The sequence below is a fragment of the Lysinibacillus sp. C5.1 genome (assembly GCF_016350185.1).
In the GTDB taxonomy this organism is placed as follows: Bacteria; Bacillota; Bacilli; order Bacillales_A; family Planococcaceae; genus Lysinibacillus; species Lysinibacillus sphaericus.
Genome location: NZ_CP066226.1, coordinates 1,740,980 through 1,798,650, shown reverse-complemented (window position 1 = coordinate 1,798,650; position 57,671 = coordinate 1,740,980). Strand labels below are relative to the sequence as shown.

The window sequence follows — 57,671 nt, the reverse complement described above, 5'->3', positions numbered from 1 at the left end:
CATACGATTCCCGCCCAAAAATTGATAGGAGCTAGCTAAAAATTGTTGGCTACTTTCTTCTGTAAATAATTGAAAATGAGGCCCTTTAAAAACCCTTACTGTAATAGCCGTATGAAAATAAGGGCGGTAAGGTGCATACAGCCCTCTTGTCCATGATAATGGCGTTGCATGTTGCCCATACAACACACTGCCCACACATGGAGTACTATCTACCATTGGTAAGCTGGCTTTACTACCAAGTACAAGGTCTGTTTAAAATCCACCTTTAGGTGTGAGATAAACAATGGAGCCGTTCTTTACGCTTTTGATAGATAAAATATCTCCCTTAAATAATTGAAAGGTTTTCCACATTTCAATTGGACGTCCATTTAATAAACACAGACAAGTTGCACCAGTCAATACATAAGTTCCATCATTTAACGCTTGAAATTCAAAACCACCTATAAACATTTCAAACGACGTTTGGTCCACTGTCGCATTATCTACAATAGTATGTGCAACTTGAAATGATACTTTGTCCATTGGCCCTGATCGAGGGACCCCAAATGCTCGGTAGCCCTCCCTCCCTTGATCTTGTATGCTACCATAAACACCTTGTTTTTTAACAATAAGAAGTGGCTTCAATTGCTACACTCCTTTACTTTTATTTCTAAAAACGCCTGTTTGGTTATTTCGTAAAATTGCACTTGACCTCCAAGAGTAAAGAGAAAAGGGGCTTTCCTATGAATATCAAATAATGTGAAAGGTGTCTTACCGATAATATTCCATCCCCCTGGTGAATCGAGGGGATATATCCCAGTTTGTAACCCGCCAATACCGACCGATCCTGCGGACACAAGCGGGCGTGGTTTTGTTAAACGTGGGACAAATAATTGGCTATGTAAGTCCCCTAAATAAGGAAATCCAGGTAAAAAGCCGATTAAATAGACACTATATACTTTATCCATATGCAATTTTTTTATGGCCTCAAATGGCAAAGCTGTAACATCCATCACACGGTGCATATCCAAAGCAAATTCCTCATCATAACAAATTGGTATTTGTAATGGTTGACTTGTTACTTCACCAACCTGGGCGTTCCTTTGCATTGTAAGCCATTGTTCTTGTAAGAAGGCTATATCTACTTGGTGTTTCACATATGCTGTAACCGTATGATAACTAGCAACACTTTCAATAAGATTGGTATGTAGCATTTTTTTCAAAAAGCGGTTAAACTGTTGGACTAGCTGAAAATTTTCTTGCGAAATGACTTCATCGAAGGCAAAACGGATTGTGTATTGACTAATCCACATTGTATGAGGGAACTCAATGATTTGTTTCACGAATGGTTTCCTCGATACAAAGCTTAATGCACGTCATTAAATCTTGCATATTCCACCCTGGTATTTTGCCGTGCTGAATCGCTAATTCAAAAGATGCCGGAATATGAATAAAGCCAGCACGAATCCCTGTATGTTGCTTAGCATAAGCTAGCCCTTCATACATAATATTATTGCATAGATAAGTACCTGCCGTATTTGAAATTTCTGCAGGATAACCTTCTTTACATAATCGATCAACCATTTTCCGAATAGGTAAATTGGTTATATAGGCATCCTGCCCACCATCATCAATGCTTTCATCAACAGGCACATAGCCATTGTTATCAGGCTCTCCATCTTTCACATTAATCGCTATGCGCTCTGGTGTGATTTTAAATCGTCCACCAGCTAACCCTAAGGATATAATAATTTCAGGCTGTATTTCCGCAATATATCCCTTTAACTGCTGCGCGGATTGCTGAAAATCAACGGATAGCGTCCGTCCAACAATTTCATAGCCGTCCATTATACTCCCGTTTAAACTTTCTACAATTTGCATCGTAGGATTGATTGTGTAATCTAAAAATGGGACAAAGCCCGTTAATAGTATTTTTTTCATATTCTTCACCTAATTTCAATCGGACATTGCTTTATCGCAAGCCCTTTTCATTTTTTTAATAAATACTGCAAAGTCGGTTCTCCAATTCCCCGAAATCTATAACCTGCAACCTGCTTCAATTTTATCAAACATTAAAAATAAATGCCCTTGATGGCTATTAAATTATGCTATTATTCTAAATTTTTTGTCCTATACTATTAAACTTTAGATGTTTCTTATCCAAGTTGAAATCCGAACTATAAAATTCGATAAATAAAAGAATCTGGAACAAAAGAAAAAAGTGTTAGATTGAACCCAATCAATCTAACACCTTTTACTATGCCGTTGTTACCCGCTAAGGCGGTGCTTTCCGCTCAGCACAGTAAGCCGCAACCTTCTCTAAAGTGCGGTCTGTTACGTCTAACATTGTGTACTGTTCTGAGCAAGAGTCACCGCTCTCGCTACCAACAACTAGTGAACACTTCTATTTTTTAGTTATTGCAAAAGCATAGCTAAAATCTCCTATTTAGAAAAAAATTTATGAACACCTTTCCTCTGTCCTTAAATTTTTTAGTTATGTCCCAACCTCTCAGATTTCAGAAAATAGAATTTCATAGATTTTAGTAATCGATTGTCGTTCACCAATTTTTGTGTATCCATACTTCTTTAGGAGCTATTTGCTTATAAGAAGTCACTACTACATCTCCAGCTTTATCTAGTACTAAAGTAGTTTGCGTTGGAGAATGATAAAGAATTTTCGCTCCGGTATTTTTATCTACATATTTTGTTCCATATGCCATTGCGGATGCAAAATGCCTCTCAGTTATACCTCTTTGAGCAGCTCTTTCAGCTGCATGCTTAGAAATTTTCTTTACAGCCTGTTTTCCTACCCATTTGGCAACTAATCTTACTACGACTCCAATAACAATAGGAACAAATGGAAGAGCCCTTGCTTCAATTTGAGGCTCTTCTAAATTATTGTCAGAACCTCCATTATCATCTGAATCATCCAGATAAATTGCCCAATCAAAACCTTCAACACCCTCGTGGTAATCAACTATGTAATCATCTTCAAAAACTTCATCATCTTTTGCATAACTTACAGTTGTCCCAATAGTAGCAAATAAAAGAGTAAAAACCATTAAATGAACAAGTACTTTTTTCATTTAGAGTATTCCTTTCTATTTAATTACTATTCAAAAACATTGAAGAAGGTTGAAAAACAATTTTTTTATTTTTTATTTCACTCATCACTTTTTCCGTTAATCTTAGTCCTATTTCATTATGTTGTTTTTCTAGATTCTCACCTCCAACAATTAAGCTATCAGAGTCCACATTTATCCATGCTCCATAATCATTTATCCATGATCTTAACTGTATCTTTAAGGAATCAGAAATCTCCATTTTATCCATATCCAAATTAAAGCCACAAACCTTACACCATAATGGATCAGCACCAATATCTGCTTCCACTTTTATTTGCACAAGTTCCTTGCAATTACATAATGAACCCATAAATTCCACTCCCGAAAAATTGTGCATCAAATATATTATCTAAAGATTCAAGAGTATGACACAAGTCATACTCTTGAATTAAATATTAATGTACTGTAAAAACGATTGAAAATCAGTACCACAAACTATAGTACTATTAATTTAAATGTGCAGTCGCCTGCTTCATCACGTATTTCCCTACTCCAATATAAATAGCTACTGTTGCTCCAATGAAAACGAATGTCATTGCTGACCGCTCCTTTTCTTCTTATTATGTACACTATAGCACAAATTCGTTGATTTTGAAAATCATTCTCATTAATATAATATAAATTTCATCCGATTTCGTCAAGACATACTTTCATCTTACCCTTTCAGCATGGTAAGATGTAGAAAAGTCGGAAAAAGGATGCGGTAATGATGAGTAATTCGAAGTACTTTCAAACTATTTTAAACGGGACAATCCATGCATTAAAAACAATCCTACCTATGGACATCCAAGTGAAAGCGCCAAGTATTATTTCTGAGCCCTTTCAACAACAGCAAATGGGTGTATTAATTGGCCTAATTGGAGATGTAAAGGGACGTGTAATTATAGATTCCTCCCCTGAAGTATTTAGCGGTATCGGCAGTACAATGTTTGGTATGCCATTAGAAGGAGAAATGCTAGAATCCTTCACTGGTGAATTTGGCAATATGATTGCAGGTAATTTATGTACAGCAGTAGGACAGGAAAATTTAGAAATTGATATTACACCACCTACTGTTATGGTTGGTAACACAAAACTTTATGGTTTTGAAAAAGCATTTGTTCTACCAGTTACGATTCCCAACATTGGTGCACTTACGGTATTATTGACGATTGAAGAAGAAGTCATAACAAGTTAACTGTGGCTCTTTCAAACGATACATTCTATGTAACTACAGCTAGTATTTATGAATACGCTTTGTTATACGCATAAAAAGGAGTTGGCTCATATTAGAGCCAACTCCTTTTGCATTTCAATATTTCACATTTTTTTCACACATTCTACTTAGATGTGTGATTTTTTTCACATCAAATTGAATTGGATAGTAATATTATGACTTTAAGAAAGCTACTATGAAAGCTTAGGAGGGAGTAAAAATGGCTAATAATAAAAAACCAGAAGATAATCTAAAAGGTTCACTTTATGGCGTGTTCGGAGTAGGCTTTATCATTATTTTAATTTGGATATACTGCTTCAATTTATTTATGGACCGCTTTTAATTTCCTTAGTAAAAGGCACTATTTCATTAACATGATGTAAGTAATACAACAGAGGAGGACAACAGAGATATGCATATACATAAATATGAGAAGTACTGGTTGGTATTTGGCGTAGCTACGTTAGTTGCATTTCTTATTATTCTTGGTATCGGTGCATTCCATCAAGGCTCACATCCAAACAGTAATAAGAAAACCATCGATTATGAAAAAGTAAAAGAAATTGCACCATTTACAAATCCAGGTGTACACAAAGTGGAAGGAAAGGATTGGGATTATGAGGTGGTTATTTTAGCATCTGCTTTCTTTTACAATCCACCTGAAATTGAAGTACCACTTGGTTCAAAAGTAAAATTTATCGCAACAAGTGAAGACGTGATTCATGGGTTTGAAATTGCAGGCACTAATATTAACATGATGCTTGAACCTGGATATATTTCTGAATATGTAGCTGAAATCAATCAAACTGGTGAATTTTTAATAGTATGTAATGAATACTGCGGTACAGGACATACGCTTATGCATTCTATGCTGAAGGTGGTGGATCCAAATGAGTCTAAATAACGCTATGACAAAGGTGGATCGTCGTGATGCGAAACTAGCCCTTGCCCATGTTTATGTGGCATTTATCGCATTATTATTAGGTGGTCTCGCCGGTTTATTACAAGTATTTATACGTTCAGGTCAATTCAAATTGCCAGCTGGTATTGGTTATTATCAAGTATTAACAGTTCATGGTGTCTTACTCGGTCTTATTTTAACAACGTTCTTTATATTCGGTTTTCAAATCGCAGGTGTTAGTCGTACATCTGGTACTTTTACAGATAAACAACGCTTGCTTGGATGGATTGGTTTTTGGTTCATGACGATCGGTACAGTTGCAGCTGCAGTCATGGTGTTATTAAATAAAGCAACTGTCCTTTATACATTTTACGCACCATTGCAAGCGCACTGGATTTTTTATCTCGGTTTAACACTCGTAGTTGTTGGCTCTTGGATTGGTTCGGCAGGACAAATATTGCGCTATGTTCAGTGGCGCAAAGAACATAAAGGCCAAACGTCTCCCCTACTATCTTTTATGGTAGTAGTCAATAATTTACTGTGGTTCGTTGCTTCTTTAGGCGTAGCCGTTTCTGTTTTATTCCAACTATTACCGTGGTCACTTGGTCTTATTGAACGCGTAGATGTATTACTTTCTCGTACACTTTTCTGGTATTTCGGCCATGCGCTCGTTTACTTCTGGTTATTGCCAGCCTATATGGTGTGGTATGTAGTCATTCCTAAAGTCATTGGCGGAAAAGTTTTCTCTGACTCATTGGCTCGCTTATCATTCATGCTGTTTTTAATTTTCTCAGTACCTGTTGGTTTACATCACCAATTAACAGAGCCTGGTATTGATACAACATGGAAATTTATTCAAGTAGTATTAACAATGGCAGTTGTTGTGCCTTCCTTAATGACCGCATTCTCTTTATTTGCAACGTTTGAATTACGTGGTCGTGAGCTTGGTGGTAAAGGACTTTTCGGCTGGTTTAAAAAATTACCTTGGAAAGATGCACGTTTTATCGTTCCATTTATCGGTATGCTTGCTTTCATTCCTGGTGGTGCCGGTGGTATTGTCAATGCATCTTACCAGATGAACCAACTTATTCATAATACTATTTGGGTTCCAGGGCACTTCCATTTAACATTTGCAAGTGCAGTTGTTTTAACGTATTTTGGAGCAGCATTTTGGTTAATCCCTCATTTAACAGGTCGTAAACTGACAAAGTCATTAAATTCACTTGGTATTGTTTCTGGCGTGCTATGGGCAGTAGGTATGACGATCATGTCAACAGCCATGCATATTGCAGGATTACTTGGTGCTCCACGCCGCTCTGACTATTCAGAATATGGCGGTGCACAACAAGCATATGATTGGATTCCCTATCAGATTGCGCAAGCGGTTGGTGGTACTATTTTATTTATTGCGATTTTAGTTATTACGTATGTCGTGATTAAGCTCGCTTGGTTTGCACCAAAAGGCGAAGAGGAATTCCCAATTGCTTCAATCCATGAAAGCAGTGGTCCAACACCACCTATGCTTGAAAACTTTAAAGTATGGCTGGTCATTTTAGTAGCGTTAATAATTTTTGCTTACACAATTCCAATCTTTGATATTATTTCAAATTCACCAGCAGGCTCAAAAGGCTTTAAGCTCTGGTAAAATATTTTAAAAACAAGCGATTTCTCATTGGAGAGAAATCGCTTGTTTTTTAGAGCTGATACAATTTTGTATATTTTTCTTGTAAATAGTTTGCAAGATACTTGGCATTTAAGCCTTCTCCTGTCGCCTCTTGTAGTAGCTCGAACGGCTTTTTCAGCGCACCGTATTGATGGACTTTGTCTGTTAGCCATTCGCGAATTGGCAGAAGCTCCCCTTTTGACAGTAAGTCATCAAAATTTGGAAGATCTTGATCCATCGCATACTTCCATTGTGCCGCATAAATCATTCCTAATGCGTAGGATGGGAAGTAACCAAACATGCCCCCTGCCCAGTGTACGTCTTGTAAAACGCCCTTCGCATCATTGTCAGGTCGGATGCCTAAATATTCCTCATACTTCGCATTCCACACTTCTGGAAGGTCTTTTGCTTGTAGATCCCCATTGAACAAATCACGTTCAATTTCGTAACGAATCATAATATGCAGTGGATATGTTAGCTCATCTGCTTCAATACGAATTAGTGATGGCTCTACCATATTAATAGCACGAAGAAAATCATTTAACGGAACATCTCCAAACTGTGCTGGTGAATGCTTTTGCAGGCGTTCATAGTTGTGCTCCCAAAACTTTTCATTTCGACCAACCAGATTTTCATAGAATAGTGACTGCGATTCATGGATGCCTGTCGATGTCCCAGTTGCTAATAGTGTACCGGCAAGCTTGGCATCAATATTTTGCTCATACATCGCATGCCCACATTCATGAATCGTGCCAAAGATAGCAGAACGGAAATCATGCTCATCATATTTCGTTGTAATACGTGCATCGCCATGATTAATGCCAATCATAAATGGATGGACACTTTCATCTAAGCGACCTGCGTCAAAATCATAGCCAAGCTGCGTTAGCATCTCTAATGACAATGCTCGCTGTGCCTCTTTCGGAAATTGTTTAAATAACATCGTTGTATCTGGCTTATTTGGAGAAGCTGCGATTTTTTGGACAAGCGCCACAATCGTTTCACGTAATTCGCCAAATACTTGATCTAACACCTCCGTCGTCATATCTGGTTCATATAAATCAAGTAACGTATTGTATGTAGAACCGTTTTTAACGCCCCAATATTGTATAAATTTCTTTTGCCATTCAATGATTTGCTCTAGATAAGGTAAAAATTGCGCAAAATCATTTGTCGCTTTTGCTTCTTCCCAAACTGTTTCCGCTTTCGCTTGTAAAATAACATATTCTTTATATTCTTCAGCGGGAATTTTCTTATTTTGATCGTAATTTTTGCGTACTTCCTCGACTAAACGGCGTGTTACATAGTCCAGTTCTGTGTTTTGTGCCTCTAAAGCCGTCAGTAGTTCCCCTAATTGCTCACTCGTTTGCATGTCAAACAAGGAGGCCGATAATGTGCCAACTACTTCTGAACGCTGCGCTACCCCTTTCTTAGGTGCACCAGTACGCATATCCCAATAGATTACCCCCAATGCTTCCTGATAGTGCTGCATTTTTTTCACATAGTCTGTAAATTGCTGTACAGTCATATCCAATCATCCTCCTTTTTTACGTTACTAGTTTAGCATATTTCCGAAAATTTTGTATATTCGAGTGCCAGTCACCAAAACAATTTTGATAATTCAGAGTTTTAACACTACCATTATGCAATCTTCTGTGGAATGCACATCTCTCATGTCTTATCAGCGATTGCACAAATTATCATCAGTAATCTTTAGGCTTAAAAGCAAAGAACTCCCTTCTATTTGAAGGGAGCATTTATTTTAAAATGGGGGTTTCAACTAGTTTTATGCTCGGTTTCCAATCAAACATATTGTAAAGCTGACATATAACGTTGGGGAAACGCTATTTGTCTTCAAACATACTAGTTATATGTTTTGGCAAATTTGTAATACTTGCTTAACGGCTTGTGCTGATTGATTGAGCGCCGTTTGTTCTTCCTGTGTAAGGTGCAATTCAATAACCGATTCAATGCCATTACCGCCTAAAATCGTCGGTACACCTAAAAATAATTCATGGTAGCCGTACTCTCCTTCTAACAGGGCAATGGAAGGAATAATTTTTCGTTGATCTTTCATAATGATTTCCACCATGTGCGCACAAGCAGCAGCTGGCGCATAGTAAGCACTACCATTGCCCAATAAGCCTACAATTTCACCGCCGCCTTTACGTGTACGTTCGACGATTTGTTGTAGTCTATCTTGGGGAATAAGCTTTTCTAACGGGATGCCTCCTGCATAGGAATAACGGATTAATGGCACCATTTCATCACCATGTCCACCTAATACAAATCCCGATACATCTTCGGGTGCAATTTGTAACTCTTGGGCTACAAATGCATTAAAGCGTGCGGTATCTAATACGCCAGATTGCCCGATAATACGATTTTTAGGAAATCCTGTTTCTTTATAACATACATATGTCATCGCATCTACTGGATTGCTTAATACAAGAACAATGCTATCAGGTGCATAGTGTTTAATTTGTCTCGAAACTTGTTGAATAATTTTCGCATTTGTCGTCACTAAATCATCTCTGCTCATCCCAGGTTTACGTGGAATACCGGCTGTAATAATAACGATAGATGCGCCTGCAATATCTTCATAATTACTTGTTCCTTGGATCGACACATTAAATTTTTCAATCGGCCCTGTTTGTAATAAATCCAGTGCTTTCCCTTTTGTTGGATTTTCAGCTTCTGGAATATCTAGCAACACAACATCGCCTAATTCCTTTTGTGCGAGGAATAAACTCAATGTTGCACCCGTGTGACCGGCTCCAATAACAGCAATTTTATTTTTGCGAAATGCCATTATGCTTCACCTCAATTGTCCGTAGTTGCTGCTTCTGTTGTTTTTTTAGCACGTGCCGGTGTTGAGACCGGTTTTTTCTTTGGCGTCTCTGGTCCTTTAATCATATTGAAAACATCTTCGTCTGGTCTAGGAATGACGTGTGCGCCTAATAATTCTCCAACGCGTTTTGCCGCCTCTTTACCAGCATCGACTGCTGCTTGTACTGAGCCAACATCGCCTGTTACGACGACTGTTACAATACCACCATCGACAAATTCTTGTTTAACAATCGTGACATCAGATGCTTTAATCATCGCATCCGCAGCCTCATAAGACCCCACTAATCCCTTTGTTTCAATCATGCCAATTGCGCTACTCATTGTTTTCACCTCGCATTACATCTGTAGAGTCTATAATTCCGATTACAACTGCATCAATAGGGAGGGGATTGTCCTTCATAATATAACGGGAAGACCCTCCACTCGTAATCAGTACATCATCACCAATCCCTGCACCGATGCGATCAGCTGCTACTATTTCCGTACGAATTGGCTGTTGGTTGGAATCAATTGGTTGGATAATTAATAGTTTTAAGCCATTTAACCCTTCTTCCTTACGTGTTGCCCATACGCTGCCAATCACTCTTCCCATCTGCATAAACTCACCCTCTTTAGGTTGTCTGGATAATACTTATTATTCAGAGCGAATCGTTATTTTTTTATTCAGCTCTCGTATTTTGTCATAAGCTAATGCTGTCACGATGGTTCTTTTTGGCACGACAATTTCTTGAGCTTCGATTTCCAGTACATCTACCTGTGAAAGTAACTTTTTTTCAAAGTGATAGATAGATTGTTTTGCAGGCGCTTGCTTTGCGACTAGTGGCATTTCCTTTACAGTCAAAGGTTCCATCACTTGTCCATTAACAATTTCTGCAAAAGCACCTTGCTGAATTAAGCCTGCATTTGCTTCATCCGTATCGATATGCATTTCCAAACGATAGCGATCAGATACACGAATCATCACATTGGATAAAATAATCGGTCGTAGTCCTTGCACTTTGATTTGTACCGACTGCCCATCTACTACTTGAAATCTTTCGCTATCGGCAGGAGACATATGAATATGCGCTTGTGCAATAATAAGACCTTCTGGCAAAACAACACTACCTTTTGGACCAATTAACGTCACAGGGCTAGAGTCTTTAATATCCCCAGAGATTCTTAATGGCGGCTTGACGCCGAGTTTCATCGCATCTGTCCAACTCACTTCTACTTGTGTTAACGTTCGTGCTGGACCTAATATGCGAACTCTTTCAATAGAACCTTTTGGTCCTGCAATGACGACCGTTTCTTCAGCAGCAAATTGTCCTGGCTGCGAGAGCTCAAACTTCGGCGTTAATTGATAGTTTTCTCCAAAAAGCTGCTCCACTTCTGCCTGTGCAAGATGTACATGTCGCGCGGATACGCCGATTGGAATTTTACCGTCATCTGGGCGGGAAGGCTGATTTTTTAATACTTGCTGTAAAACTTCTTCGACGATTTTTTGCACTAATTGTTCTTGCATCAAACCTCCTCCTTACGAACATGATTTCACAATTCTTCCTTGTGCTTGTTGTGCAATAAAGCCCGCATTGGCCTCATCTGTATCAATATGCATTTCTAAGCTAAAATCATTTGAGACACGTACTACTACAGCACGAAATGTTACAGGTCTTTCACTGTCAACTTCTACAGAAACGATTTCATTATTGTGTACTTCCAATGCTTTCGCATCTTCTTCTGTCATATGAATATGGGCCTGTGCAATAATGACTCCTTGCTCGATTAACACTTCTCGTTGTTGATAGATAAGTTTAATACTAGCTGAATTTTCGATATCTCCCGATTGTCTTAGGGGAGGGTTTAAACCTAGTTTCATCGCATCTGTTCGACTGATTTCCACTTGCGTTGCTGCCCTTACAGGTCCTAATACACGCACATTGTGAATGACTCCTTTTGGTCCCTCAATGGAGACACGCTCTTTTGCTGCAAACTGTCCTGGTTGCGAAAGGTCAAAATCCTTTGTCAACGTTGCGTTTGGACCAAATAGTGCTTGTAAATCTTTTTCACTTACATGTATATGACGGGCTGAAATGGCAACTGGAAATGCTTGTGATTTTATATTCAAGTTAGCCACCTCTAAATCTAGTAACTGATTTTTTACTGTTGATAGTAGGCATTCATCACATTAATTTACAAGCGATGAATGCCTCTTCAGTCGTGTAATTAAGCTTCTGCTTTTGGTAAAATTAATTCTAATTCGTTATGAGGGCGTGGAATTACATGCACAGATAGCAATTCTCCAACACGTTGAGCTGCTGCTGCACCTGCATCCGTTGCTGCTTTTACTGCACCTACATCGCCACGAACCAAAACAGTAACAATTCCGCCACCAACATGGACTTTCCCTACTAAATTGACACTTGCTGCTTTTACCATTGCATCCGCTGCTTCAATTGCTCCTACAAGACCTTTTGTTTCTACCATTCCTAATGCTGTACTCATTTGTCATTCCTCCAATTATTTAGTTTGTAATGTAATTTGCTTTAAAACTTGATCAACAATTTGTTGCACCACTTTTGTATCCAATGATGGTGCTTGTGCCTTTATATTTTCTACCACCGGATGTAAATCAAATTCCGGAGCTGGCACCTCTACATCTTTCATGCCATAAGCCATGCGCTTAATATTTAATAAATGTCTAGCTGTAATGTTATCGGACGTAATATTACCACCAAATGTCCCACAACCTAATGTAAAGGATGGTGCTAATCCAGTCGTACCACCAACCGCACCAATTGAAGATAGCGTGTTCACAACAATACGCGACACTGGTAAATCAAGCGAAAACTGCTCTGCTAGCGCTGTATTTTCCGTATGAATAGAACAAGAATGTCCCCGTCCTCCAATATTCAGTAGATCAATCATCACTTGTTTGGCCTCTGTGCTATCCTCTACTGTGTAGAAAGCAAATATTGGTGATAGCTTCTCTAGTGAAAATGGAATGTTTTTTCCAATCATTATCTCCAACCCAACAAGTACTTTCGTCTCTTCTGGCACCATAATGCCGATAGAATGTGCTAAACTCACCGCTGATTTTCCAACAATTTGTGGATTCACTTTGCCAGGAACAGGAGATATTAACTTTTCCATCTTTAATTTTTCTTCAGCATTCAATATATAAGCATGCTGTTTCTTTAATTCTGCTAAAACTTGTTCAGCTATCACTTTATCCACAATAATGGCCTGCTCTGTCGCACAAATGGTGCCATTATCAAAGGATTTACTTTGCACTAGCTGACGTGCGGCTTTTTGAATATTGGCTGATTTTTCGATGTAAGCTGGTACATTGCCAGGACCTACCCCATAGGCTGGTTTTCCAGAGCTATATGCCGCTTTGACCAACGCCCCACCGCCCGTTGCTAAAATTAAGTGAATCTGTGGATGTTTCATTAATTGTTGTGTCGCTTCCATTGAAGACATTGTTAAACATTGTAACAACCCTTCTGGCGCACCAGCATTTTCTGCCGCAACTCTACAAATATCTAAAGCTTCCTTTGTACATTTAACGGCATATGGATGCGGGCTTAACACAAGGCCATTTCTCGTTTTTAAAGAAATAAGCGTTTTAAAAATGGCTGTAGATGTAGGATTTGTTGTTGGCACAATTCCTGCGATAACGCCAAATGGACTAGCAATCTCTGTTACTTTCTTTAGTCGATCTGTGCCAATCACGCCAACTGTCTTTAAATCTTTAATATCTTCATATACATCTCTTGACGCTACTTCATTTTTCATTTTTTTATGATTTTGGATACCCATCCCTGTTTCTTCGACAGCCATTTTGCCTAATCGTTCTGCCTCTTTAAATGCGGCATCCGCAACAGCCTTCACAATACTATCCACTTGTTGTTGGGAATATTGCATATAGGCCGCTTGTGCTGCATTTGCTTGACTAACAGCGTCTCTCATTTCCTGAATGGCTAATAAGTCTTTATCTAATGTCGCCATAAAGCCGCCTCCTTTCTAAATAACCGGATTTCTCGCAACATGTTCAATTGCTTCTCTAAATGCATCTGCAGCAGCTTGGCAGGAAGACTGACTGCCGCTAACTATGCCACCACCAAAGTTGGTTTCGGAAGGTGGTCCAAAAAATAGTTTTAGCTCTACATCTGCTGCCTTTAAAGCGGCATCTAAACCGACAACCGCCTCAAGTGGTGGTGCGATTAAATAAGCGAGCGCAGTGCCAATCTTAACGTCTGCTAACTGTGCTAAATAGCTGCCACAGCTTGCCACAGTATGCGCAAAAAGTGCATGGTTTTCATTATTATTAATGGCTTCGAAATACGTATCAAATTGCACCTTTTGCTCAATTGCCTCCAGCCCACTGCGAATTTCATCTGGGGAGCTACCCGCTATAATGCCAATCATTTCACCAGATAATGGTCCTGACGCATGAGCCGCTCCTGCATAGAAGCTTTTTGCATAAACCACTTCCACATCTGCTTTTTTTGTCGCTTCATCTAAAGCCACATATCCGACATCATCAATGGTTAGTGTGACTAGCCCAATGCTATGCTGATTTGGCTTCAACGCAAGCTGTGCTGCCAAGTCTCTATTCACTCTAGGAATCATCTGCATAGCCAAAATATCAGCCATAATTTTATGAGGATGCATTGCTTGTTCCCCCTAACCTTCTTTTGCGACAAGGTTTACGCCACTTGCCTTGTATTGCAATATTTTTTGCACGACAGTTCCTAAATAAGCTCCTGCCTCTAATGGAGGAATACCACCTTTATGAATGTTGGAAATGACCATTCGATCTGCTTCAACCGTACCTATTCTCGGCTGATAACATAAATACGCACTCATCGACTCTGCTGACACTAGACCAGGACGTTCACCAATTAAGTAAACAATGACCTCAGCTTGCAATAGCTCGCCAATTTCATCCATAAGCGCTACACGCCCTTTATCGATGTAAAAAGTAGTGCCTATTTCAATATTTAAATTGGTAAGACTTTGTTGTAATGCTAAATATACATCTTGGACATTTTCTTCAATCGCACTCGCACTTAAGCCGTTGGAAATAATAATTTGCACGGTTGGGCGTGCTTTACATGTTGATTGTATAAGTGTCTTCGCTTCATCAGATAAGCGGCGACCTAAATCAGGTCTCGTAATATATTCTTCTTTATCCGTTACTTTTGTTGTTACTTGGAAGACATTCAGTTTTTGTAATAGTGCTTCTGTCACTTCTCCATACACTGCATCTACTGCAGCCGCATGATCGAGTCGGAATTTCAACCAAGTTTTTGTTTTTGGTCTTGTCCCCGCTCTACCAACACCAATTCTTGCAGGTGTATGCTTTTTAGCTGCTTGCACACTTTCTGATACATTTTGCTCTTCAAATTGAAAAGCCTTCGCCGTTTCTACAGTTGTGGAAACATCATAATTAGTAGTATTTTGCGAATAATCCTTTGTTGAAGCTGTTTGGTAAAGCTTAATTAACGATTGATCTGATGTTGCCTGTGGACTTGATAGTTCTTCTGTATGCTTAGCCGCACTATCATAAAATTTAATTAATGGTTGTTTTTGTTCTTCAGCTGGTGGAGCTGTTTCTGAAGAAGTGCCCGATGTATTGGTCATTTTCTCCATCACAAGCTGTGTAATCATGGATACTAGCTGTTCATTCAATGGTCTCACCTACCTTTCAAATATCGATAAATCGCCAGCTCTAGCTGAAAGACGACCATTTTCGTAAATGCCCATTTTTTCTAACCAAGCTAAATATTCAGGTGCTGGTGTTTTACCAAATGTTTGGAGTAATGTTGCAACATCATGGAAGCTCATAGACTGATAGTTCAGCATAATATCGTCTCCCATCGGTGCCGCAATAATAAAGTTGACACCAGCTGCAGTTAGTAACACACTTAAATCTTCCACATCATTTTGGTCAGCCTTAATATGATTGGTGTAACAAATATCCACGCCCATAGGAATGCCGTGCATTTTACCCATAAAATGATCTTCTAACCCTGCCCGAATGACTTGCTTGTTGTTATATAAATATTCAGGGCCAATAAAGCCAACAACTGTGTTGACTATGTACGGATTAAAATGTCTAGCAAATCCATAGTTGCGTGATTCGAGTGTTACTTGGTCTATGCCCATATGTGCTTCAGCCGAGAGCTCGGAACCTTGCCCAGTTTCAAAGTAAAATAAATTCGGGCCCGTTCCCGTTCCCTGTTTCTTCACGAGTTCCTCTGCTTCTCGAATTAAGTCAGCAGAAATGCCAAACGAACGGTTTGCAATTTCTGTCCCTGCAATACTTTGGAAAATCATATCGGCAGGAGCTCCTTGCTTAATGGCTTTCATTTGTGTTGTAATATGAGCCAATACACAGTTCTGCGTTGGAATCGACCAATCAGTAATAAATTCTTTTGTCGCCTGTAACACCTTTTTAACGCTTTCGATCGAATCATCTACTGGGTTAATGCCGATAACTGCATCACCGATTCCATAGGACAATCCCTCTTTTAATGAGGCAATAATGCCATCGATATTGTCTGTTGGGTGGTTCGGCTGTAGTCTTGAAGAAAGCGTACCCTTTTGCCCTATCGTAATATTGCAAGTTGATAAGATTTCTACTTTATTGGCTGCATGAACAAGATCTAAGTTAGACATCAATTTCGTAACGGCTGCAATTACTTCTGAATTCATGCCTTTACTTAAACGTTTTAACTCTCGATCACCTGTATCATTCGATAAAATGTATTCTCGAAGCTGTTCAATACTCCAGTTTTTTATTTCGCCATATATTTGTTCATTAATATCGCCTTCAATAATGCGTGTCACTTCATCATTTTCAGGTGGAACTAGCGGATTCTCGCGTATATCCTTGACTAACAATTCACTTAAAACAGCTTTTGCTGCAATTCGTTGTTGGACAGATTCAGCAGCAATCCCTGCTAGCTGATCTCCTGATTTTTCCTCATTGGCCTTAGCCATCACATCTTTTAATGACTGAAAATTATATTTTTCTCCACCAAATATCACCGATAGATTCACGTTCATCCTCCTTACTTTGAGTGGAAAGCAAGTGTTTTCACTACAATGGGGACAACACCAGAAGGTAGCACTTCCCCAATGTCAATGTAATCGCCTGTTTCTACTTTAATTTGATCAATGCATAGTATAGGAACTGTTGGATTAATGGCTTGTAGCGTTTGCCCTATGACCTTTGCATAATCTGATTGAATGACTATGATAATTGGTATGTCCTTGGAGCTTCTTGTTCCTAAGTATCGTAAAATGGCCTCGCACAATGCATGGACATCTTCAAAACTTAAATACGGTAACTCACTAAAATAAAGTGCAAAGGGTGCGCGGTGATCATCCAGTGAAAAAAGTGCATCTGCTCTGTCCACTGCTGTCTTCACGATTTGATCAAACGCTTTCGTTGCTACACCTGAGCAATTAAATACAGGAATATTTTTTAACGGTAATACATCCGCATCAACTTGAATCGTTGCACCACTAATTTCGGTTGTTTGGGTTCCTGCTCCAGTTACTGTAGCGCGAGCAGTTTCCTGCGGCTGTAGCCATAAAAACGCTTGAAGTTGCTCATGTTGTAAAAGCATGTTCGCTAGTTTTTCACCAATATCATCATATTGGCGCTGCGAACAATCATGATCATAAATGCAAGAAGCTACACCACCTGAAAAAACGATTGCATCCACAGGCTTATGCCAATTTGGTAAATGTCCTAACAATAATGGATGTTGTGCATCTTGTAGTTGTCCGCTTAACGTGTTAGCTAAAAAGTCCGCCATTTCTTGAATAAGTTGTGCAACGCGCACGTCTTCTGCAGAGTCACCTACTTGTAATGGATTAGACCAATGCTTCATTAATTGCTTTATAGGAGGTGAGATAGAATAGACTTTGCCATGCTGAAATTCGATTAATCTACCGCCAACATGTAAGGTGCATGTGCCGATCACTTCACCGAACTGCATCACTGCAATATTTGCCGTACCGCCACCAATATCTATATTGGCAATTACTTTAGCTGTGTTTTTGGACTGTTGCACAGTCCCCGCCCCTTTTGCAGCAATAATCCCTTCTAAATCCGGACCAGCAGTGGCAACTAAAAACTGTCCAGCTGCATCTGCAAGGGTATGGACAACCTCCCTAGCATTTTCTTTCGTAGCAGATTCACCTGTAATAATAATGGCGCCTGTTGAAATATCCGCTGGTGAAATTTGAGCCAATTGATATTGCTGAAATATAAATTTTTCTATTTGTTCCATATCAATAATGTCTTTCGTAACAAACGGTGTTTTAATAATAGGACTTTGATGCAACACCGTTTTTTCAATAATTTCTATTCGTGGCACATGGGTCACACCAGCAACATTTTTCAACAGAAAACTACTGACAACCATCTTTGTTGTACTTGTCCCAATATCAATGCCTGCACTATAAATTTTTTCTGTCTTCAACCTATACCTCCTTTATGCCACTATGGGCAATATATGAGATAGGGACTATCACGGTCCTTGACAAACTGGCGAATTTCTTCGTCTGACCGCAGTTGAATAAGTGGTGCAATCAACTCAATGCCCTGCTTTTGCCATGCTGATGTTTTCACAATTGGACCGTGCGTCATCACATTTTTTAACAATGCTGTTGCTCTTTCTACATCTGCAAGGGGTGCATCAATTTTGGTAATGACACCAATTTGAATTTTGGGTATACCCAAGCTAAACTGCGGAGGAAAAACACTCCTTGATGACGTGGCATCTTGCAAATAAATCACATGTGTTACTTCAAGTGATGTTGCCATAATATTCCTGTAGTACATTGGATTTTCTATATATTCTCCAGGTGTATCAACAATCCAGTCATCAAATACGAGTGCTTGAGTTTTAATAGCTTGTCCATCTTTGCCTAATAACGCATTCATTAGCGTTGATTTACCAGCTTGCACACCACCTATTATCATTACTCGATTTTTCATTTGACACATCCTATGACTTCGTTATTTTAGATGGCGTATAACCGAGCATTTCCGATAAAAAACGATTAATCTCCAACATCGCCATTTCTACTTCAGATACACTGCCAACAATAACGAGACTACCTGTAAAACGGTCTAAAAAACCTAGTTTTACATTGGCTGCCTTTGTTGCTAAATCCCCAGCAATAATAACTGTTTCGCTCGGTGTACAAGTCATAATGCCGAGCGCACCTGCTTCTTGTATACCAAGTTTTTGAAACATATCTGGATCAGGATTTGCAATAAGATGACTCAATGTTAGTTGCTTACCCGGCACAAACTCCTGAATAAAACGTTTCTTTTCCTCACTCACATTTCATCACCTCTTTCTATCAAGACTTTTGATCTGTTAAATATTCTCCCTCTTTAATAATGCCTGCCTTACGATCCTCTTGTTCTAGTTTTAATGCGGTCGGTACTGATAGCTTGTAAGCTAAAATAATGGCAAGCACCCCTGCTAACAGCTTCCCTGCTATAACAGGCAATATAATGGTTGGTTGGAAATTAGCCGTAAAAGATAAATGGTCGCCTAACAGGAATGCTGAACAAACCCCGAAAGCAATGTTGATTACTTTATCTTTTGGTGGCATCTGACGAACAAGTGTAAACATGGCCAAAATATTAGCACTTGTCGCTAAAATCCCTGCGCTTCCTACTGAAGAAAGACCTAATTTCTTCCCTGCTGTTTCAAGCGGTTTAGAAGCATATTTTCTTATTAAGTACACCATTGGGAATGCACCCGCTAACATAATACCGATATAACCGGCCGTTTCTAATGCACGGAATTGGTCTACACTATCTGCCATGATGGGATCAAAGCCCCATGCCCCAAAAATCTTAGTAAAAATGCCTGTGAAAATTTCGACAATAGAGAATACAAGCACAAGCTTAATACCTGCATCCATCACACGACCGAAAATCATAAACCCTTTGATCATGCCATTCGGGATAAGCTTTAGCCCTAACGCAATTAAGATAACAAAAATAAATAACGGTAATAAATTAAGTAATATTTGTAAAATAGAAATGGCAAACACATAGGTTGGTGCAGATGTTGTACTAATCACTTCACGAACCTCTGTGTTAAACATCACAATCATAATCGACGAAATAAATGCACCAATCGGAATCGTTAATACGCCTGCCATAATGCCTAATGCCATATACTTATGATCACGCTTGTCTAACATCGCAAGCCCCATTGGAATCGAGAATACAATGGTTGCACCTGACATAAAACCAACGACAAGCGCCATCACCCATCCTTCATACGACTCTTTTAAAGCATTTGCTAATTGATATCCCCCCATGTCCGACGCTAAAATTGCTGTAGCTGCAATTGCTGGGTCAGCTCCAATCAATTCAAAAATCGGACTAATAAAATGACTAATAAACCACGTTAAGTAAGGTATAGCTGCCATGATTCCTGCCGCTGGTACAAAAATATGACCTACTGTATGGAGTCCATTCATAAATTCTTTACCAATTCCATACTCTGCATCTCGAATCGCTCCGATTGCACCTAAAACTGCACAAATCATAATAATATAAACGATGATCGTTCCTATCATTGCCATCCTACTTATCCCCCCTTTGATTTTGATAAATATATATAAAAAAAAGACGCATTAAAGAAAAATTCTCTTTAAAGCGTCTTTGCTTCATCTATTTACTTGTAATGTATTTATAATTCGTTTTGCAATTGTTACCATTTCCTGTTGACTTTGCATACTCTCATTGCGAATTTTTTTATATGCCTCGTCTTCACTAAGATTTTCTACTTGCATCAGTAAACCTTTCGCTCGTTCGATGACTTTTCGCTTTTCTATCTCGCTTTGCTTATGCAATAATTCTCCGTTTAAACGGTTAAATTTATCGATTTGATGAAACGCCACTTCCAACGCTGGTAGGACATTTTTCTCAGAAAACGGTTTCATAACATACCCTAAAATATTATCCTGTTTCATGTATAATAACAATTCTTTTTCACTATAAGCAGATATAAAAAGCACTGGTATACCGAGCTGCTGTTCAATAATTTTACTCGCCTTTAGTCCATCTAGCTTCGGCATTTTGATGTCCATTAGTATCAGCTGAGGCTTATGTGTATAAGCTAGTTCAATCGCAGATTCGCCATTATTTGCCTGTGCTACTACTTCGTAACCATTATCTTCTAGCATAAACTTCAAATCAATTGCAATAAGTGATTCATCTTCGACAATCATAACTTTCCTAGTCATTTAGGATAAATACCTCCTCACTTACAGGAAACTGAATTTGAGTATGTGTACCTTGTTCACTAGGGATAATTGTAAATGTGCCAGCTAAATCATATTCAACAAGTCTTGTAATAATCTCCATTCCAAAAGATGCCTTCACCTCTTGCATCCCAACGCCGTTGTCGGAAATATGAAGTGAAATAGAAGATGCATCCTGAAGAAATTTTATATCAATTGTTCCTTCCTCACGATCAATAAAAGCATACTTTAAAGCATTTTGTAATAACTCACAAATAATTAATGCGAGTGAAACCGCCTTTTTAGAATGACAATATAGCTGTAGTTCATCGTGATGGAAGATTAATTGAATGGCTGCTGTATGAGAAGTGCCAACCATTTTATACCCTATTTTTTTAGACAAAGCGATAACATCCACTTTTTCTTCCGCATTATCCTCATTTTCTAAAATAAGTTCGTAAACAGAAGAAATACTATAAATGCGATTTAATGCTTCCTGAAAAGCACTTGCATTTGAAGCCGCTAGGTCATTGCGCATTTGCAGTCGCAATAGGCTTGTAACCGTTTGTAAATTATTTTTTACACGATGATGAATTTCCCGTATAGCAAATGTTTTCATCATCAGTTCATTTTCTTTCAGCTTTAGCTCTGTTAGATCATGAATAATAAGCAGTGTCACTTTATCATTTTGACTGCGGATAGGAATTTTTTTCACAATAAAAGATTTACGATCAATTGTAATTTCTAAGAAAAAGACATCATCGCCTTTATCATAGACCTCTTGTAAAAAAGGTAATATTTTATCCAAAGCAACATTATCGAAATTTTCTAGTCCTGAAAGTTCCGTTATAAATCGGTATCCTGCAGGATTGCTATAAATGACCTTATTTTCATGATTTGTCAGAATAATTGACTCTACTAATAAATCAGACACAACTGGAATTGGCTGCGCGTTGGGTTCGACAATATGCTCAATTAATGCAAAAGGCATATTTTGAAAATCATCCTTTGGTGCAGTTTGCATCTTAACCTTTTTTTCTTGAATCAACACGGCGATAACCTGTCCATCATCATTAAAGAGGGGGACAACGTTTTGTTCTACAGTTAGACCTTCCTGTGTGATTGCTCTCGAAATGGATGATCTTTCTTTATGTTTAAAAGCTGCAAATACTGCTGGCTCGAAGCTTTCAAAGACAAATTTTCCAATCACTGATTTTTCATATAAACCAATTTCTTTTGTAGGGAATGCCTCTGCTACAACAATTGCATGTGGTAAATTTTCCATCATACAATCTATGAACATATAGCAATCTGTCAACTCAGCATAATAAGATAGTGTAGTTTCAATTTCTACTAACTTCTCGATATCCTTACCTGATAAGCTTGTATATTTACTACACAACGATTGAATGCTCGACAGGTCCACCCCCTATCATAGAATACTCAACAGTGATTGTGACTATTCCTTTAAATTTCTTGTCATCATTATAAACCTTTTGCAAAATTATTTTCAAGAAGAAAAATTTTTATATTTAATAAAATTCATTGCATTACAAAGAACTATATAGTTTAAAACAGAAATATTCAACACTTTTTTCGACAATCTCTAAAAGCGGCACAATAATTATTATTTTAAAATAGCAAAAAGGCAAGTTTACGCTAATGGTAAACTTGCCTTTTTTTTTACTTTATTTCTGGTGTCACTGCTAAAATATTTTCAAATGTTTTCTGCTGTTTCGCTTCTTCCTCATTTAACAATATATGAATATCGCCATGATCATTCGATGTGCGAATTAATCGTCCCATTCCTTGTTGCAAACGCAATTGCATAAATGGTAACTCTACTTCTTCATACGGATTTTCAGCAAACGTCCGTTTCGCGTCAAATAATGGATCATGTGGTGGGAAAGGTAAGTCATATATTATCACACGTGTTAGCGCCTCTTCTGGCAAATCTAAACCTTCCCATAAATGGTAGGAACATAGTGTTTTTACTGTACCTTCTTGGAAATCACGAACAATAGCTGAAAGTTCACGATCTCCTTCAAACGCCACATACATTCGCTCCATTAGTGGTAATTCTGCTTTAAAGTTTAACATCGCTTGTTTTGATTTGAATAATATTAATGTTTTCTCACCGTCTCGTAACAATTGTTGGACACGGGCTGTTTTATTATTTTGAGATAGCTCATGTAAATAAATTCTCATCACTGCTTCATAATCAAACGGCGATGGAACTGAGAAAGATTGGTAATTATGGATACCAAGACTATAAGCAATATATGAGAAATCCTTATTGACGGATAATGTTGCAGAAGAAAATACGATTGGAAGCTTTTTTGAGAATAACTTTTCTTCTAAAACTTCTGTAATCAGTCGTGGCATAATAACTAATGTTTCTTCACCATCTGTTTCCTCTAACCAATCAACAGCATCGCCTTGTGCAGTAAAAATGCGAAGTGACGCTTGATATTGCTCTAAATATTCCTCTGCCATATTTAACTCATACTCTGGAATCATATACATTTCTGATTCAAAAACAAATTCTTCTAGTAGTACATCTACATCGGCAATCAATTGTTTACCATACTTTAAAAGTGTTGCAGATTTATTAATACGCTTCCGTTCTTCCTCAGACGCCATAATATCATCACGCAACTGATCGAAAAATAGTTCGTGATCGTCTTGCAATTTTTCCATTGCATACAAAGTTCGTTCACGTACTCCATCTACCATTAAACGCTCTAACAGAGGAACAATCGTCGTTGCCTGCACCTTATATGTCATTGCTTTTTGCGCCGCATATTCCAATAAATGCCCCTCATCTAGCACCATCATTGATACTTCGGGAAGTAACGCTAACTGCCCTTCACGTTCACGGGACTCTTTCGTTGCTAAATGCTCCATTAAAAAGTCTTGCGAGCAAATAATTAAATCCGTTGATTTACGATAATGTGCACGATGTAATGTTTGACCACAGCGATTACGCAAATCACATACTGAACATTGCATAATCGCATTATAATTCACTTTATGCCAATCTTCATCACTAACCGTTGGATAATCACTGCGATCACCATATGGTTGGACTGCAATCATCGAGCCTTGTGCATAGACACCATCGGGAATTGAAAAAGCAATATCATCGATCCACTCATCCGTTTCGACTTTTTCTGCTTCTTCGAAACGCTTTAAGCATAAATATTGATCACGTGATTTTGCTAAACGGACATCAATTTCTAAACCGAGTGTTTTTTGTAATTTATAAATATCGCCGCCCTCTTTCACGAGCTGGTCGATTAATGTTTCATCTGCACAGGCAATTAGCGCTGGTTTACCTGTATAGCGTGCATAGGATACAGCCGGCAGTAAATAGGCAATCGTTTTTCCTGTTCCTACTCCAGCTTCAGCAAATAACACATTTTTTTCTTTTAACGCCTGTTCAATTTGATAGGCCATGAAAATTTGCTCATCACGGCATTCAAATCCTTTTTCTGGTAATTCATCATAAAGGACATCGCCCATCCAGTCACCTAATGACTCGAAAAACGAGCGATCCTTCGTTAATGCAAATGGTAAAGATTTACGCAATTGACGTTCCCCCTCATACAATCTGTTCCTATTATACGCGACGAAACGGAAGATAAGAAAAAATCTTATCTTCCGTTATTCTAGTTAGTCTCTCTTGGACTTTTGTCCCCAATATTGATAATAATTTGTTTCAATAAAACCATTGAATAATTTACGTTTTTTCGTTGTTTGACGACCGTATAATTCTTCGAAGTTTTTCATGGAGGATAGCATATATACCGACCAAGTTGGGTAGTTTTTCATGACTTGTCCTAAATCACGAATGACTTGCTCTACAACTTCTACATCGCCAATACGCTCTCCATATGGAGGGTTCCCAATCATTACACCATCTGTTAGCTGTGTTGTAAAATCACGAGCTTGCATTTGTTTAAACGTAATAATATCCCCAAAACCTGCTTCTAGCGCGTTTTCTTGTGCAATACTTACCATGCGATGGTCAATATCTGATCCAAAAATTTCAAGTGGTTGGTCATAGTTGGCTATACTATCCGCCTCATCTCGCACAGCATCCCAAATTTCCGCTTTCATCCACGGCCAACTTTCCGAAATAAATTCTCGATTATAGCCTGGTGCGATATTTTGTCCATACATTGCTGCTTCTAGGGCAATTGTACCTGAACCACAAAATGGATCGACAAACGGACGGTTCGGATTCCATTTAGAAATCTGAACAAGTGCAGCGGCTAATGTTTCTTTTAGCGGTGCTTCCCCTTGCGCTTGTCGGTAGCCACGCTTATGTAAGCCAGCGCCAGAAGTATCAATAGTAAGTGTAGCCACATCTTTTAAGATTGAAACTTCAATTTTGTATGTTGCACCTGATTCATCTAAAAAACCAAGGCGTTTGTAGTGTTGCTTCATGCGTTCTACGATTGCTTTTTTGGTAATCGCTTGACAATCTGGCACACTAAATAATTTAGACTTTACTGATTTCCCTGAAACAGGAAAAGATGCATCCACCGGTAAATATTTTTCCCATGGTAGTGCCTTTACACTTTCAAACAATTGTTCAAAAGACTTTGCAGGAAATTGTCCTACAACAATTTTCACTCGATCTGCTACACGTAACCATAAGTTGGCACGAGCAATGGCCGTTTCATCACCCTCAAAATAAACTTTGCCATTTTCGACTGTCGTTTTATAACCGAGTGCCTGTACTTCTTGTGCTACAATCGCTTCTAAGCCCATTGCAGCTGTTGCGACTAATTTATAGTTTGCCATACATTATTTCCTTCCTTGATGTTCAATTTCCCAATACTCAATATACTCCAGCAATTCGGGAAGTGGTAACGGTTTGCTGTAATAATAGCCTTGGATAATATCACAGTTCATTTTCCGTAGTATATCCACTTGTTGCGCTTGTTCTACACCTTCTGCTACAACTTTCATTTTTAGACGATGTGACATTTGAATAATAGCATCTACAACTGCCTGCTTTTCATCGAGCGAGCAAATATGCTGAATAAAGCTACGGTCGATTTTTAAACAGTCGAGTGGGAATCGAACTAAATAGCTCAATGATGAATAGCCTGTACCAAAGTCATCAATAGAGATTTTAAAGCCAAGCTGCTTTAGACGGACAAGCTTGCTTACCGTTTCCGTTGCACTATTCATGACAGTGCGTTCTGTAACCTCTATTTCAAAATTATTGGCAGAGGTGTTATAACGTTCTAATATTGTTTGAATGGACTCTAAAAAGTTTTGCTGTTTAAAATGAATGCTCGAAATATTGATAGCAATCGGTATTTTGCGACCAAATTGTTGTAACTTAGCTGCAGCTTCACATGCTTTCTCAATAATTACTTCACTTAAAGGAATGATAAGGCCCGTTTCTTCCGCATAAGGAATAAATTCAGCAGGCGATACAAAGCCAAGTCGCTCATTATTCCAGCGAACAAGCGCCTCTAGTCCTTGTATATGTTCGTTTTCCAACATAATTTTAGGTTGGAAATGCAACTCAAATTCACGATTTTCAATCGCTCTACGCAATTCAGAATCTAACAAAAGAACGCGTTGCGTGTCTGTTTGTAATTCATCAAAATAAAACGAATAGCCGTTAAGACCATTCTTTTTGGAATAGGTCATCGCCTTATCTGCACAAGTAATAAGTTGCTCGGATGTTTCGCCGTCAGCCGGATACATACTTACGCCAATGCTTGTTGAAACAAAAATTTCTTGTCCATTAATGTTCATTGGCTGTTCCATAATAGCAATAATTTGCTCTGCAAATTTTGCTGCTTCGCGAACATTTTTTACATTCGTCAATGTGACGATAAATTCATCTCCACCGTATCTTGCAATGATATCTTTGTTTTTGAGCAATGTTTGAATACGTCTTGCTGCTTCTATCAGAATCGTATCTCCCACCGCATGCCCTAAAGTATCATTTATTTGTTTAAATCTGTCTAAATCCAAGAAATAGACAGCATGCTGTACTGAATGAGAAATAGTAGAAGACGATTCCAGTAAGCTATCCATTCTCTCAATATAAGCAAATCGATTCGATACATCTGTTAATGAATCCGTTAACAAACGTTTTTCTAGTTCATTTTCTACTATTTTTCTTTCAGATAAATCTGAGAAAATGCCACAATAGTTAGTAATTTCTCCACTATCATTCGTTATGCTAACAATTGTTAACCATTCAGGATACACATCTCCTGTTTTACGACGATTCCAAATTTCCCCTTGCCATATTCCTTCTTGTCGTATCTTTTCCCACATTGTCAAATAGAATGATAACTCATGTACACCTGACTGCAATACCGCGGGCGTTTTTCCTATCACTTCATCGCGTTTATAGCCTGTAACGAATTCAAATGCTGGATTAACCATCTCTATTTTTTTATGTTTATCCGTAATCATAATGCCTTCAGATACATTTTCAAAAATTTTCTTCAGTAAGGAAGTGGGGTATTTAGAAATCGAATTAATCTTATCCAGATTAGTAATTACTCCGCCCATATTTCCGCTCCATCCTATTTATCGATACTACCCTTATTTTTAGAAAAGCGCGTTCCTACTCATTTAGTAGGTATGTATGTCGCGTTCATACGATAACGGTGATGTTATAACTTCGAAGCGTATCGACAAAGGCACAATCCATGGTATTCATATTACCTCAGGCCTATATCGCGTATGACTAGACATCGTTAAGTAACAGTTACTTCTTTTATTAGTTCAAAAGAAAAGCTCTCCACCGAATTGGAGAGCGCTTGTTATTTCGTAGATAAGCATCAAAAAATTCAATAAGCCATGTTTTGTTCCCGAGTACTCAAACAGCTTACGCCTCGTACGACCGGGTAGTAATCATCTATCTACAGAGCGAACTCTGTCCCTCTATCCGTTCAATTCCTTCAAGAGAGTGCCCCTACCATAATTTGGGTTTCTCACTCGTGGGGTTTACCTCGTTCCACCTTGTATGTTTCCAAACAAGCTTCGTCACTGTGGCACTTTCAGGAAGTGTCGACCATATCCAATAGACTTAGGTCTTCCTTCCGCCGTCAGCTTTAAGCTGCCTTACCTTATTTTTTCAGTAAGCACGAACACTACGGCCATCGCAGAACCGTGTGAGCATGGACTTTCCTCTACGACGTCTAGCGCCGCAGCGATTACTCGAATTTCATGATGATACGAAGATTATACTAGACTTTTATGATAAATACAATGTAAATGATAAAAATTATTCGTAAAGTTTACTACCAAATACATGTTTTTCTAAATTTGAAAGACGTTTTAGAATATCAAAGTTGGTTGTACCCGCTGCGGATGCGGCTGGTTGTGGTTGTCTCTTTGGTGTATTCTCGATTTCTTCTTTTAGTTGTCTATTCTCTTCTCTTAATTGAGCAACTACTTTTTCAAACGATTCATAATCTTGAATTATTTCATCAAGAAAAGAATCGACCTCTTCTACATTATAGCCTTTAAAATTTTTCTTAAATTCCTTTTCAAGAATCATTTTTGAAGTTAATTTAATGTCCATACACATCGCCCTTCCTCGCACTACATACACGAATTCATTATAGCATATTTCATAACATTATATCGTCTGAAAACATTAATTGTAAGGCTAAACTTGTCGTTTCTTGCGCTTCCCCGGGAAATTATTGCTTATTTCCTAATCTGTGCAATCTCTTTTCCCAAGAAATTTCCCATTTTTGTTTTTGTTCCATTCGCCAATCCTCAGTCGAAGTAATCAGTTGTATGCCTTCTAATGTATAAACAAGGGCCTGTTTCATATCTTTTAAGTGATGCTCATAGATTATGGCTAGTTGTTCTAGTGCCTGCAACTTTTTTCGTGGCTCTATAAAATGGAGTGAAGCAACGAAGGCATCAACTGCTTTGCTATACTGCTTATTTTTTTTAAGTTGCATAGCAAGATAAAATTGGGCATTTCCTGCTTCACGCGCATCAAATTGAGCTGTTACCTTTTCTAAAACGTTTACACTTTGTGGGCGTTTCTTTAAATCAGCATACCATTTCCCAATATTCGTGTAAGTATTGGCTGATTCATCACTCGATTGTTCAAATAATAAGTAAGTGGAATGAACATACAAGGTAATGAGCGACAACAAATCCCACTCGTTATGAACAAGTACCTTCATAAGTGCATCTGGCACACCACTTTTCACAGCATCTAAGTAAATAATTGGCGCTAAGTGGCCTGGGATATCCCCAACGCGTGAGAAACCAAGCTTTTCTTCTTCTACTGATTTTAGTTTCAACCGCTCCATATCATTTTTCCATAATCGCTTCGAGCTATGCAATAAATCGATTTGGCGCTGGGTACGAAGTTTAGGTAAAACTTTTTGGTTGAGTGTCCAACGTGTTTCTAGCTGTGGCCAGTCAAAGCTTTTGCCATTATACGTAATAATTGTCGCTGTTTTTTGCCAAAGCCTTGACTCAAACAGCAAGGCTGCTTCATGTGCTGGATCAGCTAAGACATATTGTGTTAATACAAAATCGTGTTTGGTCACTTCTAAAAAACCAAGAAGAAAAATTTGTGTTCCAACACCCTTTAATCCTGTTGTTTCTGTATCAAAAAACAGGACATTTTCGTCCACATCTAATGCATAAGGATGATCAAAATCAGCGGATTGCCATTTAATTAGCGCGTCAAAAAATGACTGTAATGGATAATGACCGTGCTGATAATGGAAAGGATAATGTACTTGTCGCTTAAAAACAATACCAAACTCATTATCGATACGCGTAAGACCAGCTTTCTCCCACTGATTCACATAGTTTGGTATAACCGGCTTTTGATACGTTGATTGCTCATTGGCAACTGGTTGTTGCACCTTTTTTCCGAGCATTTTTTTCATTTGTAGTATTTTATTTTCGTAAGACATCGACTTCACTCATTTTCTACCTGTAAGATTTTTTACTACTGTTAGCAAGCCATCCATTCCTGCTATCAATTAAGGTGGAAAGCCTGTTGCCAAAGCAAACTTATTACAATATGTTCCACTGAATAACCTTATCGATTACCTAGAATCTCTTATGCTACATATATCATACCAAATCTAGACGACTAAAAGGCTCATCGCGCTATTCTGTACCTATCATTGCCTCAATTTGTTAGTCAAAAAAGGTGTACGATAATCACGTTACTTTTAGATATGGTGAATAAAGCCAATGTTATCATACGTACCAAAATGAATTTTAATGAATTGTTATGCACCGATTGTTTGCATATGAATATCTTCATTTACAAAGTTTAAATTGTTTAAATAATGAATATTCCAACTAAAAACGCTTTCATGCCACTATTTCCCTCAATAAACAGGTCCTCTAAAACTATCATATTAAATCTTAATCATTAGTAAAGCACATCTTCTCACTTATGTAAAAAGTGAAAAGATGTGCTTTTTCGATTAGCGATTCATTGCTCGGTACATCAATGCAACAAATTGTGCACGTGTCAGAGGATCATTCGGTTTAAAATAGCCATCATCCCCTAATGCAATTCCTTCTTGTTGTAAGGTCGCTATATAGTTGTAACTCCAATGTGTCGGTGGCACATCTTTAAAATGGCTTATACCATTGGGTGTTAGCTGTAACGCTTCTACAAGCACTTTAGCCATTTGTGCACGTGTCAGAAAGGCATCTGGATGAAATTCTCCATTTGAACCATCGACAATCCCTGCCTGATACAATTTCGTAATAGCTTCATAATATGGATGACTCGGCAAAACATCCTTAAATGATACCGTCTCACGTATTGCTTCTAGCTCAAAAGCACGCGTAAACATAATGGCAATATGCTGACGTTTAATATAATCATTCGGACGAAATGTTTTATCGGGATAGCCAGTAATAATTCCTTTTCTCGTCATATCCTGAATCATCTCCCAAGCCCAATGCGTTTTCGGAACATCAGAGAAAATAATGTCTTGCGCCTCCGTCTCTGGTTTTGATGGCTCAGTATGTGGCGTTTCCACAGGATTACTTGGTTCATTTGATGGCGTTTTTGGATTCTCTGGAACGGACGGCGTTGTTGGTGTCGAAGATTGACCATCACTACCAGATGAACTATTTACAAACCATTTTGCATAGAGCGCTGTATCTTTTGTCACCACATCTATTAGGAAATCCCATTGTGTTGTCAAAGTATCGCTCTTATACCAGCCCGCAAACGTATGACCTACCTTTGTTGGTGCTGCCGGTTTCGTTATTTTTTTATCATATGTTATAGTGACGGGCGCTACGGTAGTTCCACCATTTGTGTTAAAGGTCACCGTATAACTATTGATTGCCCACTTAACATACAAGATTGTATCCTCTGTCACTGTTTCAGTCGCAAAATCCCACTTGTTAGTTAACGTCGCATCTTTGTACCAACCGGCAAATGTATAACCTGTTTTTGTTGGCGCTGTTGGCGCTGTTGCTTTTTCGCCATATGTTGCTAAGATTGGGGCTACCGTTGTACCCCCATTTGTATGAAACGTCATCGTATAGCTATTTGCGTCCCATTTCCCATACAGGGTTGTATCCTCTGTCACTGATTCGGTCGCAAAATCCCACTTGTTAGTTAACGTCGCATCTTTGTACCAACCGGCAAATGTATAACCTGTTTTTGTTGGCGCTGTTGGCGCTGTTGCTTTTTCGCCATATGTTGCTAAGATTGGGGCTACCGCTGTACCCCCATTTGTATGAAACGTCATCGTATAGCTATTTGCGTCCCATTTCCCATACAGGGTTGTATCCTCTGTCACTGTTTCGGCCGCAAAATCCCACTCAGAAGTCAACGTTGCATCCTTGTACCAACCGGCAAATGTATAACCTGTTTTCGTTGGCGTTGTTGGTGCATTGATTTTCTCGTCATAAGAGATTGTTAAGTCTCCTACTGGACTACCACCGGTTGCATCAAAGCTGACCGTTAATTGTTTTGGCAAAAGTGTAACACCTGAGCTTGTTATCTGACCGAGTCCTGTTGCGTCAAATGACAACTGTGCGCCAGAAACATTCGCTGAATTCACTGATCCTAAATCAGAAAAGCTGACGATTCCAGCATTTGCTTTCGCTGTTAACGTCCCTGTTAATGTCCATGCGCCTGCGTCTTTTTTCGCCACAGTAATAATTTTAGTATAATCATTGACACTGACATTTTCATAAGCATCATAAAGTGTCACTACAGGTTGTTGACTAAATAATCCTCCATTCATTGTGGGGGCTTTAAGTGCTGTCGTCACCTTCATGCTAGCCGCACTTCCCGCAACTGGTGTAATCGTTACCGAATTGCTACTAGCTGTGTTTACACCTAACACGCTAAACTCAATTGACTGTGTCGTTGCTGCATTCAATTTCAAATTCGCTGTAGCTATTCCGTTCGTGAAGCCTATAGCGACTACTTGACTTGATGAAGTCAATGGCTCTCCATTTACATTCCCAAACGACCCATTGGGTGCTTGGTTGTAGCCCAAAATCGTAACGTTTTTAATGCCATTAAAGGTTGTATCTATATCTCCCAGTGCATTTTTTACAGATAACGTAATCATATTATTGGAACCTACTGTTGGCGTATTCGATGCCACCGAAGCGACCACCGTTTGCGCAGGTTTTGGAATGAATTGCACACTGGTCGTGGCGGCAATGGCATTGCCATTAACAGTTGCACTGAGTATACTCGTACCAACAGTGCTAGGAGCGGTTAGAGTCGCTGTATAGGTACCATTGTTATGAGTTGTGACGGTACCAATTATCCCTAGAGTTGACAATATACTTACTGTCGCTCCACCAGTTGTAACATCATTTCCTTGCGCATCTTTCAACTTCACGGTTACAGTCGTCTGGCTTGTTCCGTCCGCGAGCAGCGAACTATCGTTAACAGTAACGGTGCTCTTTGCTAATGATGGTGGACCAGAGACAAATTGCACGCTAGCCGTTGTTGGTATCGTTCTTCCACCGACACTTGCATTGATGCTACCAGTACCAATTGTCGTCGGGGCAGTTAGAGTAGCCGTATAGCTACCATTGTTATGATCCGTCACAGCACTAACCGTTCCTACTGATGACGCAATCGTTACCGTCTCCCCACCAGTAGTAATGTTATTTCCTTGTGCATCTTTTAACTGGATGGTCACAGTCGTCTGGCTTGTCCCATCCGCTACAAGGCTAGTATTATTGATTGTCACTTGACTCTCTGCTGGGGATAGTGCGTAATCAGGAATCATATACGTTTTGAAAGTGAAATCTATTCCAAACCCTGATGAGTACCCTCTTGAATACGCATCATAGTTACTTGTAAACCACCCAAAACCAGCACTGCCACCGTTTTCAGTAGAAACAACCATTCGATACATCGTTTCCCTCGTCAAATATGGTAATATGCTTGAAAAATCAACCGATGTCCAACCCGAGCCGAATGATGCTAATTGTGCAGAGCCAAGGGGTGTCGATAAATCCCCTTCCTTGTAAATACTTACTTTTAGTGCTCCAGGTGAACCAAAACGATCCATTATGCCAATATCAATCTTGCTTAGTTGCCCAGAATAGAAAGGCGTAAATGTTTGATAGCGTGGATAATCAGAATTAACCCAAATATTACTAGAATAACTCGTCTGCTCTTGATCCAAAACATCAGAAGTAGCGGCTTTAGCACTTCCCCCAAAAAATAGAACGATACTTATTGTAACTACTAGAAGTAATACAACCGATAGCTGAAATTGCTTTTGATTGTTCATCCGTGTCCCCCACTCTTTAACCTAAAATAACCAGTTAAATATTTATCTTTTTTCTACTTTTTAATAATACTGATTTATGGTCTAATAGAAAATCTTTTTTTCGGATTCACACTCAATTTTTTTGATTTTTTTTATAATTGTTAAAATTGTAAAACTACACAATAAATCATTCTACCTTCGGGTAATCAACATGAGGTATTCAGTATTCATCCTATGAGAAAAAAGAATATGGTAAGAATAGAGTAGAAAGCGTTCATTCGAAGTAGTCTAACTTATTTAAACAAACACCTCAGTTGATATGCGTCTTTTCTAACACACAAAAGGACTTCAAACAACATTGGTCTGAAGTCCTTATATTTGAAAAAAGATTGTTCGATATAATATATTGGTGTATTCAAGCTCCCTATTGGCGCTACTTTGACAAATTTGTATGAACAGTCAAACAATGTACGATTAAGCTCATTAGGAAGTAACAGACCATGTTGATAAGGAGCTGCGGAATGCGAAGAAAGGGATGGAGCCAGTCATAACCATCATTCAAACCCCTCAACCACTACTTTCCCAATGGTTTTTCCATTTTCAAGAATTGCGTGTGCTTTTCTCAAATTTTCTGCATTAATTGGATAGAGAATTTCAGATATTGTGGTTTTTAAAATATGACTATCAATTAAAATAGCTATTCTATTTAAAAGTTTATGTTGGTTTATCATATCTTCAGTTTGATACATCGACCGAGTAAACATGAGCTCCCAAACAAACGTTACACTTTTATTTTTTAATAAAGTTAAATTAAGTGGTTCATCCGTTTCCACAATAGAACAAATCGTTCCTTGTGGAGCTATGACCTCAGCCATATTAGTCCAATAATTATTTGTGGAATTTAAACACAGAATATAGTCAACCGCTTCAATATTAAGTAAATTTAACTGTGAAACAAAGTCCTCATAGTGATTTATCGTATAGTCTACACCTAATGCTGTTGCCCAATTTTGTGACTCTTGTCTCGAAGCTGTACCTATAACAGTTAATCCAGCCCATTTAGCCAGTTGGATGGCAATAGAGCCCACTCCCCCAGCCGCACCAATAATTAAAATGGTTTTATTTTTATTATCCTTTGAAAAACTACTAATTTTTATTCTATCGAATAATGCCTCATATGCTGTAATTGAAGTCAATGGTAATGCGGCAGCTTCCGCAAAATTTAATGTCTTTGGCATATGACCTACAATTCTCTCATCAACAAGATGAAACTCACTATTACAACCTGGACGTGTTATATCTCCCGCATAATATACCTTATCGCCGGGTTTAAACAGTGTGCATAATGGCCCTACTTCTTCGACAATCCCAGCCACATCCCATCCTAAAATTTTTGGCATGTCTTCAAACTTGTCTTTCGGAGATCTCACTTTATAATCGACGGGATTCACTGAAACCGCCTTTACTCGAATTAATAAATCTCGGCCTTTCGCCCTTGGCTTTTCTATTTGTAAATCTAATAAACTCTCTGGATGATCAATAGGTAAGTATTGTTGTAAACCTACAGCTTTCATTTTTTTCATAAAGAAAATTACTCCTTTATCACTTATTTTTAATCATTTCCCTTACGTCTGTTATAATAAGCTAAATGATTATTATTATGTAAGTACGCACATTTTTGTTTGATAGTATCAATTTTTATACTAATTACTTAGGAGATATTTCAAATGTCAGACAGTAAATTAAATCTTTATACAGCTTGTCCAGATGCCTATGGATGTCCCGTTGAAGCAACACTTGGCGTAATCGGCGGAAAGTGGAAAGGTGTTATTTTATATCATCTTATGTCAGGAACGAAGCGTTTCAATGAATTTAGACGCTTAATGCCCGATATTACCCAAAGAATGTTAACGTTACAACTTCGTGAATTAGAGAAGGATGGAATCATTCATAGAGAAATCTTTAAAGAAGTGCCGCCTAAAGTAGAATATTCACTAACTGAGTTCGGGCGAACACTTGAACCTATAATTAAACTAATGAGAGATTGGGGAGAGCAGTACAATTTAAAAAATAATAGTATCTTAAAGTAAAACCCTATAAATAAAAAATAACCAAGTCTACGACATATGACTTGGTTATTTTTATTCAACTACATTCGCAATAACTTTTTAATACCCCCGTTACGTTAGTGATAACCTCCCCCAGTTGCATTTTTGAGCCACACGGTGCACCTTGTTATATAATCCACAAATTTCTACCTTCTCTTACACATAAAAGAAAAAACAATTTTTTTATCCCTCACCTCTATTACCCAACTTTTTTTCTTGCAAGTATTGAAATTAAAGTGATGTTATATCGTTCATTCAATAAAATTTATTATTCACTATATATTTAATTTTTAAAATTATTAGAATATAAAAATGCCATTTCATTATTCCTTGTCTATTTTTTAACAAAAAAATAACATTTTATAACTTTATTTCTAAAATTAAAATGATAGGATTATAACATTATTAGGAATTGGAGAGAACAACTTATGTCGATACGGAACAAACTTTACGCAGGATTTGGAACTATCATTTTATTTTTACTCATTAGCTCATCATTAGCCTATTACCAAATGAACAAATTGAATAACCAGTATACATTCTTACTGGAAGATAGAGTATACAAAACTATACTAGTGAATAAGATTTTGAATGCATCCTCATCTCAAGGAAACTACATTCGATCGTATATACTAGAGCCGGATAATCCCACAACACTAGAAAAATTAGAATCTCACAAAGAATTAATAAATGATGAAATTACAGAACTAGAGAGCACTTTTAATGAACAACAATTACAAAAAGAAATACAAACGCTAAAGGAGAATCAAGCAAAATTTAACGCAGCTTCACAAGAAATTTTAAACATTTATAACGGTGAAAATTTACAGGAAGTTATACATATTCTAAGTAATAATGCAGGCCCAGCAAATTCAGCAATCCAATCCTCTATTAAAGAAATTGTCGATTTTCAAACTAAAAAAATGATAGAAGTACAGGCGAATTCCACTAAATCTGCAAAAGTTGCTTCCATTTTAATTATTGTTATTTCTGCGATTTCAATTATTTCAGCTATTTTTATTGCTTTAGTGTTAACTCGTGCAATTACGATCCCAGTTAACAAATTAGCGGCTTCTGCCAAAACGATTGCTGAAGGTATTTTAAATCAAGAAGATGTAAACGTCAGTACTAAAGATGAAATTCGCAAATTAGCCGATTCATTTAATCTTATGAAACACAATTTACATAAACTAGTAAATAATGTGGCGACAAATGTGGAACTAACTACTTCTTCTGCTGAAGAACTAGCAGCTAGTATAGACGAAGTATCTCATTCTTCGAAAGATGTAGCTAAACGTGTAGAAAAAATGGCCTTAAATGCAAGCCAAGCCTCATCTAATGCTCGTGAATGCTCTATGACTCTCGATGAAACTGCCAACGGTGTACAACGTATTGCAGAAGCCACGCAAATATTGAATACCAAAGCTTCAGACACTCAATTGATTGCAAATAATGGTGGCGAAATATTACAAGCTGTTGAAAGTCAAATGCTTGTTATTCAACAAACTTCCAATGATACCAATAATCGTATTAAACAACTAACCATCCAATCAGCGGAAATAGAAAATATTACAAAAGTTATAACAGACATCTCAGAACAAACAAATCTTCTTGCACTTAATGCTGCTATCGAAGCTGCTCGTGCTGGGGAACATGGAAAAGGGTTTGCTGTGGTGGCTGAAGAGGTTCGCAAACTAGCGGAAGAATCAAAAGAATCTGCTAACAAAATAGTGAACATAACATCTCTTATTCAGCAAGATACAAAAGAAGTGGATAAAGCTGTATCTGTATCTGTTCAAAAAGTTGATGAAGGCGTGTCATACATTGCGGATGCACAATCTGCATTTGGTGATATCCTAAATGCTATTGGAGAGATAAGTGCTCATATAGAAGAGGTATCTGCCTCTACACAACAAATTTCTGCTAGCACTGAAGAAGTAGCTGCATCGATCAATGAATTATCATCTATTGCTGAGCAGGTAACTGTACAGTCTGAAATGATATCCGCCGCAGTAGAAGAAGAAACGGCAACTATTCACGAAATTAATTCTGTGTCGAAATCAATGAGTGAAGGTGCTATGATGCTACAAGACGAAATCAATAAATTTCAAGTTTAAAATAGGTTAATTCATTTAAAACTCCAGAAGAAGTATTTGCTGGGGAACTGAATAAAGGAAAAAACGAAAGATTTGTTTGATTCTTATGCTACAAGGATTTTGTGTAGCTTTCAAGAAGCTTAAACAACCGTTAATTGCAGTAAATGTGATAAGCTTCCCAAGTAGTATTTAAAGATAAAATCTATCTACTTGGGGAGCATTTTTTACATATTATTCTAATATATTGTGTGGAAGAATACGATAATGGCAATTACGAGCATCCCACCGAAGAAAATAATTTGGTGGTATAACAATAATACACCCCATCCCCTCTTCTTTTGTGTATATTAATATAAAATTTGCAGTAACTCTTTAACTTTCCGTTTCATGTTTACTAAAGCATTTTGAGGCCCAATACAGGATGGGCAGCCAGATTCACAAGGGCAGTTTACGACATGATTCATTGTCTTGGTCAATAAGTCTTCCCATAAATCATACACTTTTTCACTTAAACCAATTCCGCCTGGATACTTGTCGTACACAAAAAACGTTGGCAAATTATTATGTGTAGCCTTTACCTGTGGAACTACTGCTACATCACTGGCGTCACATTGGATGAATAGCGGGATAAAGGCATTCATTGCATAGGCTGCACCTGTCATCGCCTCTGTTAATTCTGCCTCAGACCATTGTAGTGTATTGCTAAAGGACAACCATGACGAGCTTGTATGCATTTCATCTGGTGGTAGATGGATTGGACCCGAGCCAATATTATCTTGTTTATCATTCAAGCTTATTTTCTTAAAGATGGTAGCCTGTGCGACTAATCCTACATCACCAAAGCTAATAGTCCCACCTTGGTAGATGCGACTTCGATCTTCTTCAAGCACTTTCATCTCTACTGCTAAATTCGCGTCTGTGTAATAATCAACATCTACTTCTCGCACAAAAGCTTTTTTTTCTTCCCAATCAAGTTTTTCTACTTGATATTGAATGCCCTGATGCAAATAAATTGCTTCTTCATGTAATAATGTCATAGCACTATGGCGATCCATTTCCCCAATGACTTTTGTACGAGCAGGTACTGTCATATCAATAATTACAACATTTTCTTGAGAAGCTGAACGGAGGCTTATATCATGTGCAGGAAAACGATCACTCATCCAATGCCATTTTTCACTCGTTTTAAAAACAACACCTTCTTCTGCTAAATAGTCGAGCAGTTCTTGTATGTCATATTCTCCGTACGTATCGCTTGTTGTGAACGGTAACTCAAACGCCGCACATTTAAGATGATCCATTAAAATCAACATATTTTCAGGATATATACGTGCCTCCTCGGGGTCGCTCCCTAGTAAAAATAGTGGATGATCTACCACATATTGGTCTAGTGCAGTAGACTGTGCAACATAAATAATAAGCGCCTCGTCTTGACGTCGACCAGCTCGGCCCGCTTGTTGCCATGCACTTGCGATATTTCCCGGGTAGCCTGTCATAATACATGCCTGTAATTGACCAATATCCACCCCTAGCTCCAGCGCATTCGTACTAACTACGGTTTGAATTGTACCATCACGAAGCCCACGTTCTATAACACGTCGCTCTGACGGCAAATAGCCTCCCCGATAGCCACGCACAGATTCATCTTGTAGCTTATTGCGCGTCAGTTCTTTCAAATAAGTAACAATCATTTCAACACGCACACGACTTTTAGCAAAAATAATCGTTTGAATGCCAGCTATATAAAGTCTTTTGGCAAGATCACTTACCTCTAAAACCGCACTACGCCGAACACCAAATGTTTTATGGATAATTGGTGGATTGTAAAAAAGGAATGTTTTTTTACCAACTGGAGCACCTGAATCAGCAATTAAAGTGTGGGTATCATTTGTTAAATTTTCAGCTAATTCTTTTGGGTTTTTTATCGTTGCTGACGTACAAATAAACACAGGTTTACTACCATAAAATTCACAGATACGTTTCAATCTGCGAATGACATGTGCCACATGTGAACCAAATACACCTTTATATGTATGTAATTCATCAATAACGATATACTTTAAATTTTCAAAGAGCGATACCCACTTCGTATGATGCGGTAGTATACCTGAATGCAGCATATCTGGATTGGTCATCACAATATGCCCTGCCTTCCGTACCTTTTGCCGAATACCAGGAGCCGTATCACCGTCATACGTATAACTTAAAATGTCCTCTCCACTCTGTTCAATCAGGTCATTTAAATCATTTTTTTGATCCTGTGCTAACGCTTTCGTTGGAAATAGATAAATTGCCCGTGCATTGCGGTCTTCTAAAATTTTTTGTAATACAGGTAAATGATAGCAGTAAGATTTCCCTGATGCTGTCGGTGTTACGGCAGTAAAGGATTTGTGACTCGCCGCCAAATCAAACGCTTCCCGTTGATGTGTATACAATTGTGTAATTCCTCGGGCATGTAAAGCTTTCACAAGCGCAGGGTGTAAATTTTCTGGGAAAGGCGCGTACTTCGCTTCGCGGCCTTCTAAAGTGTGCCAATGAATAATTCGCTCTTTTAATTCGTCATCATAGCGCCATTCATTTAACAATGCATTAATTGTCCGTTTTTTCGATAACATGATGTTGCGCCTCCTTCACTAAGCGATAAAAATTATTTAACGTATAGGAAGTAGAATGCGTTGCATCTAAAAAGCGTTTTTTACTTGTTTCTTTATAAAAAGATTGCACAACAAATTGCTCCATCGATTCAGCCGCTGAAGCAATTTGTCCTATATGCATATATTTCGGTCTGTTTTTTTGAATCCAAGCAGTCGCCTCTTGCTGCCACTCTTTCAGCAGTTGATGAATGACATCCGCATGCGGCTTGACTTCTGCAAAAAAATCTGGCGTCCGATCCTCCTCGCGCATTTGCCAAAAGCGTGCAACACATTTTTCACATTCATCTATTAATATGGAAGTTTGCTGTATTAATAACAATTTCGCACCTCATCTCTTTCATTGTACCTTTAGCTAATGATTGTGTGATGATCGTTCACAACCAATAATACACTGTGTCAAATGTTGAAAAAACATAAGTTCAGGTTCATATGCCTTCCTCTTCTCTTTACGACATACTACTGCAAACTATCTGAAAGTATCTCTTCGTCATTCTTAACACGCGCTAAAAGCATTAAACGATTGCATCTAATGAATCATTTTTATAGGTATGAGGTTAGTGTACCAAAGTCTATCATTTTTCACTACTAATAGGCGAACAAGCATTCTTTACTTGCCAGTTCTTTTCTGCTAAGCTTACTTTCTGGCTAACAGATTTGAGCTGCATAAAAAATTGCAGGCTATGTGCATTATTTTCTAATGACACCCTCGTGATAAGTAATTGATTGACCAGATCCAACTGCGCAACTAATTGTCCTAATTTGTTCAATACAACGCCTCCTTTTATCTTTACTTATGTATTCCTCGCATGTATAAAATAACCTTCATGCGTGACAAAAAAAGCGTAAGTTAGCTGAAAGAAGAAGTATTTCGATAAATTTTTAATAAATACTACCTAAGAGCAGCATTCGTAAATAGGCTGATAAAAGACTCTATCTCTACGAATCTAGCAATAAATGAAAGTATTAATAGGACAATTTCTATGACGAATGCAGTTGTTTCCTTGGCGAATTTTCTACTTTAAACAGCGAATCATGCTACGAATTAGCAATTGTCATCTAACTTTAGAGCAATGTGCTGACTGTGGTGAAGTTCTACAAAAATCATGGTAAACTATTGTGTATAATAGCAGTATTATAGAGGGTGAGCTAAGTGACAATTCGTTATCCAAATGGGAAAATCTATACCCCTGCACAAGCTATTCAAAAAGCAGAAAAAAAGGGGAAAAAGAAGGATTTCTCCTATAGTAATCGAGGGAAGACGCTTGAGGATGAAATTAATGAAGCAAACGACTATTATTTAGAAAGGCGACTTGCTATTATTCATAAGAAACCTGTTCCCGTACAAATCGTCAAAGTAGAGTATCCATCACGAAGTGCTGCCGTTATTCGTGAAGCTTATTTCCGAACGCCCTCTACAACTGACTACAATGGTGTTTGGAATGGGCACTATATTGATTTTGATGCAAAGGAGACCGCCTCGAAGACGAGCTTTCCACTAAAAAATATACACACACATCAAATGAAACATATGCAGCAAGTGAAGGAACAAAATGGTGTGGCATTTATTATCGTTCGTTTTTCAGCTTTTGAGCGTTATTTTTTAGTGCCATACGAAGTTTTACAAAAGGCCTGGCATGCAATGAACAATGGTGAACGTAAATCGATTCCCTTTTCAACCATTGAAAAGGAAGCTTATGAAATTCCAACAAGCTATTATCCACGTATCGATTATTTACCTGTTCTCCAGCAGTTTATTGAAGCAACAAGTCATGGCTCTGAAAGTGAGGAGATAAAAAAATGAGTGAACGTCGTCAAACACGCGGAGAGCATCAAAAAGCTCTCGCTCAAAAAAATAAAAAGAAAGCGCCGAAAGCAGCGAAATCTTCGCCTAAAGTTTGGTTGAAGCGTATTGTTCTAACAATACTTATTATAGGGATTGTTGGTTTAGTCGGCGGGGCAGGTGTATTTGCCTATTATGCAAGTACAGCTCCTGAACTGGATGAAGATTTATTGAAGGACCCCGTTTCCTCTGAATTTTATGATAAAAACGGTGAAATTTTCGCCACAATCGGTGCAGAAAATCGAAAATACGTAAAATACGAAGACATTCCTGAAGATATGATTAACGCCATTCTCGCAACAGAAGACGTTCGCTTTTTTAAACATCATGGTATGGACTTTTATCGTCTTGGTGGTGCAATACTTGCCAACTTCCGTGATGGTTTTGGGTCACAAGGGGCTTCAACATTAACACAGCAAGTTGTCAAAAATTCATTTTTACAAAATGAGAAAAAATTAAAACGTAAAGCACAAGAGGCATGGCTTGCTTTCCAACTTGAACGCAAATATTCAAAAGAAGAAATATTTGAAATGTACTTCAATAAAATGTTGATGTCTGGCCGTATTTATGGCTTTGGGACAGCAGCTCAATATTTCTATGGTAAAGAGTTAAAAGATTTATCATTGGATGAAGAAGCGCTACTAGCTGGCTTAGTTCAACGTCCAAACGCATACAATCCATTAAAAAATCCAGAGCTGGCAGAGAAACGCCGAAATACAGTTTTGGGCTTAATGTACCAGCATGGAAAAATTACAAAAGCTGAAATGGAAGAAGCGAAAAAAGTTGATGTGCAAGCAGGTCTTTCAGACGACGCTACACGCCAATCATTTGCTGGTTCTAAATACGATGCCTTCCTGGATATCGTCATTAATGAGCTAGAGAAAAATGGCGATGGTTCTGCTATGGCTGAAGGTATTAAAGTTTACACAACACTTGATCCAAATGCACAGCAAATTGTAGAAAACATCATGAATGACGATAGCAATTTCCCAACAGAGAAAATTGAATCAGGCGTTGCTGTTATTGATACAAAAACTGGTCAAATTCAAGCAGTCGGCGGTGGGCGAAATTACGGCAATCGTACATTTAACTATGCAGATGACTTAAAGATTAACCACCCTGGTTCAACAATGAAGCCATTACTCGATTACGGTCCAGCAATTGAATATTTAAAATGGTCAACAGGTAAAACACTTGTCGATGATCCAATGAAATATACAGGTACAAATCAAACGATTACAAACTGGGATGGGAAATATTTAGGTGCTATGACAGCACGTAAAGCGTTATATGCTTCTCGCAATGTGCCAGCTGTTAAAACGTTTAAAGAAGTTGGCGCTGACAAAGCGAAAGAATTTATCGGTCGGTTAGGAATTAAGGCAGAAATTGCTTACGAGACAGATGCAATTGGTGGTGGTGACATTACAATATCCCCTATTCAAATGGCAGCATCTTATGCGGCATTTGGGAATAACGGTGTATATACTGATCCTTATGCCATTACGAAAATTGTTTACCGCGATGGTAAATCAACGAAAGACTATACACCAAAATCTACGGTTGCCATGGAAGATTACACGGCTTATATGGTCACAGATATGTTACGTGATGTAGTCAGCAATAAACCAGATGCATCAGGTACAGCCGCAAATGTTTCAGGCTTAGATATTGCTGGTAAAACAGGTACAACCAACTATTCAAACGATGAGTTTAATAAATATAATTTACCAGATACAAGTGTGCCAGATTCATGGTTCGCTGGTTACACTACTAACTATTCAATCGCTATTTGGAGTGGATACGAAAAACGTTCAGATCCAATCACTACATGGGATGAACGCCGTTTACCACAACATCTATTTAAAAATATTATGAAAGACCTTTCTGCGAACATTGAAACTGCACGTTTCAAAAAGCCAAGCTCGGTTGTAGAAGCGACGATTGAAGTAGGCTCTAGCCCACTGAAACTAGCTAGTGCTTATACTCCAAGTGAATTGCGCCAAACAGAACTATTTGTGCGTGGTACAGAACCTACAGAGGTTTCAAATGAGTATGAAGCACCTGAACTTTCTACACCTTACAATGTAAGTGCAAGTTTAGATTTAGCAGGTCAATCTATTAATATTGGCTGGGAACATGATGCCATTCTTGACCCAGAAACAGATGAACCAATGGCTACTACTTTTGAAGTATCTGCTACACGCGAAGGTGGCGAAACGGTAGTGCTTGGAACTACTGACAATAAAGGTTTAACTGTTAGCAACACATTAGAAGATGGGAATTACACGATTTCTGTCGTAGCGATTGTAGATGGTACACGCAGTGAACCAGGAACGACATCTTTCGAGATTTCGAGCATGCCTGATGAGGATTTAGGTACCGAAGATCCAGATAATCCGGATATAGAACAACCTACACCGCCTGATCAAGGCAATGGTGAGGACAATGGCAACAATAACGGCAATGGCAATAACGGCAATAATGGTAATAACAACGGTGGTAATAACGGCAATAACGGTAACAATGGCAATAATGGCAATGGTACTGGCAACAATGGCAACGATGCTGGTAGCCAACCTCCTGTAACACCAACTGACCCCGTAGTGCCAAACCAAGAGAATGATAGTGAACAATAATTAATTTAAGATTTACTAAATACTAAAAAACAGGTGCAGAAACCGAAATGTTTCTACACCTGTTTTTATATTTTATAAATAAAAGAAGGTTGTCCTTTTTAAGTTCAATCACTTATCGGACAACCTTATATTTATCATGTATACTTTAGCGTTTAGCCGCCTGTAAGCGCAAACGTGCCGTTCGTTTTTTCGTTTCTTTAAATAATTCATCTATTTGACGATAACACGCATATTGACCTGGTTTCGTTTTAATAAAAGTTAAACGTTCCACTCCATTTATGGGCAATACTTCTTCACCTGCTTCGTTAACTAAATGTTCAAACAAACGTATAGCCTCTTCCATAAGGCCTTTTGCTTTCCCATTACGTGCTTGATGGGCTGCATGTATTTGCGCTTCTAGCAATGCCCAATCTGCAAACCATTCATCAATTTTTTCTTTTGTGATTGCATCAATATTCATGCTTTGGTCACCAGTCCTTTTTTAAAACGCTTTTGTCCTTCACGACAATCACCTAATAACGGACATGTTGCGCAACCTGGATTTTGTGCCTTGCAATGATAGCGACCGAAGAAAATTAGCTGATGATGGGTTTTCGACCACTTGTCCATCGGTGTTTTTTTCATAATCGTTTCTTCCACCTCAAGAACTGAGTCTTTCCAGCGACATAAGCCTAATCGTTTAGATACGCGCTCTACATGTGTATCGACTGCAAGCGCTGGTATGTCAAAGGCTACGGATAGCACAACATTCGCTGTTTTACGACCTACACCTGGCAAGGTAACAAGTTCCTCTCGACTTGCAGGAATTTGCCCACCATATTCAGTCAAAAGTCGCTCACATAAAAGTTGAATATTTTTTGCTTTATTTCGATAAAGACCAATAGAACGAATATCCAGTTGTAGCTCCTCTAAGGACACCGCTAAATAATCTTCGGGTGTTTTATATTTTTGAAACAATGTTTTCGTTACTTTATTAACAAGTACATCCGTACATTGTGCAGATAATAACGTGGCGATTGTCAGCTCGAACGGGTTGTCATGCACAAGTTCACAATGTGCATCAGGAAACATGCGGTCCATTTCAGCTAAACAATGCTCCCACTGTTTTTTTGTTAACATTCCCTAAAATCCCCCTATTCTCTTTCTTCTAACCAGTTATAAAATGGTACTTTATTTGTCGACTGCGTTTCTTGCTGTAACGTGCGGGATTGCGGTCTAGTCAAGTTTTGCTTTTCACGGAACTGTTCGCCTTGCTTATGTGCAGCTTGTGGTGTTGTTATATTTTTCTTTTTCCACTCCAACAAAATCCGATCGATATAGCGAATGCTTAGTTTTCCAGCAAACACAGCCTCTTTTAACGCTTCTTTAATAAGTGAAGGACTGTGCCTATCCTCATCTAACCAAGAACCAATTTTTTCTAGCTCTAAAGGAGATAAAAGACGCCCCATTTCTTCTTCAAATAAACGGAATACCTCGCCCTCTTCTTGACGAAGCGTAGTCGCTGATTTTTGTTGCTCTTTCAATTCTATAATCTGCAAGATACGTTCCCAAAGAGGGTACACCGAATATTTTTCGTACAGCTTGCCAGTTGTCTTATCAACGTCACGTGTAATCTCAAGGAAGCCTTTTTGCATAAGTCTTTGTAAGCGCGATGTAATATCATTACTAGGCATCGTGAGACGATTCATCAGGTCTGTTGGTGTAGGAAAATCATTTCCTTCAACATGATAGGCAAGTAAATGCAAGACGATAAGCGCCTCATCATCCTCAATATTTAACTCCTTATAAAACTGAAAAAAGAGCTGAGGAATGTGTATCGTTCTCTGCTCAGTCCATGTACGGAGTCGATTATTTTTTGTATTCATGTAGACATGACTCCTTTTTTCTAAGTAAGTAGAAAAGCCGCGTAGAAATTTCACTACGCGACTTTGCAATTGTTTCTGTTTATTGCTAACCGATTATGGATATAAGCGGTTTAATAAACGTGGGAACGGAATCGTTTCACGAATATGCTCTGTCCCAGAAATCCATGCAACTGTTCGTTCTAACCCTAGACCGAATCCAGAATGCGGTACGGATCCTTGCTTACGAAGTTCTAAATACCATGCATAAGCATCTAATGATAAGTTATGTTCTTCTAGACGAGATTTTAATAATTCGTAGTCATGAATACGCTCTGAACCGCCGATAATTTCACCGTAACCTTCAGGTGCAATTAAGTCAGCACATAACACAACATCATCACGATCAGGATGTGGTTGCATGTAGAATGGTTTGATGCCTGTTGGATAGCACGTAATGAATACTGGTTTGTCAAATGAATTGGCAATGGCAGTTTCATGTGGCGCACCGAAGTCATCTCCCCATTCAATATCATCAAAACCTTGTTCATGTAATAGTTTAATGGCATCGTCGTATGAAATACGCGGGAATGGCGCTTTGATATTTTGAAGTGTAGATGTATCACGGCCAAGTCGCTCTAATTCTAGCGTACAGTTTGCCAGAACAGACTGTACAATATGCTCAACATATTGTTCTTGTACTTCTAAATTTTCTTCAAATTCCACAAAAGCCATTTCCGGTTCAATCATCCAGAATTCGATAAGGTGACGGCGTGTTTTAGATTTCTCCGCACGGAACGTCGGACCGAAAGAGAAAACCTTCCCTAACGCCATTGCCGCTGCTTCCATATAAAGTTGACCAGATTGAGATAAATACGCATCTTCATCAAAATATTTCGTGTGGAATAGCTCTGAAGTTCCTTCAGGTGCTGAACCCGTTAAAATTGGTGGATCCATTTTCGTAAAGCCATTATTGTTGAAAAACTCGTAAGTAGCACGAATAATTTCATTACGAATTTTCATCACCGCATGTTGCTTACGAGAACGTAACCATAGGTGGCGGTTATCCATTAAAAATTCAGGGCCATGCTCTTTAGGCGTAATTGGGAAATCAGTCGCTGCATGTAGCACTTCAATGCCTGTAACTGCTAGTTCACAGCCAAAGCTTGAACGCTCGTCGGCTTTCACCTCGCCAATCACATACATCGACGTTTCTTGCGTCATACCTTTTGCAATCGCAAAAATTTCTTCGCCTACTTCTTCTTTCACAACAACGCCTTGCACAAAACCTGAACCATCGCGCAGCTGTAAGAAAGCAATTTTACCACTTGAACGTTTGTTAGCTAACCAAGCACCTAGCTTGACTGTTTCGCCGATATGCTGTGGCATATCTTGAATCATAATTTTTTTCATAGAAATCCTCCAAAGTTGGTTAGAAGGATTAGTCTTGCCATTTTGATTTTACGAATGCATCAATACGACGGACTGCCTCTTCTAATAATTCTAAAGATGTAGCATAAGATAATCGCATTGTAGTTGGTGCACCAAAGCCAGAGCCCGGAATCACTGCTACGTTTGCTTCAGTTAAAATATCCGCAGCAAATGCATCTACTGAATCATAACCAGTATGAGCCATCGCTTCTGCTACATCTGGTAATAAGTAAAATGCGCCTTGCGGTTTTAATACATTGAAGCCAGGAATTGCACTAATTTGTGGATAGATTTTTTCAAGACGAGATTCAAATGCTTGGCGCATTTCTTCTACAGTGTCTTGTGGTCCATTATACGCTTCCACTGTTGCATACTGTGCAGTTGTTGTCGCGTTTGAAGTAGAGTGTGAAGCAAGGTCAGTCATTGGTTTAATAATGTCTGCATCACCTGCTGCATACCCGATACGCCAGCCTGTCATAGAGTGAGATTTAGCTACACCATTGACTACAATTGTACGTGCTTTCAATGCATCTGAAAGTTGTGCAATTGAATAATGCTCAATACCATTGTATACAAGCTTCTCATAAATTTCATCTGACACGATTAAAATATCTTTTTCTTCTGCAACAGCCGCAAGTTCTGCTAGCTCATCACGAGAATAAATCATACCAGATGGGTTGCTTGGCGAGTTAATGATGACTGCTTTCGTTTTATCCGTAACAGCTGCTCGTAATTGATCCGCAGTAATTTTATAACCTTGTTCGCGTGTTCCTTCAACATAAACAGGCACGCCACCCGCTAATTTCACTTGCTCTGGATACGATACCCAATAAGGAATAGGGATGATTACTTCATCGCCTTCATTTAAAATAACTTGGAATAACGTGTAAAGAATATGCTTAGCCCCAACACCTACGATAACCTCGTTCGGTTTATATGTAAGATTGTTGTCGCGTTGAAGTTTGTCAATAATGGCTTTCTTTAGAACTGGAAGACCGCCGGCAGGTGTATATTTTGTTAAACCTTTTTCCATAGAGTCAATAGCCGCATCTAGAATATTGCGTGGTGTGTTGAAGTCTGGCTCACCAGCACCTAGACCAATTACATCGATACCTTGCTCTTTTAATTCTTTTGCTTTTGCAGTAATCGCTAATGTTGAAGATGGTGTTAAAGTTTTCACTCGGTTTGCTAATAATTTTTTCATACGGGATCTACTCCTCTTATAAATTCTTAATGCGCTTCCACCAGTCGCCGTCCTTAAACAAAATATAGACATAGTTGAGTTTATCTTGATCGTTCAGGTATGAAATTTCCCAAACAGCTCCAGCCTCCTCATAGCCTAATTTCATATGAAGAACCTTTTGTACATTTCCTTCTTTTTTAAAAACCGATAATGCTTGCTTTTCCGTAATACCATCTTTCAAAAATACTTCCTGAATGGAATCCTCTTCTAGATTCGTTGGAACAAAGACAGCCTTTTTGTCACCGTATTCGTCTACCCCGAATACAGTAACATACGAATTTTTGCCATTATATGTGTAGGACTCCGTGACAATTGCTAGGGCTTTGGCATCAAGTGCCAACTGTTCAGCCTTTTCTTCAATTGAACTAAACGGAGCCTCGGCTTTCCAGAGTACTAAAATACTAATGACAAGTGATAAGGAAACCATAAAGACAGAAATGAAAATCAACCAGTTTTTCATATATTCACCTTATGTTTCACACCTAGCTTTTTGTTTGCTAAGAATGCCTGATATTTTTGCGTGTCGAACACTGCGCACACTTTCATTTTGCTTACCATTTTTGCCAACCTGCTTTCTTTCCTCATACCACAACATTATACACCAAAATCCCGTTGTCGTGTTTGCTAATTTCATTTATTGTACGTTGATAAACCAACGTTTTCAAATGATTAGAGTATCTATTTTCGATTTTTACTCTTTCATGAAAATAGACAGCCCTTTCCCGTCAAAAGTTCCTATTCTTTTTCACAAAGAGAAAAGTTTTTTTGAGGGAAATCTCTTTTTTCTATATTAAAAAGGATAATTATATGAAAACAAATTTATTCCCACTGCCTAGTATTGACAGTGGGAATGATGAAAGCGGATTTTTACTAAAATAGACAATGCATTTAAAGCTGCAAAACTTTTTATTGTACACTAATAACATAACTAGCACGACCGTTATTTTTAGCTTTGTACAAGTTGCGATCTGCTTGCTTAAAAAGCTTTATATATTCATAATTTTTTTGGTCATTCAAACAAGCGCCTAAACTAACCTTTAATGGATAGCTATCATATTCATGTTCTAGTTTTAAAGTTAACATGTAGGCATGCAATTCTTTTATACTATCATTTAAAAACATCTTACTTTTATGCCGAAGACAAATAATAAATTCATCTCCACCATAACGGATAATCACCGCTTCTTGATTATACAAAAAATCTTTTAACCCCGTAGCAAGGAGTTGCAACACCATATCTCCAAATAAATGGCCATATTGATCATTGTATGCTTTAAAATAATCAATATCGAGTACAATTACACCAACATATTGGTGGCATGCCTGTGCCTCATTTAACCAATCATTCAGTTCTATATCAAGAAAATGGCGATTTAGGACACCTGTTAACGGATCATATAGCGCTCTTTTTTCCAATGTCTCTTTTTGCCGATTAAATTCTAGATTCATCACCTGTTGAAGCAGATTATCTGCACTCATTTTTTCTGATAGCTCTATATAAGCGCGTTGCACATCAAATATTTCATTACGATAATCCAATTGATAAAGTACGTTTAAAAGCATTCGCATCACTTTCTTCGTAATGGGGTTATCACCATAGGATTGTGCTAATTCTATCGCTTGCTTATAATAGTCTACCGCTTCTTCAAGTCGATGTTGATGCTCGTATAAAAAACCATAGCCAAACAATGCAGCTACCTTTTCTCGTTTATGATTTTGAATAATTTCAGAATTCAATGTCTGATCCAACAAAGCTTGAGCAGTAACAAAATCGCCCTCTAAAATATACACATCCGCCATATTATTATGAATGCGAATCTCTTGTAATTTCGCTAATTCTGGAAGTGTCTTCGCAAGCTCCACATTATAATTTCTTGCAATAAAAGCCGCTTCCAGAGCCTCCATATAACAGCCATTTTCAACTTCTAGATAGCATAGATTACTATGGCAACGTACAAGCATTTTAATATCTTTTAACTGCGTAGCATATTCTATAGACTTTTTTGTCATTTCCACCGTTTTTTCTCTGAAACCAACCAGATCATATACTAAAGACATGACCAGATTGTAATTCATAAAGTCCTTTTTCGTGCCGTACTTTTGGCAGCACTCCTCATATTCTTGGATATGACGTACCATGCTTAATGTATCACCTAGCGCATGATGAATTAATATCTTTTGGAAGAATAAATCTAGTCCATGCCTATGATTATCATTTTCTAATGCTACTAAAAGTCCCTGTTCAGCAAGAGTTAGAGCTTCTGTCAACCGCCCTTTCGTCCGCATTTCTAGGATTGTTTTGTTTAATTGTTCTAATGTTAACTCCAATTCATCACCACTTCTCTAAGCTCGGATTTTCCCTTATCCATCACACCTTAATGTAGCAGTTAGCCTATTCATTAATTATAAGCGAAGTCCTATACACTCGTCCGTCATTTCTATCATATCCCATAAATTACTAAACATATCGAATGATGAATGTTTTGTAAAAAGCGTATAATACTTGCCCTTCCTTTATACTAGTAAGCCACAATAAGCAAAGGGACTGCTCGTTCATCAGCGGCCCTTACGCTATCAACTAAAAACGCTGCTTTCGTTTTATGTATAGTAAATATATGCCTTATTGGCTACTCATTAGCAGATTGCATGAATTTTTGAAATTTAATATTTTTTATATATTAGCACAAATACTTCCATTATTGTCCTCGTTTCTTATTGTTTTTACCCATATGATGAAGTTAAGTTTGTAAAAATGTAAGGGAAGTGATGTTTTGAATAAAAAAATCAATCCTGCTGACCCAGCAACAATCCCCAAATTTGTAGATGCCTTACCGAAACCCGTTACCGCAAAACCAAAATTCAGTAGCAGACATCCGAAGAAAGATTATTACGAGTTGCAGATGTTGGAAGCAGAGCATAGTTTTCATAAAAACTTTCCAAAATCCACGATTTGGGGATATAACGGGCTTTATCCAGGACCGACCATCGAGGCTTCAAAAGACAAAACGATTTATGTCAAATATAAAAACCAATTGCCGACCAAACATTTTTTGCCAGTTGATTTTACTCTTCATGCGGCTAATGACTCCCAAGAGGTTCGAACAGTAACTCATCTTCACGGTGCCAATGTAGATTGGGAAAGCGATGGACATCCTGAAGCTTGGTATACAAGAGACTATACGTATACTGGTCCTAAATTTAATAAAGAAATACATGAATATACGAACCATCAACCAGGTACAACTTTGTGGTATCATGACCACGCAATGGCTTTAACGCGCCTAAATGTTTACGCTGGACTTGCAGGTTTTTACCTGCTTCGAGACTCCATAGAAGAACGTTCAAACTTACCATGTGGCGATTATGAATATCCGTTATTAATTGCTGATAAATCCTTTAATGAAGACGGCTCACTGTTCTATCCAGAAGGTCCTCCATTCCCAGTGCCGGTGAATCCATCCATTACACCTGGATTTGTTGGAAACACAATCGTTGTCAATGGTAAAGTATGGCCTTATTTAAATGTTGAACCTCGCAAATATCGTTTTCGTTTGTTAAACGGTTCAAATAGAAGAGGCTATGTTTTAAGCCTGTCCAACAAGCAGCCAATGATTCAGCTTGGCACAGATGGTGGCTTTTTAACTGCCCCAAATGCAATTTTCTCGGTTGAATTATTGCCAGCTGAGCGAACAGATGTCATCATTGACTTTTCAACATGCGAAGGTCAAGAAATCACTTTAATGAACGGTGATACCGATTTTTTTGATGAGCATACTAGCGTCATTATGCAATTTAACGTAAATTGCCCACTTCGATATGAGGATACGAGTGAAGTGCCTGCAAGACTTGCAATGTCAATGGATTTACACCCTCATCATGCACAGGTTGAACGCAACTTACCGTTAAGTGCCACTACGGATGACTTCGGAAGACCTATGTTGTTATTAAATGACCGAATGTACCATGACCCTGCTACCGAAAAGCCTGCGCTTGATAGTATAGAAGTTTGGAATTTTATTAATGCTACGCCGTTTATACACCCTATTCATCTGCATTTAATTCAATTTAAAATTCTTGAACGACGACCATTTGACGTGGAACTCTATCAAAATGAAGGAAAGCTAGCATTTACTGGTCCTGCAGAAAAACCACGTGACTACGAACGAGGTTGGAAAGATACCGTCAAAGCTGATGCAGGGAAGGTTACAAAAATTATTATGCACTGGAAAGACCATATCGGAAATTATATGTGGCATTGCCATTTCCTCGAACATGAGGATCATGATATGATGCGACCTATTCTCGTAATGAAAGATGTACATCCCGTATCGGAGCCACATGTTGAAGTAGCGCATGTTACAGAAAGTCATAGCACCACAGCAACAACCATTTCAAATGATTCGGACACCACTCCCCCCTTGTTGAATAATGCTCAAAATATTACAGCAGCGCCTGAGCCAACACAGCACGTATCTAGAAGGGCTAATAAGCAATTGTCCGTTGCGAAGGAAACTGCACCTCATGTTGCGACTCATACACAAAATGTCTCACAGTTTGTACCGCTACCTATATATCCTTCAAAAACAAGCCAAACACAAGCCCACACGGCAAATAGATGGCGTAGAAGACGGTCATAGCAACCTACTTCAGCCCATATAATGCCAAATAAAAACGAGGTATTTGACATTAGCTTGTCAAATACCTCAGTTTGTAAAATAAATATCAAGAAAATTTTCAGAATTGTTTGGGTGACTGGCACTGCCTAAAATACTGATAGACTTTTTCTAACTTTTTTTGTTGCCCTCCCTTTTTACTTTCCATATTGCCAAATTCAAAAAACTTCACCTTTTTAATTCCTACAAAATTAAACAATGCTTTTCGCATTAACACTTTATGCGCATTATTCAACCAAAAGAGTGGATAATTTGTCGGGCCTTTCATTGTAGACACACAGACGACCGACTTCCCTTTTAAAAGTCCTTCTGGAAACAAGCCTTTTTTATCTCTATAAGCAAAATTAGATGCAAATAGTTGATCGATATATCCTAAAAGCATTGCAGGCGGTCTTCCCCACCAAATCGGATAGATAAAAACAATCTGATCTGCCCATGTAAGTTGTTCTCTATATTTCTCTAAGTTAGGCTCGCGATACATATCACGTCTTCGTTTATGTTCGTGAAAATGTAAAATTGGATCAAATTTTTCCTCATATAAATCTAACACTTGTAATTCGGTTATGTACGGATTTTCATTACAACCTTTAAGGACTTGCTGTAAAAAAGCATAATTCAAACTTTGATGATTTGGATACGTATAAATGACTAACGTGTTCATAACATCCCCCTATTACTTATCATTTGATAAGTAAATAATAACGAATACTGTTTTAGTTGTCAAATGATAATTGTTTTAAGATAAGTTCTTTGATATCTTGTCAGTAAGAGGTGAGATATTTGGACAAGAATGCATTATTCAATCAATTTGTTACGTTTACCGCAGCCGTCCACCAAGTAACAAGTGACTTAACACAAAACATTAATACGGATGCTATTACGCCTGTTCAATACAAAATTTTAGAGTATTTAAAAGTAAGCCAACCTGTTACGATTACCGAAATTAGTGAATGTCATCATATGTCGTTACCCAATACAAGTCGCGAGCTCAAGAAACTTCAAGAAAAAAATTTAATTGAAAAAATAAGTGATATAGCGGATCGTCGTAAATTTTTTGTACGTCTATCAGCAGATGGTGAACAAATGATGCATGAAGCGTTTGCCCGTATCGAAGAACGCTTTCAACAGCTCATTCAACATGTTCCAGAAGAAGATTTAGAGGAAATCAAACACGCTTTGGATATTTTGCAACAGAAGGTTTTTAAACAACCTTAATCGTCAAACATTTTAATGTAAATGAATCATACTAATGCTACAGGTATTGTGGCTATCAACTCATTTAGAATTTAATCCCTAATATTCGTCACCCAATGACACTTTCCTTAATAGTCTAAAGATGTATAAAGGAGGTGACTCATGTGGGAGCAGTTTTTGATAAAATTTGGCTTGAACAGCATTTGGCTTCCCTTCCCTTATGGCAACAGATCGCATTTCAAGATTTTGCTTCAATGGTTGCAGATGATGCAAATGCATTCCCTTGTATTCCTGCGCGCACAGGGTTTATTTCGAATCAACTACGCTACAGTTTCGTTGGCGATCCCCGAGAGTTACAATCAGCTAAAGATTTGGCAAATTGCTTAAGGGCGTATGGTGACTGTGCTCGATCTGCTGGGAAATATACTTCGCACGCCATTTTCTTTGAGACGCCAAAAGATATGCTTGAAAATTATGATGTAGAAGATTACAGAGCTTTATTTTGGACCATGCTAAATCATGTAACTGCCTTTGACGAAATAGAATGGCCTAGAGAAATCCCCGTAAATCCGTCTAATCATACATGGGAATTTTGTTTTAATGGGGAGCCTTATTTTGTCTTTTGCGCAACACCTGCCCATCAATTGCGTAAAAGCCGCCAGTTTTCAACTTTACTAATGGCATTTCAGCCACGCTGGGTCTTTGAAGATATAAATGACACGACTGTGCTAGGCCAAAAACTAAAAAAGTTAATACGAAAGCGCATCGAACAATATGATGCTATTCCAGAACACCCCGACTTAAAATGGTATGGGCAAAAAGATAATTTTGAATGGAAGCAATACTTTTTAAGTGATGATGAACATAGCCCTGCCCAATGTCCGTTTGTAAGAGGCAATTTACCACTCACTTTGCCACAAAAACGAAAAAATTAAACGGAGCGATGGTTGCTCCGTTTTTTCATAACAATTAATGTTGCCAGTGCAATGAAGACGATGAACAGTAAGCTTATGTAAAAACCGAGTCTGCTTGTTTTTTCGCCTAAAGTGCCCGAAACAGTTACCGCAATTAGCAGCATCCCAACAATATTTTTTACATGTTGCCACTTCGTTAATGTCATAAGTTTTGCATAGGTTACTAAAATAAAAAGCCAATTATAAATTAACATTAATCCTGCTGCCGTTATTAAGTATTCAAAAATCTTTTCTGGAATCAGGAAGCCGATTGTAATAGTGATAATTAAACCACCCGTGAGGAACAGAAAGGCTGGTAATGGAACTTTCATTTTTCCTTTTTTCGCTAATATCGCTGGTGCATCATGATCTTCAGCTAAAGCCGTTAAAATCGTGACAACAGCATACAAGGACGCAACCATTGTAGAAAATCCAGCAATAATTAAAATACCGGTTATGATATCCGCAACAAATGGGATATTAAAATTTGCAAGAGCAGTAATAAACGGGCTTTCGTCTATTGTGAATGATGCCCAATGTACTAATGTAAGTGCACAGACTAGTGCAATTACATAAATTGTAGTAAGGATAACAATCATTACTTTTCCGGCTTTCGGTGCCTGCTGGGGATCTTTTAAATCGATTACGAGTAGCCCCATCACCTCTATGCCACCAAAAGCAAAAAATGCATAGAGTAAACCAAGCCAAACACCCTTTACTCCTTCCGAAAAAAAGCCTTGAAAGTTTGCTAGAATAACATCTACTTGCCTTGGCTCACTATTCATCCCCTTTATCATTAGGTTAGCAGCAACTACAATAAACATTACAACAGCAGCGGCTTTCATTGCCCCAAATACATTTTGAAATTTTTCAAAGCCTTTCATTCCCGTCAGTATAATGAGCAAGCCAAGTGCACCAAAACCTGATGCACTCATCCATAGCGGTATGCTAGGAAACCAAAAACGCGTGAAAATTCCTAATGCCATTAATTGGCTCCCCATAATTAATAGTTCAGAAATTAAATAGACCCAACCATTACTAAAACCTGCCCAATTGCCAAAAGCTTGTTTTGCATACGTACGAAATGATCCTTTGTCAGGATTGGCAACAGACATATTCACGAGCGCATCATAGACAATGTAGGTGCCAATGGCTGCTAAAATAAATGGAATTAAAACAGCAGGCCCACTCTTTGCAATGACCATGCTTGTTCCAAGAAAAAAACCTGTACCTAACGTACACCCTACACCTAACAGG

The 57,671-nt window shown here is 38.2% G+C and carries 51 protein-coding genes, 1 other RNA gene and 1 pseudogene (2 of these 53 running past the window's edge); 11 read left to right on the top strand and 42 right to left on the bottom strand.

The window, feature by feature from the left end:
- From I5435_RS08440 to I5435_RS08420, 5 genes and pseudogenes are all read right to left on the bottom strand, one after another.
- Positions 1-624 (bottom strand): annotated as a pseudogene (locus I5435_RS08440) (biotin-dependent carboxyltransferase family protein) (it extends 249 nt beyond the left edge of the window).
- Positions 621-1,322 carry a 5-oxoprolinase subunit PxpB gene (pxpB, locus tag I5435_RS08435; protein ID WP_337983588.1) on the bottom strand — a complete coding sequence of 234 codons (702 nt, stop codon included), beginning with the start codon at positions 1,320-1,322 and terminating at the stop codon, positions 621-623. The pseudogene I5435_RS08440 and the gene pxpB overlap by 4 nt, the downstream one beginning before the upstream one ends.
- Positions 1,306-1,920, bottom strand: a complete 615-nt coding sequence (locus I5435_RS08430) for a pyroglutamyl-peptidase I (protein WP_258842420.1) — start codon at positions 1,918-1,920, stop codon at positions 1,306-1,308. Before I5435_RS08430 ends, pxpB begins: the two co-directional genes overlap by 17 nt.
- Before the next feature lie 617 nt (positions 1,921-2,537).
- Positions 2,538-3,065 carry a hypothetical protein gene (locus I5435_RS08425; protein ID WP_025219171.1) on the bottom strand — a complete coding sequence of 176 codons (528 nt, stop codon included), beginning with the start codon at positions 3,063-3,065 and terminating at the stop codon, positions 2,538-2,540.
- Positions 3,066-3,084: 19 nt separating this feature from the next.
- Entirely contained in the window at positions 3,085-3,414 is a 330-nt protein-coding gene (locus I5435_RS08420) for a hypothetical protein (protein ID WP_108030485.1), read from the bottom strand.
- 399 nt (positions 3,415-3,813) lie between these two features.
- On the opposite strand from I5435_RS08420, the gene I5435_RS08415 reads away from it, so the two are divergent.
- The 4 genes from I5435_RS08415 (at position 3,814) to I5435_RS08400 (ending at position 6,845) form a co-directional block, all read left to right on the top strand.
- Positions 3,814-4,281: a chemotaxis protein CheX gene (locus I5435_RS08415; RefSeq protein ID WP_024363397.1), complete on the top strand. Its 468-nt coding sequence runs from the start codon at positions 3,814-3,816 to the stop codon at positions 4,279-4,281.
- Between the two features lie 238 nt (positions 4,282-4,519).
- Complete coding sequence (locus I5435_RS08410) at positions 4,520-4,642, top strand: hypothetical protein (protein ID WP_255313800.1); 123 nt, start codon at positions 4,520-4,522, stop codon at positions 4,640-4,642.
- A gap of 69 nt (positions 4,643-4,711) precedes the next feature.
- Positions 4,712-5,203, top strand: a complete 492-nt coding sequence (locus tag I5435_RS08405) for a cupredoxin domain-containing protein (RefSeq protein ID WP_024363396.1) — start codon at positions 4,712-4,714, stop codon at positions 5,201-5,203.
- Complete coding sequence (locus I5435_RS08400; protein ID WP_337983587.1) at positions 5,190-6,845, top strand: b(o/a)3-type cytochrome-c oxidase subunit 1; 1,656 nt, start codon at positions 5,190-5,192, stop codon at positions 6,843-6,845. Before I5435_RS08405 ends, I5435_RS08400 begins: the two co-directional genes overlap by 14 nt.
- 49 nt (positions 6,846-6,894) lie before the next feature.
- On the opposite strand, the gene I5435_RS08395 is transcribed toward I5435_RS08400, so the two are convergent.
- From I5435_RS08395 to I5435_RS08275, 25 genes are all read right to left on the bottom strand, one after another.
- Positions 6,895-8,391 carry a carboxypeptidase M32 gene (locus I5435_RS08395; protein WP_337983586.1) on the bottom strand — a complete coding sequence of 499 codons (1,497 nt, stop codon included), beginning with the start codon at positions 8,389-8,391 and terminating at the stop codon, positions 6,895-6,897.
- Positions 8,392-8,730: 339 nt separating this feature from the next.
- Positions 8,731-9,675: a malate dehydrogenase gene (gene mdh, locus I5435_RS08390; RefSeq protein WP_024363392.1), complete on the bottom strand. Its 945-nt coding sequence runs from the start codon at positions 9,673-9,675 to the stop codon at positions 8,731-8,733.
- A gap of 11 nt (positions 9,676-9,686) precedes the next feature.
- Positions 9,687-10,034 (bottom strand): BMC domain-containing protein, encoded by a 348-nt coding sequence (locus I5435_RS08385; RefSeq protein WP_029747308.1) that lies wholly within the window; start codon positions 10,032-10,034, stop codon positions 9,687-9,689.
- The gene (locus I5435_RS08380; RefSeq protein ID WP_108030481.1) at positions 10,027-10,311 is read right to left on the bottom strand and encodes a EutN/CcmL family microcompartment protein; all 285 of its coding nucleotides are present in this window, start codon (positions 10,309-10,311) and stop codon (positions 10,027-10,029) included. Before I5435_RS08380 ends, I5435_RS08385 begins: the two co-directional genes overlap by 8 nt.
- A 36-nt stretch (positions 10,312-10,347) precedes the next feature.
- A complete protein-coding gene (gene pduL, locus I5435_RS08375) occupies positions 10,348-11,217 on the bottom strand; it encodes a phosphate propanoyltransferase (RefSeq protein ID WP_024363390.1) in 870 nt (289 codons plus the stop codon).
- 12 nt (positions 11,218-11,229) lie between these two features.
- Positions 11,230-11,820, bottom strand: a complete 591-nt coding sequence (locus I5435_RS08370) for a phosphate propanoyltransferase (RefSeq protein ID WP_036205335.1) — start codon at positions 11,818-11,820, stop codon at positions 11,230-11,232.
- Between the two features lie 98 nt (positions 11,821-11,918).
- A complete protein-coding gene (locus I5435_RS08365; RefSeq protein ID WP_024363388.1) occupies positions 11,919-12,197 on the bottom strand; it encodes a BMC domain-containing protein in 279 nt (92 codons plus the stop codon).
- A 15-nt stretch (positions 12,198-12,212) separates the two neighbouring features.
- Positions 12,213-13,703 carry an aldehyde dehydrogenase family protein gene (locus I5435_RS08360; protein ID WP_337983585.1) on the bottom strand — a complete coding sequence of 497 codons (1,491 nt, stop codon included), beginning with the start codon at positions 13,701-13,703 and terminating at the stop codon, positions 12,213-12,215.
- 15 nt (positions 13,704-13,718) lie between these two features.
- Positions 13,719-14,369: an ethanolamine utilization microcompartment protein EutL gene (gene eutL, locus I5435_RS08355; RefSeq protein WP_024363386.1), complete on the bottom strand. Its 651-nt coding sequence runs from the start codon at positions 14,367-14,369 to the stop codon at positions 13,719-13,721.
- Positions 14,370-14,381: 12 nt separating this feature from the next.
- Entirely contained in the window at positions 14,382-15,389 is a 1,008-nt protein-coding gene (gene eutC / locus I5435_RS08350; RefSeq protein ID WP_024363385.1) for an ethanolamine ammonia-lyase subunit EutC, read from the bottom strand.
- Positions 15,390-15,398: 9 nt separating this feature from the next.
- A complete protein-coding gene (locus I5435_RS08345) occupies positions 15,399-16,769 on the bottom strand; it encodes an ethanolamine ammonia-lyase subunit EutB (protein WP_337983584.1) in 1,371 nt (456 codons plus the stop codon).
- A 5-nt stretch (positions 16,770-16,774) separates the two neighbouring features.
- On the bottom strand, positions 16,775-18,196 hold the full coding sequence (locus tag I5435_RS08340) for an ethanolamine ammonia-lyase reactivating factor EutA (RefSeq protein ID WP_024363383.1): 1,422 nt from the start codon (positions 18,194-18,196) through the stop codon (positions 16,775-16,777).
- 20 nt (positions 18,197-18,216) lie between these two features.
- Positions 18,217-18,714, bottom strand: coding sequence for a EutP/PduV family microcompartment system protein (locus I5435_RS08335; RefSeq protein WP_024363382.1), 498 nt, complete (start codon positions 18,712-18,714; stop codon positions 18,217-18,219).
- 10 nt (positions 18,715-18,724) lie between these two features.
- Positions 18,725-19,066, bottom strand: a complete 342-nt coding sequence (gene eutS, locus I5435_RS08330) for an ethanolamine utilization microcompartment protein EutS (protein ID WP_024363381.1) — start codon at positions 19,064-19,066, stop codon at positions 18,725-18,727.
- A 19-nt stretch (positions 19,067-19,085) separates the two neighbouring features.
- Positions 19,086-20,330 (bottom strand): ethanolamine utilization protein EutH, encoded by a 1,245-nt coding sequence (gene eutH, locus I5435_RS08325; protein WP_024363380.1) that lies wholly within the window; start codon positions 20,328-20,330, stop codon positions 19,086-19,088.
- An 84-nt stretch (positions 20,331-20,414) separates the two neighbouring features.
- Complete coding sequence (locus I5435_RS08320) at positions 20,415-20,993, bottom strand: ANTAR domain-containing response regulator (protein ID WP_024363379.1); 579 nt, start codon at positions 20,991-20,993, stop codon at positions 20,415-20,417.
- The gene (locus I5435_RS08315) at positions 20,986-22,392 is read right to left on the bottom strand and encodes a histidine kinase N-terminal domain-containing protein (RefSeq protein ID WP_024363378.1); all 1,407 of its coding nucleotides are present in this window, start codon (positions 22,390-22,392) and stop codon (positions 20,986-20,988) included. The genes I5435_RS08320 and I5435_RS08315 overlap by 8 nt, the downstream gene beginning before the upstream one ends.
- A 281-nt stretch (positions 22,393-22,673) precedes the next feature.
- On the bottom strand, positions 22,674-24,581 hold the full coding sequence (locus tag I5435_RS08310) for an ATP-dependent DNA helicase (RefSeq protein WP_337983583.1): 1,908 nt from the start codon (positions 24,579-24,581) through the stop codon (positions 22,674-22,676).
- A gap of 84 nt (positions 24,582-24,665) precedes the next feature.
- The gene (locus I5435_RS08305) at positions 24,666-25,802 is read right to left on the bottom strand and encodes a THUMP domain-containing class I SAM-dependent RNA methyltransferase (protein ID WP_337983582.1); all 1,137 of its coding nucleotides are present in this window, start codon (positions 25,800-25,802) and stop codon (positions 24,666-24,668) included.
- A gap of 3 nt (positions 25,803-25,805) precedes the next feature.
- Positions 25,806-27,545, bottom strand: a complete 1,740-nt coding sequence (locus I5435_RS08300; RefSeq protein WP_024363375.1) for a sensor domain-containing protein — start codon at positions 27,543-27,545, stop codon at positions 25,806-25,808.
- 280 nt (positions 27,546-27,825) lie between these two features.
- Positions 27,826-28,204: RNase P RNA component class B (gene rnpB / locus I5435_RS08295), an RNA gene on the bottom strand.
- Positions 28,205-28,263: 59 nt separating this feature from the next.
- The gene (gene gpsB / locus I5435_RS08290) at positions 28,264-28,563 is read right to left on the bottom strand and encodes a cell division regulator GpsB (RefSeq protein WP_024363374.1); all 300 of its coding nucleotides are present in this window, start codon (positions 28,561-28,563) and stop codon (positions 28,264-28,266) included.
- Positions 28,564-28,684: 121 nt separating this feature from the next.
- Positions 28,685-29,932, bottom strand: a complete 1,248-nt coding sequence (locus I5435_RS08285; protein WP_108030479.1) for a ribonuclease H-like domain-containing protein — start codon at positions 29,930-29,932, stop codon at positions 28,685-28,687.
- Between the two features lie 525 nt (positions 29,933-30,457).
- Complete coding sequence (locus tag I5435_RS08280; protein WP_337983581.1) at positions 30,458-33,766, bottom strand: InlB B-repeat-containing protein; 3,309 nt, start codon at positions 33,764-33,766, stop codon at positions 30,458-30,460.
- 533 nt (positions 33,767-34,299) lie between these two features.
- Positions 34,300-35,319, bottom strand: a complete 1,020-nt coding sequence (locus tag I5435_RS08275; protein WP_337983857.1) for a zinc-binding alcohol dehydrogenase family protein — start codon at positions 35,317-35,319, stop codon at positions 34,300-34,302.
- A gap of 153 nt (positions 35,320-35,472) precedes the next feature.
- Between I5435_RS08275 and I5435_RS08270 the strand changes: the two genes are divergently transcribed.
- Both I5435_RS08270 and I5435_RS08265 read left to right on the top strand, forming a co-directional pair.
- The gene (locus I5435_RS08270; RefSeq protein WP_025219156.1) at positions 35,473-35,835 is read left to right on the top strand and encodes a winged helix-turn-helix transcriptional regulator; all 363 of its coding nucleotides are present in this window, start codon (positions 35,473-35,475) and stop codon (positions 35,833-35,835) included.
- 446 nt (positions 35,836-36,281) lie between these two features.
- On the top strand, positions 36,282-37,970 hold the full coding sequence (locus I5435_RS08265) for a methyl-accepting chemotaxis protein (protein WP_337983580.1): 1,689 nt from the start codon (positions 36,282-36,284) through the stop codon (positions 37,968-37,970).
- 326 nt (positions 37,971-38,296) lie between these two features.
- On the opposite strand, the gene I5435_RS08260 is transcribed toward I5435_RS08265, so the two are convergent.
- From I5435_RS08260 to I5435_RS08250, 3 genes are all read right to left on the bottom strand, one after another.
- Positions 38,297-40,564: a DEAD/DEAH box helicase gene (locus I5435_RS08260; protein ID WP_025219154.1), complete on the bottom strand. Its 2,268-nt coding sequence runs from the start codon at positions 40,562-40,564 to the stop codon at positions 38,297-38,299.
- Positions 40,539-40,922 (bottom strand): YppE family protein, encoded by a 384-nt coding sequence (locus I5435_RS08255; protein ID WP_024363368.1) that lies wholly within the window; start codon positions 40,920-40,922, stop codon positions 40,539-40,541. Before I5435_RS08255 ends, I5435_RS08260 begins: the two co-directional genes overlap by 26 nt.
- Positions 40,923-41,175: 253 nt before the next feature.
- Positions 41,176-41,370, bottom strand: coding sequence for a hypothetical protein (locus I5435_RS08250; RefSeq protein WP_024363367.1), 195 nt, complete (start codon positions 41,368-41,370; stop codon positions 41,176-41,178).
- A gap of 383 nt (positions 41,371-41,753) precedes the next feature.
- On the opposite strand from I5435_RS08250, the gene recU reads away from it, so the two are divergent.
- Both recU and I5435_RS08240 read left to right on the top strand, forming a co-directional pair.
- A complete protein-coding gene (recU, locus tag I5435_RS08245; RefSeq protein WP_229389298.1) occupies positions 41,754-42,404 on the top strand; it encodes a Holliday junction resolvase RecU in 651 nt (216 codons plus the stop codon).
- The gene (locus I5435_RS08240) at positions 42,401-45,079 is read left to right on the top strand and encodes a PBP1A family penicillin-binding protein (protein WP_337983579.1); all 2,679 of its coding nucleotides are present in this window, start codon (positions 42,401-42,403) and stop codon (positions 45,077-45,079) included. Before recU ends, I5435_RS08240 begins: the two co-directional genes overlap by 4 nt.
- Before the next feature lie 145 nt (positions 45,080-45,224).
- Here I5435_RS08240 and I5435_RS08235 read toward each other — a convergent pair whose 3' ends face one another.
- From I5435_RS08235 to I5435_RS08205, 7 genes are all read right to left on the bottom strand, one after another.
- Positions 45,225-45,539, bottom strand: a complete 315-nt coding sequence (locus I5435_RS08235) for a YpoC family protein (protein WP_337983578.1) — start codon at positions 45,537-45,539, stop codon at positions 45,225-45,227.
- Positions 45,536-46,198, bottom strand: coding sequence for an endonuclease III (nth, locus tag I5435_RS08230; RefSeq protein ID WP_024363363.1), 663 nt, complete (start codon positions 46,196-46,198; stop codon positions 45,536-45,538). Before nth ends, I5435_RS08235 begins: the two co-directional genes overlap by 4 nt.
- Before the next feature lie 14 nt (positions 46,199-46,212).
- A complete protein-coding gene (locus tag I5435_RS08225) occupies positions 46,213-46,944 on the bottom strand; it encodes a DnaD domain-containing protein (RefSeq protein ID WP_024363362.1) in 732 nt (243 codons plus the stop codon).
- A 93-nt stretch (positions 46,945-47,037) separates the two neighbouring features.
- Positions 47,038-48,333 carry an asparagine--tRNA ligase gene (gene asnS / locus I5435_RS08220; RefSeq protein WP_024363361.1) on the bottom strand — a complete coding sequence of 432 codons (1,296 nt, stop codon included), beginning with the start codon at positions 48,331-48,333 and terminating at the stop codon, positions 47,038-47,040.
- 28 nt (positions 48,334-48,361) lie between these two features.
- A complete protein-coding gene (locus I5435_RS08215) occupies positions 48,362-49,555 on the bottom strand; it encodes a pyridoxal phosphate-dependent aminotransferase (protein WP_024363360.1) in 1,194 nt (397 codons plus the stop codon).
- Positions 49,556-49,571: 16 nt separating this feature from the next.
- Positions 49,572-50,054: a cell wall elongation regulator TseB-like domain-containing protein gene (locus tag I5435_RS08210; protein WP_024363359.1), complete on the bottom strand. Its 483-nt coding sequence runs from the start codon at positions 50,052-50,054 to the stop codon at positions 49,572-49,574.
- Between the two features lie 446 nt (positions 50,055-50,500).
- On the bottom strand, positions 50,501-51,922 hold the full coding sequence (locus tag I5435_RS08205) for a tetratricopeptide repeat-containing diguanylate cyclase (RefSeq protein ID WP_337983577.1): 1,422 nt from the start codon (positions 51,920-51,922) through the stop codon (positions 50,501-50,503).
- Between the two features lie 443 nt (positions 51,923-52,365).
- On the opposite strand from I5435_RS08205, the gene I5435_RS08200 reads away from it, so the two are divergent.
- Positions 52,366-54,231: a multicopper oxidase family protein gene (locus I5435_RS08200; RefSeq protein ID WP_337983576.1), complete on the top strand. Its 1,866-nt coding sequence runs from the start codon at positions 52,366-52,368 to the stop codon at positions 54,229-54,231.
- A 97-nt stretch (positions 54,232-54,328) separates the two neighbouring features.
- Here I5435_RS08200 and I5435_RS08195 read toward each other — a convergent pair whose 3' ends face one another.
- Positions 54,329-54,928 (bottom strand): NAD(P)H-dependent oxidoreductase, encoded by a 600-nt coding sequence (locus I5435_RS08195; RefSeq protein WP_024363355.1) that lies wholly within the window; start codon positions 54,926-54,928, stop codon positions 54,329-54,331.
- A 119-nt stretch (positions 54,929-55,047) separates the two neighbouring features.
- Between I5435_RS08195 and I5435_RS08190 the strand changes: the two genes are divergently transcribed.
- Together I5435_RS08190 and I5435_RS08185 are read left to right on the top strand one after the other, a co-directional pair.
- Entirely contained in the window at positions 55,048-55,482 is a 435-nt protein-coding gene (locus I5435_RS08190; protein WP_024363354.1) for a MarR family winged helix-turn-helix transcriptional regulator, read from the top strand.
- Positions 55,483-55,625: 143 nt separating this feature from the next.
- Positions 55,626-56,396 (top strand): YqcI/YcgG family protein, encoded by a 771-nt coding sequence (locus I5435_RS08185; RefSeq protein WP_337983575.1) that lies wholly within the window; start codon positions 55,626-55,628, stop codon positions 56,394-56,396.
- Here I5435_RS08185 and I5435_RS08180 read toward each other — a convergent pair.
- Positions 56,393-57,671 carry the 3' portion of an amino acid permease gene (locus tag I5435_RS08180; protein ID WP_337983574.1) on the bottom strand. It continues 47 nt past the right edge of the window, so the window shows 1,279 of its 1,326 coding nt (coding positions 48-1,326); the start codon falls outside the window, past its right edge; its stop codon occupies positions 56,393-56,395. The two genes, I5435_RS08185 and I5435_RS08180, sit on opposite strands and share 4 nt — an antisense overlap.

Excerpts from the sequence above, each read along its gene's own strand:
- nth (WP_024363363.1), bottom strand. The coding sequence starts at position 46,198 with ATGTTAACAAAAAAACAGTGGGAGCATTGTTTAGCTGAAATGGACCGC.
- I5435_RS08345 (WP_337983584.1), bottom strand. The coding sequence starts at position 16,769 with ATGAACGTGAATCTATCGGTGATATTTGGTGGAGAAAAATATAATTTT.
- I5435_RS08265 (WP_337983580.1), top strand. The coding sequence starts at position 36,282 with ATGTCGATACGGAACAAACTTTACGCAGGATTTGGAACTATCATTTTA.
- mdh (WP_024363392.1), bottom strand. The coding sequence starts at position 9,675 with ATGGCATTTCGCAAAAATAAAATTGCTGTTATTGGAGCCGGTCACACG.
- I5435_RS08385 (WP_029747308.1), bottom strand. The coding sequence starts at position 10,034 with ATGAGTAGCGCAATTGGCATGATTGAAACAAAGGGATTAGTGGGGTCT.
- I5435_RS08305 (WP_337983582.1), bottom strand. The coding sequence starts at position 25,802 with ATGGCAAACTATAAATTAGTCGCAACAGCTGCAATGGGCTTAGAAGCG.
- asnS (WP_024363361.1), bottom strand. The coding sequence starts at position 48,333 with ATGAAAAAAATTATGATTCAAGATATGCCACAGCATATCGGCGAAACA.
- I5435_RS08225 (WP_024363362.1), bottom strand. The coding sequence starts at position 46,944 with ATGAATACAAAAAATAATCGACTCCGTACATGGACTGAGCAGAGAACG.
- I5435_RS08195 (WP_024363355.1), bottom strand. The coding sequence starts at position 54,928 with ATGAACACGTTAGTCATTTATACGTATCCAAATCATCAAAGTTTGAAT.
- I5435_RS08335 (WP_024363382.1), bottom strand. The coding sequence starts at position 18,714 with ATGAAAAATCGAGTAATGATAATAGGTGGTGTGCAAGCTGGTAAATCA.
- eutH (WP_024363380.1), bottom strand. The coding sequence starts at position 20,330 with ATGGCAATGATAGGAACGATCATCGTTTATATTATTATGATTTGTGCA.
- I5435_RS08320 (WP_024363379.1), bottom strand. The coding sequence starts at position 20,993 with ATGACTAGGAAAGTTATGATTGTCGAAGATGAATCACTTATTGCAATT.
- I5435_RS08380 (WP_108030481.1), bottom strand. The coding sequence starts at position 10,311 with ATGCAGATGGGAAGAGTGATTGGCAGCGTATGGGCAACACGTAAGGAA.
- I5435_RS08240 (WP_337983579.1), top strand. The coding sequence starts at position 42,401 with ATGAGTGAACGTCGTCAAACACGCGGAGAGCATCAAAAAGCTCTCGCT.
- I5435_RS08415 (WP_024363397.1), top strand. The coding sequence starts at position 3,814 with ATGAGTAATTCGAAGTACTTTCAAACTATTTTAAACGGGACAATCCAT.
- I5435_RS08425 (WP_025219171.1), bottom strand. The coding sequence starts at position 3,065 with ATGAAAAAAGTACTTGTTCATTTAATGGTTTTTACTCTTTTATTTGCT.
- gpsB (WP_024363374.1), bottom strand. The coding sequence starts at position 28,563 with ATGGACATTAAATTAACTTCAAAAATGATTCTTGAAAAGGAATTTAAG.
- I5435_RS08300 (WP_024363375.1), bottom strand. The coding sequence starts at position 27,545 with ATGGGCGGAGTAATTACTAATCTGGATAAGATTAATTCGATTTCTAAA.
- I5435_RS08395 (WP_337983586.1), bottom strand. The coding sequence starts at position 8,391 with ATGACTGTACAGCAATTTACAGACTATGTGAAAAAAATGCAGCACTAT.
- I5435_RS08400 (WP_337983587.1), top strand. The coding sequence starts at position 5,190 with ATGAGTCTAAATAACGCTATGACAAAGGTGGATCGTCGTGATGCGAAA.
- I5435_RS08405 (WP_024363396.1), top strand. The coding sequence starts at position 4,712 with ATGCATATACATAAATATGAGAAGTACTGGTTGGTATTTGGCGTAGCT.
- I5435_RS08285 (WP_108030479.1), bottom strand. The coding sequence starts at position 29,932 with ATGTCTTACGAAAATAAAATACTACAAATGAAAAAAATGCTCGGAAAA.
- I5435_RS08215 (WP_024363360.1), bottom strand. The coding sequence starts at position 49,555 with ATGAAAAAATTATTAGCAAACCGAGTGAAAACTTTAACACCATCTTCA.
- I5435_RS08280 (WP_337983581.1), bottom strand. The coding sequence starts at position 33,766 with ATGAACAATCAAAAGCAATTTCAGCTATCGGTTGTATTACTTCTAGTA.
- I5435_RS08260 (WP_025219154.1), bottom strand. The coding sequence starts at position 40,564 with ATGTTATCGAAAAAACGGACAATTAATGCATTGTTAAATGAATGGCGC.
- eutL (WP_024363386.1), bottom strand. The coding sequence starts at position 14,369 with ATGCATCCTCATAAAATTATGGCTGATATTTTGGCTATGCAGATGATT.
- I5435_RS08235 (WP_337983578.1), bottom strand. The coding sequence starts at position 45,539 with ATGAATATTGATGCAATCACAAAAGAAAAAATTGATGAATGGTTTGCA.
- I5435_RS08275 (WP_337983857.1), bottom strand. The coding sequence starts at position 35,319 with ATGAAAGCTGTAGGTTTACAACAATACTTACCTATTGATCATCCAGAG.
- I5435_RS08360 (WP_337983585.1), bottom strand. The coding sequence starts at position 13,703 with ATGGCGACATTAGATAAAGACTTATTAGCCATTCAGGAAATGAGAGAC.
- I5435_RS08430 (WP_258842420.1), bottom strand. The coding sequence starts at position 1,920 with ATGAAAAAAATACTATTAACGGGCTTTGTCCCATTTTTAGATTACACA.
- I5435_RS08270 (WP_025219156.1), top strand. The coding sequence starts at position 35,473 with ATGTCAGACAGTAAATTAAATCTTTATACAGCTTGTCCAGATGCCTAT.
- pduL (WP_024363390.1), bottom strand. The coding sequence starts at position 11,217 with ATGCAAGAACAATTAGTGCAAAAAATCGTCGAAGAAGTTTTACAGCAA.
- I5435_RS08410 (WP_255313800.1), top strand. The coding sequence starts at position 4,520 with ATGGCTAATAATAAAAAACCAGAAGATAATCTAAAAGGTTCACTTTAT.
- I5435_RS08420 (WP_108030485.1), bottom strand. The coding sequence starts at position 3,414 with ATGGGTTCATTATGTAATTGCAAGGAACTTGTGCAAATAAAAGTGGAA.
- I5435_RS08365 (WP_024363388.1), bottom strand. The coding sequence starts at position 12,197 with ATGAGTACAGCATTAGGAATGGTAGAAACAAAAGGTCTTGTAGGAGCA.
- I5435_RS08210 (WP_024363359.1), bottom strand. The coding sequence starts at position 50,054 with ATGAAAAACTGGTTGATTTTCATTTCTGTCTTTATGGTTTCCTTATCA.